This window comes from Streptomyces sp. NPDC051219 (assembly GCF_040682335.1).
GTDB lineage: Bacteria > Actinomycetota > Actinomycetes > Streptomycetales > Streptomycetaceae > Streptomyces.
Map to the genome: position 1 here is coordinate 42,252 of NZ_JBFBAS010000022.1, position 55,744 is coordinate 97,995.

Consider the following 55,744-nt stretch of genomic DNA (forward strand, 5'->3'; position numbering starts at 1 on the left):
GGGCGGCGGCAAGGTCAACCAGGCGAATGTGAACCAGGGTGGCGGCAAGACCAACCAGGCGAATGTGAACCAGGGCGGCGGCAAGACCAACCAGGCCAACGTCAACCAGGGTGACGGCGACGTCAACCAGGCCAACGTCAACCAGGGCGACGGCGACGCCAACCAGGCCAACGTCAACCAGGGCGACGGTGACGCCAACCAGGCCAACGTCAACCAGGGCGACGGTGACGCCAACCAGGCCAACGTCAACCAGGGCGACGGCGACGCCAACCAGGCCAACGTCAACCAGGAGTAGTAAGCAGTAGCGACACCGGTCGCGGGCTGAACACGCCAGACGTGCCGACCAGCCTCGACGACGCGAACCCGCCACGGTCCCGTGGCGGGTTCGCGTCGCTCAGGGCTCTCCTGGGCCGCGCGACTCGCTTTATAGCCGGATGGAGCCTCGGCTCACTGCCCGCCCGTCCACCGGGCCAGCGCCTTACGCAGCGCGTCGTCGTCCCGCTGGTCGCCCGCCCAGGCGATGTATCCGTCGGGGCGGATGAGCACAGGCGGGCACAACGAGGCGTCCCGCGGGGTGATCAGGACGAACAAACCGGCCCGCAGCAGTTCGTAGAGGCGGCCCTCGGAGAGCTGGAGGTCGGGGGCCCGCTTGCCGGCGAGGGGGTGCGCTCCCCGCCCCGCGGCGTACGCGATGCCGATCCCGGAGATCATGCCCATCGCCCTGTCGGCGGCGGGGCGCACGGTGTTCAGAATCTGGGCGGGCAGGGAGCGGGCGGCCCGTTGCACGCCGCCCGCGAACGCTTCGCGGCCGACGGATACGGGCGTGCCACCATCCGCGCCATCGCCCGTGACGCCGGAATCGACCCGTCGATGGTGATGCGCTACTACGGCAACAAGGAGGGGCTCTTCGCCGCCGCGTCCGAGATCGATCTGCGGCTTCCGGAGCTGGGCGGGCTCCCGGGCAAGCACATCGGAGCCGTGCTCGTCGGTCACTTCCTCGACCGCTGGGAGCAGGACGACGTCCTGACCGCGCTGCTGCGCGTCGGCGTCACCAATGCGGCGGGGGCGGAGCGCATGCAGGCCGTCTTCAAGCAACAGCTCGGCCCTCTCGCCGCCGGCGTCTGCCCCGACCCCGCCGAGGCCCCGGCCCGCGCCGCCCTCGCCGCCTCCCAGATCCTCGGCATGGCGATCGCCCGGTACGTCCTGCGCTTCCCGCCCGCCGTGGCGATGAGCCGGGATGAGGTGATCGCCTGGATCGCGCCTACCGTGCAGCGGTACCTGACGGCGGAAAATCCCTAGTCACGCCGCCGCGTCGCCGAATTCGCGCAGCGCGTCATCGACGATCGCCTCCAGCCGCGCGTGGTGGGCGCCCCGCCAGTACACCCGCTGGCAGTCCGCGCACTGCGCGAAGACGTCGTACGTGCGCTGGGTGCCGTGCTCCAGGCGCGCCCCGACCGACTGCTTGTCGGCGTCGCGGAGCGGGCCGTTGCAAGCGGTGCACCGGGTCCACGGGGCGAGCTCCGGTGCGAACCGGCCCAGCACGTCGCGGAGCTGCTCGTCCGGACGGTCGCTGTAGACGTACGCCCCGGCCCAGATCTCGCGCCGCCGCAGCAGCCCTCGGTCCCGGGACAGCAGCACCCGTCGTTCCGCCGCGGAGCGGGTGGCGAGCCCTGGATCGCCGATGTCCTCGCTCTCGTAGGCAGCGTCGACGCCGAGAAGCCGCAGCCGTCGCGCGAGTGTCCCGAGGTGTACGTCGAGCAGGAAGCGCAGCGGTGCGCCCGGTACTCGTTGCGGCCGCACCACCCCGCACACCTCCACCGTCTCGCCTGCCCGCGGCACGTGTGAGACCGGCATCTCGCGCCCGTCGACGAGCAGCCGGCCGACCTCGGTCAGCGGCACGCCCATCGACTCGACGACATGGCCGAGGCTGGACGACCCGTCGGTGACGGCCTTGGTCGGCCCCTGGCGGCGTTCGGGCGCGGCGAATAGCCGCAGCTCAGGGGCGAAGGTGAGATGGATCTCCGGACCGTTCACGCCGCCAGCATGCCACCGGCCGGAGCGCCGGGCCCACAGATTTCCGGCCGGAGCCGCGGCCCCAGCGGCCGGGGCCGCCCCGGGGTGCGGCCCCGACGACACAGTGCCGCCGCTCAGCGGGAAGTGAGGTCCGTACGCCAGTCGTTGGAATCCATGAAGTGCCCCTTGGGGTATTCGAACGTGCAGACTCCGACGAGCTCGAAGCCGGCCTTCCTGCAGACCGCGTTCGAGGCGGCATGGCCCACGGACGGGAAGGCATGGAGCTGCCAGTGCCGGCCCGCCGATCCGGCGTGCCCCACCACGGCCTTTGCCGCCGCGACGGCGATGCCCCGGCCCTGGAACTCGGGCAGCACACCCCACCCGGTCTCGTACACCGTCTCGCCCTGCCAGACCCGCTCCCAGTACCCGATGGCCCCGGCCGCTTCACCGGTGTCCGCCAGCACGATCCGGAACATCCGGCCCGTACCGGCCTCCTCGATGTTCAGATAGCGCTGATGCCGCGCCACGAGCTGTTCCTCGGACTCGGGTCCCCCCAGGTGGGCGGTCATCTCGGATGCGTTGTTCCGCCGGAGCAGGCCGAAATCGCCCTCCGACCACGACTCAAGCCGTACGTCCGTCTCCATGACCGCAATCTACGACGAGGCTCTGACGACGGGCTGCCCCTGCCCGTATGCCGTCGGCGGCACCCCCACCCGGGCGGTGAAGTCGCGGACCAGGTGTGCCTGGTCGCTGTACCCGAGTTCGGCTGCGAGTCCGGCCCAGTCCACCGAGCCATCGGTTCCGGCACGTTCCAGGGCTTCGTGGATGCGGTAGCGCAGGATGACCCACTTCGGGCTGACGCCCACGTACGCGGCGAACAGCCGCTGGAGTGAGCGCACCGATACGCCCGCCGCGTCGGCGACTTCGTCGACGCGGCGGATCGACCGGTCCCTGCGGATACGGTCCGCCAGGGCCATGGCCCGGTCAGCCTGCGGATCGGGTGCCGGGCCGAGTGCGAGGAGGAAGTCGTCGAGCGCGGCGACACGGGCGTCCTCCGCCTCCGGCCCGAGAACCACGGGAGCTGTGGCCGAGAAGCCGGCGAACACCTCGGGGAGCGGAACCCGCCGGCCGGTCAGCTCCGACACCGGACGGCCCGGCAGGAACGGCCGGAAGCCGCCCGGCCGGAACTGGATCCCGCACACCCGGCCGCGCCCTTCCAGCTTCTGGGCGAAGAGTTCCAGCCCGATACCGGCGACCTCACCGAAGTCGCCGGTCCGCCCGTACCGCTGAAAGACGATGTTCACGGACGGGTGCGGGACGACATGCGACGCGAACGGCTCCGGCAGATCCCAGTCGATCAGCCAGTAGTGCTCCAGATACGGCCGCAGCGGACCGGCCGGCTCCCGGCGGCGGAAGCGTACGCGCGCGAAGAGTTCCCCGGGGTCGACGATGCCCCGGGTGTCGCTCCGTGGACCTGCCATGGCGCTGATCCTATGTCGCGTTTTTTCAAGCCGCCCCGGGCTGGGCGCTCTTACCGTCGGACGCATGACCGACAGGATCAGTGACCTGCTCGAAGCGGCTGCCGCGCATGCGGAGCCCGTGGTGCGGGGCGTGGAGGACAAGCAGCTGGGGAAGCGCACACCCTGCGCCGACTACGACGTACGCGACCTGCTCAACCACCTGTTCCATGTGGTGGTCGGCTTCCAGGCGCTCGCGGCCAGGAAGGAGGCGGACTTCTCGCATACACCGGACTATCTGGAGGGTGACTGGCGCGGCCGGTTCGCCGCGGAGACCGGGCTGCTAGCAGAGGCGTGGGCGGTGCCCGGCGCCGAGGAGGGGACAACGGGAACCATGAACCTCCCGGCCCGCACGGTCGGCTCGATGGTGCTGCTCGACCTGACCGTGCACGTCTGGGATCTCGCCCGTGCGACCGGCCAGGACTTCACGCCGGACGAGGAGGGTGTCCGTGCGCTCGGCGCGTTGGTGGCGGAGATGGGTCCGACGGCCCGGCGGATGAAGGTGTTCGGGGAGCCGTGCCCGATGCCGGACGGGGCGACGCCGTTCGAGGAACTGCTGGCGTCGACCGGCCGGGATCCGCACTGGGCACCGAACCCGAACCCCTGACCGCAACCGCGTCAGGCCCGTCGGCCGCGTCCGCTCCCGGGGCCGTGCCCGGCATGAGGTACAGGCCCCCGATCGCCGCGTACGAGTCGGCGACGACGGCCTCCGCGGCGGCCAGCAGCTCGTGCTCGGCGGATCTCGCGGTGTGCTGGGTGTACGGGGCCGGGGGCGCTGGATGCCGCCGGCGCCACAGGCACTCACAGCCGGCGTAGATCCCGCTCGAGCACACCATGAGCGGGATGCACAGAGCCAGCAGAATGTCGCCCACGGCGGGTCTCCCTCGATGTCGGTGCCGACGCTCTGTGCATCGGCACGCGGGGAGTGGAGGCAAGAGGGCTTCCCCGGCCAAATATGGCCTGAATCACACCTTCGGCGTCCGCCGCCGGGCGTCCTGGCCGCCGTCCACGACCAGGGTCTGCCCGGTGACGTGCGTGAGGTCCAGGGCCAGCGCGGCGAAGGCACGGGCCACATCGTCCGGAGTGGCCGGTTTCCCGAGGGGGATGGAGCGCCGAAGCTCGGCGACGACGGCCGGGTCCTCCTCCCGTCCGAGCGTTCCGTCGGGAGCGACGACGCTGCCCGGGGCCACGGCGTTGACCCGGATGCCCTCGGGAGCGGTCGCGACGGCGAGCGTGCGGGCGAGGGCGATCAGCCCCGCCTTCGCGGCCGAGTAGGCGGGCCGCCCCCAGGCGCCGAGGGCGTTGACTGAGGAGCAGAAAGTCACCGAGCGGTCTCCGGGGACGTGCCGCATCACACCGTGGGCGGCATGGAAGACGTGATACGGCATCAGCAGGTTGGCGCCGACGCCGGCGTGGAAGACCGTCGGGTCCGGCAGTTCGAATCCGCTGCGTCCTCCGTCGTGCGGGTCGGCGCCGCCGGCGACGGCCATGACGTGCCGGACCTCGAAAAGGTCGGCGAGGTCTCTGAACAGCTCTTCGGTGGCCGCGACGTCCGTCAGGTCGACGGCACGGTGGTGTACGCGCATCCGCAGGCCGTCCGGGACGTGGGGGTGCGGCCTGCGGTCCACGGAGACGAGCCGCCATCGCTCCGGCAGTCGGTCCGCGAGGACCTCCAGGGTCGCTCCGCCGATCCGGCCGCCCGCGCCGGTCACCACGGCACAGGGGGGCAGGGCGCTGTCACCGCTGTCCGTGGCGGTCTGCTGCTGTTGCTGCCGCACGGTTGGTCACCTTAGACCGGCGGGCGCGAAGCGGCGAGATGCTCCAGGGCGGGGCGGGGCGGGAGAGCGGGGCTCAGGGCCAGACCAGGCAGTACGGCTGGTGCCCCGCCTCGTGCAGGCGGTGGGAGAAATCCTGCCATTCATGGAGCAGCTGGTACACGTTGAACGCGTCGCGCGGGCCGCCCCGGTCCGGGACCGTCGACCAGATGAAGGCCGCCGCGCCGACCGACTCCTCGCCGATGCCGCGCAGGGGGTCGACCACCGTCATCGGAAGCTTGACGACCGCGTAGTCGGGGTGGAGTACGACGAGCTCGAGCGGGGGCACCTTGTGCAGGGGTATTCCCTCGATGCCGGTGAGGACCATCGCGGCCATCGTCTCCGGCTTGATCTTGGTGAACATTCCGCCCATGCCGAGTTCGTCACCGCCGAGTTCCTCGGGGCGCATCGAAATGGGCACGCGGGCTGCCGTGGCCCCGTCGGGGGCACCGAAGTATTTGTACGTCACCCCCACCCGGCCACCACTCCTGCTTCCCGTTTCAGCGGCCTCCGCGTCGCGCCCGCGCCGGTGCCGTCCGCTCCGCCGGGCACGCTCGGGACCCAGGTCGTCGGTCCCCTCGCCCACTCCGCCACCGCGATGCATAACTTTCACCCGAATGCTTTGTAGATGGCACAGCACCCGCCGCGCAACCCGATCATCGTGTCAGTGACCTCCCCCACGGCCGGGCAGTGAAACACCTGTCCGCAAGACCGTCCGGGCCTCTGACACCATGGCTTGTGTGAGCTATCCGTACGAAGCCCCAGTTTCGCAGACGCTTTTCGACCGCGCGTCCCTCGTGACCCCCGGCGGCGTGAACTCTCCCGTGCGCGCGTTCCGTGCGGTGGGTGGTACGCCCCGGTTCATGGTGTCCGGTACCGGTCCGTACCTCACCGATGCCGATGGCCGAGAGTACGTCGACCTCGTCTGCTCGTGGGGGCCGATGATCCTCGGCCACTCCCACCCCACCGTCATCGAGGCCGTTCAGGCCGCCGTCGCCCGTGGCACCTCCTTCGGTACGCCCGGTGAGGGCGAGGTCGCCCTGGCCGAGGAGATCGTCGCCCGGATCGGTCCCGTGGAGCAGGTACGTCTGGTGTCGTCCGGCACCGAGGCGACCATGTCGGCGATCCGCCTGGCCCGCGGTTTCACCGGCCGCGCCAAGGTCGTCAAGTTCGCCGGCTGCTACCACGGCCATGTGGACGCCCTGCTGGCCGCGGCCGGTTCGGGCGTCGCGACCTTCGGGCTGCCGGACACCCCCGGTGTCACGGGTGCCCAGGCCGGCGACACGATCGTCCTGCCGTACAACGATCTCGAAGCGGTGCGCGCCGCGTTCGCCGCGCAGCCCGGTGAGATCGCCTGTGTGATCACAGAGGCCTCGCCCGGCAACATGGGCGTGGTACCGCCGCAGGACGGCTTCAACCGGGGCCTCAAGGACCTGTGCGCGCAGAACGGCGCGCTGTACATCTCCGACGAGGTCATGACCGGCTTCCGTACGTCCAAGGCCGGCTGGTACGGCATCGACGGCGTCGAGCCCGATCTGATGACCTTCGGCAAGGTCATGGGCGGCGGCTTCCCGGCCGCGGCCTTCGGTGGCCGTGCCGATGTGATGGCCCACCTCGCCCCGGCCGGCCCCGTCTACCAGGCGGGCACGCTCTCCGGGAACCCGGTCGCCACGGCCGCGGGTCTCGCGCAGCTGCGGCTGCTGGACGACGCGGCGTACGAGAAGGTCGACGCGGTGTCGCGCGAGATCCGGTCCCTGGTGACGGACGCGCTCAGCAAGGAGGGCGTGGCCCACCGGCTGCAGACGGCGAGCAACATGTTCTCGGTCTTCTTCACGGACGAGGAGGTGCGCGACTACGAGGACGCGAAGAAGCAGGAGGCCTTCCGCTTCACCGGTTTCTTCCACTCGATGCTCGCGCAGGGCGTCTATCTGCCGCCGTCCGCCTTCGAGTCCTGGTTCGTCTCGACGGCCCACGACGAGCGGGCGGTCGAACGCATCGCTGCCGCCCTCCCCGCAGCGGCCCGCGCGGCCGCAGAGGCCACGGAGGCGGCGGCATGAGCGCGAGCGACGAGATCACCGTCGTCCACCTCGTGCGGCACGGCGAGGTCGAGAACCCGGACGGAGTGCTCTACGGGCGCCGCTCCGGCTACCACCTTTCCGAACTCGGCCGGCAGATGGCCGACAGGGTCGCCGAGCATCTGGAGAGCCGCGACATCGCACATGTCGTGTCCTCGCCGCTGGAGCGCGCGCAGGAGACCGCCGCCCCGATCGCCAAGATCCACGGCCTCGACCTGGTCACCGACGAGCGGCTGATCGAGGCGGGGAACGTCTTCGAGGGCAAAACCTTCGGAGTCGGCGACGGCGCGCTGCGCAAGCCCGGAAACTGGCGGCACCTGACCAATCCGTTCCGGCCGTCCTGGGGTGAGCCGTACGTCGATCAGGTCGTACGGATGATGGGCGCCCTGGACGCGGCGCGCGCGGGGGCCCGCGGCCACGAGGCGGTGTGTGTCAGCCATCAGCTGCCGATCTGGATCGTGCGGAGCTTCGCCGAACGGCGCCGGCTGTGGCACGACCCGCGCAGGCGGCAGTGCACGCTGGCCTCGCTGACCTCCTTCACGTACCGGGGAGACGCGATCGTGTCCGTCGGGTACAGCGAGCCCGCCCGGGACCTTGTTCCGGCGCATCTGCTGGCGGGTGCCAAGCCGGTGAAGGGGAAGTCGAAGGCGTTCGGCGCCTAGGCGCTGTCCGGGCCCAGGGAGTGTCTTCCGGATCATGCCTGCCCGGCATGATCCGGAAAACACCGTCTGGATCATCTGCGGTTTTACCAAAAGATGTGGGAGTGGCGCGGAACCCGATTGCCCGTCACCGGCCTCTCATTGATTGTCCGTTTATATGGACGTGACTTGAGTGGGCGAGTTGAGGGCGGGGGACGGTCACATGCGCGACTTCAGTCGGAGGGGCCTGCTCGGACTGGGACTCGGGGCGGCAGCGGCGGTCGGAATGGCCGGCTGTGGCTCCGGCGGGACGTCCGGTCTGGGCTCATCCGGATCCGGAAAGGGCGGCGGCAAAGGGACGGGCGGCCCCACGGAGGAGGACGTCAAGCTGATCGGTGACGGCTCCACCGCCGACACCGGACCGCAGCCGAACCAGCCCGAGAAGCCGGTCCCGCTCGAACCGGGCCAGACCCCGCCCCAGTTCGTCATCTTCTCCTGGGACGGGGCGGGCGAGGTGGGGAACGGCCTCTTCCCGCGCTTCCTCAAACTCGCGAAGGACCACGGCGCGGCGTACACCTTCTTCCTCTCTGGGCTGTACCTCCTGCCCGAGTCGAAGAAAAGCCTGTACAAGCCGCCGAACAATCCGGTGGGCGCTTCCGACATCGGCTATCTGACCGATGACCACGTCAAGGAGACGATCAAGAACCTCCGGCAGGCATGGCTCGACGGGCACGAGATCGGGACCCACTTCAACGGCCACTTCTGCGGCGGTTCCGGTTCGGTGGGCAATTGGTCGTCCGCGGACTGGCAGAACGAAATCGACCAGGCTGTGTCCTTCGTCACCAACTGGCGCACGAACACCGGATTCACCGACCTCGAACCGCTTCCCTTCGACTACACGAAGGAACTCGCCGGCGCCCGGACTCCTTGTCTGCTCGGCCAGGACAAACTGCTCCCGACCGCCAAGAAGCTGGGCTGGCGCTACGACGCCAGTTCGTCCGGCGGCCTGCAGATGTGGCCGGACAAGAAGCAGGGCATCTGGGACCTCCCGTTGCAGGCCGTGCCGTTCCCCGGGCATTCCTTCGAGGTGCTCTCGATGGACTACAACATGCTCGCCAACCAGTCGAAGAATTCGACGAACGGCGTGCCCTCGAACTATCCGTTCTGGAAGAAGCAGGCGACCGGGGCCTACCTCAGCGGCTTCCGGCGGGCCTACGACTCCAACCGCGCGCCCTTCTTCATAGGCAACCACTTCGAGCAGTGGAACGGCGGTATCTATATGGATGCTGTAGAAGAGGCATTGAAGGGCATGGCGGACAAAAAGGACGTACGGCTCGTCTCCTTCCGGCAGTTCACCGACTGGATCGACGTACAGGACCCGCAGATCCTCGCCAGACTCCGCACGCTGGCGCCCGGCCAGCAGCCCGCAGGCGGCTGGAAGTCGTTCCTCACCGCAACCGCCTGAACGTTTCGCCGGGGGGTGCGCAAGATCCCCGAAAGGCACATGCGAAACTTTTCACATGAGCCGTAACCGCGCCCCCCGCCGTCGCTCGTACCGCCGTCGTGCCGCTCTGCTGACCGCCGTGGCCGCGGCCGGTGCGCTGACGACCACGGCGTGCAGCGGGTCCGGCAGCAGTAGCAGCGGATCCGGCAACACCAACTATGTGACGGGCAGCACAGGCATCTCCGCGGTCGCCAAGGCGGACCGGCAGCCCGCCCCGAAGCTCGACGGGGAGACCCTCGAAGGCAAGCCGCTGAACGTCGACGACTTCAAGGGCAAGGTCGTCGTCCTCAACGTCTGGGGCTCGTGGTGCACCCCCTGCCGGGCCGAGGCGAAGCACCTGGCGAAGGCCGCCCGGGACACCAAACCCAAGGGCGTCGAGTTCGTCGGGATCAACACCCGCGACAACAGCAAGCAGTCGGCGATCGAGTTCGAGAAGAAATTCGGTGTCACGTACCCGAGCCTGTACGACCCGATCGGCAAGCTCATGCTGCGCTTCCCCAAAGGCACCCTGAACCCCCAGGCAATTCCGTCCACGATCGTCCTCGACAAGGATGGAAAGATCGCGGCGCGCACCCTGGCGGCGGTCAGCGAGGAACAGCTGCGCAAGATGATCGATCCGCTGATCGCGGAGAAGTGATCACGTGATTGCGGTTGCCGCGTCCGCCGGCATGAACGAGACGGTTCTCGGCGGAGCTCTTCTCCTCGCCCTGCCCATCGCGGTGCTCGGAGGCCTGGTCTCCTTCTTCTCGCCCTGCGTTCTCCCGCTGGTCCCCGGCTACCTGTCGTACGTCACCGGCGTCAGCGGCGCCGATCTGGCCGAGGCCAGACGCGGCAGGATGGTCGCCGGCGCGAGTCTCTTCGTCCTCGGCTTCACCGCCGTCTTCGTCTCCGGCGGGGCGCTCTTCGGCTACTTCGGCTCCACCCTCCAGGAGAACCGCGGAGTCATCTCCAAGGTGCTCGGGGCGCTGGTCATCCTGCTGGGTCTCTTCTTCATGGGCATGATGCCCTGGCTGACCCAGCGCGAATTCCGCTTCCATCAGCGGCCGGTGGCCGGCCTGGTGGGGGCGCCCATGCTGGGCGTGCTGTTCGGCATCGGCTGGACGCCGTGCATCGGCCCGACTCTCGCCGCCGTGCAGACCCTGGCCATCGACCAGGCCAGTGCGGGCCGCGGGGCCATACTGACGGTCGCGTACTGCCTCGGTCTCGGGCTCCCGTTCGTCGCCGCCGCGGTGGCGTTCCGCAAGGCGCTCGGCGCCTTCGGCTGGGTCAAGAAGCACTACGTGTGGGTGATGCGCATCGGCGGCGCCATGATGATCGCGACCGGTCTGCTGCTCGTCACCGGCGTGTGGGACAGCATGGTGAGCGAGATGCAGGCGTGGTCCAACGGCTTCACGGTGGGGATCTGAGTCCATGAGCAAGGCAGAAACGACGGACGAGCGGGACCTCGGCGCGGCCGGCTCCCAGCTGTCCACCGCCCCCGTGGAAGAGCTCGGGAACCTCCCCGCCCTCGGTGTCGTCGGCTGGGCGCGCTGGTTCTGGCGGCAACTGACCTCGATGCGGGTCGCCCTGATCCTGCTCTTCCTGCTCTCGCTCGGAGCGATCCCCGGCTCGCTGATTCCGCAGACCAGCGTGGACGAGCTCAAGGTGGCCGACTGGAAGGCCGGGCACGAGACCCTCGGCCCGCTCTACGAGAAGCTCGGCCTGTTCGACGTCTACAGCTCGGTGTGGTTCTCGGCGATCTACATCCTGCTGTTCGTCTCGCTCATCGGCTGCATCGTGCCCCGCACCTGGCAGTTCGCCGGCCAGCTCCGCGGCCGCCCGCCGGGCGCGCCGAAGCGGCTGACCCGGCTGCCCGCGTATACGACCTGGCGCACCGCCGGCGAGCCCGAGCAGGTGCTCTCGGCCGCTCAGAACCTGCTGAACAAGCGCCGTTTCCGGGCCCACACGGTCGGCGACGCGGTCGCCGCCGAGAAGGGCTATCTGCGCGAAGCGGGCAATCTGCTCTTCCATCTCGCGCTGATCGTGATGCTGGTGGCCTTCGCAGCCGGACAGCTCTTCAAGTCCGAGGGCGGCAAGCTCGTCCTCAAGGGCGGCGGCTTCTCCAACACGCTCACGCAGTACGACAACTTCAAGTCCGGCAGTCTCTTCAGCACGGACGACCTCCCCCCGTTCAGCTTCACGCTCGACTCCTTCGACGCGACGTTCGAACGAAGCGGCCCCCAGAAGGGCACGCCCCGCACCTTCACCGCGCACGTCACCTACGCCGAGGGCGCGGACGGCAAGCCGCGGAAGGCCGACATCGAGGTCAACAAGCCGCTGGAGATCGACGGCGCCAAGGTCTACCTCCTCGGGCACGGTTACGCGCCGATCGTCTCGGTCACCGATGCCCGCGGCAAGGTCGTCTACAAGGACGCCGTACCGCTGCTGCCCATCGATTCCAACATCACCTCCACCGGCGCGGTCAAGGTGAGCGACGGGTACCGCGACAAGAGCGGCAAGGAGGAAGGGCTGGGTTTCAACGCCTTCTTCGTGCCGACCTTCGCGGGCGAGGGCAAGGGGCAGATGTACTCGCAGTTCCCCGCGCTGGACTTCCCCGTACTCGCCCTGTCCGCCTACCACGGGGACCTGCGGATGGACTCGGGCCTGCCGCAGAACGTCTACCAGCTCAACACCAGCAAGATGAAGGAGTTCAAGGACTCCCGGGGCCAGCTGTTCAAGCAGCGGCTGCTGCCCGGCGAGACCATGACGCTGCCGAACGGCGCCGGCACGGTGAAGTTCGAGGGTGTGGAGCGCTGGGCCACCTTCCAGATCTCGCAGCAGCCCGGCAGCGGCCTCGCCCTCGCCGGAGCAGTGGCGGCCATCACCGGACTCGTCGGATCGCTGTTCATCCAGCGGCGCCGGGTATGGGTGCGGGCCGTACGGGGTGCGGACGGCGTCACCGTCGTCGAGATGGCCGGCCTCGGCCGCAGCGAGTCCGCCAAGCTCCCGGAGGAGCTGGCCGATCTGGCCGTAGCACTGCATGCGGAGGCGCCCACCGCGCCTGCCACAGATTCCGCAGATTCTGAGAATCCTGTCGAAGGAGCGCGCGCGTGACTCTCGCTGCCGCAGCCAACGAGAACCTGGCCAACATCAGCAACGTTCTGATCTATTCGTCGATGGCGGTCTACACGCTCGCCTTCCTCGCGCACATCGCCGAGTGGGCCCTCGGCAGCCGCAGCAAGGTCGGCCGTACGGCCGCCGCGCTGACCGGCGAGTCCGCCAAGGCTGCCACCGTCAAGGTCCAGGTCGCCACGCAGGGCGGAGGCACCGCCGTCCTGGACAAGCCCAAGGTCGTCACGCGGTCCGCCGCCGGAACGCGAGACGTCCCGGACGGACCCGGCGCGGCCGGCGGGGATGTACAAGGCGACCTGTACGGACGTATCGCCGTCTCGCTGACCGCCCTCGCGTTCCTCGTCGAGGCGGGCGGCGTGGTGGCGCGCGCCCTGTCGGTGCAGCGCGCGCCCTGGGGCAACATGTACGAGTTCTCCATCACCTTCTCCACGGTGGCGGTGGGCACGTACCTCGGTTTCCTGGCCGCCAGGAAGAACGTCCGCTGGCTCGGACTCGCCCTGGTCACCACCGTCCTGCTGGACCTGGGCATCGCCACCAAGTGGCTCTACACCGACAGCGACCAGCTGGTCCCGGCGCTCGACTCGTACTGGCTGTGGATCCACGTCTCCACCGCGATCTTCTGCGGCGCCGTCTTCTACCTGGGTGCCGTCGGCACACTGCTCTACCTCTTCCGGGACGGCTACGAGAGCAAGCTGGCCCGCGGCGGCAAGCCGGGCTCCTTCGCCACGTCCGTACTGGAGCGGATGCCGTCGGCCGCCTCGCTGGACAAGTTCGCGTACCGGGTCAACGCCGCGGTCTTCCCGCTGTGGACCTTCACGATCATCGCGGGCGCGATCTGGGCGGGCGACGCCTGGGGCCGCTACTGGGGCTGGGACCCCAAGGAGGTCTGGTCCTTCATCACCTGGGTCGCGTACGCCTGCTACCTGCACGCCCGTGCCACGGCCGGCTGGAAGGGCCGCAAGGCGGCCTACCTGGCGCTGGTGGCCTTCGGCTGCTGGCTGTTCAACTACTACGGCGTGAACATCTTCGTCACCGGCAAGCACTCGTACGCCGGCGTCTGACGCACCCGCACCCCACGCACGTCCACCGGCGCCGCAAGGCGCGGCACCTGCGTCGCGCGGGGTGCGGATCGCATCCCGTCGGGTCAGGCTGGTGGCATGGCCGAAACCGTCCCGTACGGTACCTCCGAGACACGGGAGGGGGATGTCCACGTCCTGCGGTTCGAGCTGCATCTGCCGCATTCCGCGGACCGGATCTGGGCCGCCGTGACCACGCCGGAAGGACTGCGGGAGTGGCTCGCCGCCGCCGACGAGCTGGAGCACCACATCGGCGGCGCGGTCGCCCTGCGATGGCTCAACACCGATGCGGAGGGCCGCTCAACGGTGGCCACCGGCACGGTCACCGCCTGGGACCCCGAGCGTGTCGCCGAGTACACCGTGAGCGTCCACGGGCGGATCCGGTTCCACCTGCAGGCGGTGGGAACGGACTCGACGGTGGTTCGTTTCACCAACGAGAGGCGGGGCACGGACGCCGAGCGGCTGGACTGCCTCGCCGGGTGGCACAGCCGTCTCGAGTACCTCACGGACGCGCTCGACGGGCGTCCGCACGACTCGTCGGCCTGGTCCGACTGGACGGCCGACCGGTGGTCGCGGCTGCGGGCGGAGTACGCGGACCGGGAGTGACAGCGGGGCGGTGACGTCGGACGGGCGTGACGGGGGCGAAGACTCAGCCTTCGCCGATGTCCTCGTTCCAGAGGGCCGGATGCTCCCTGATGAATTCACGCATCAGGGCCGTGCACTCCGCGTCGTCCAGCAGCACGATCTCCACCCCGTGCGACGCCAGCCAGTCGTGCCCGCCCCGGAACGTCTCGGCCTCGCCGACCACGACTCGCGAGAACCCGAACTGCCGCACCAGTCCGCTGCAGTACCAGCAGGGCGAGAGGGTGGTGACCATCGTCGTACCGCGGTACGAGCGCTGGCGCCCGGCCGCCCGGAACGCGGCCGTCTCCGCGTGAAGAGACGGGTCGCCGTCCTGGACGCGGCGGTTGTGGCCGCGGCCGAGCAGAGTCCCGTCGGCGCCGTACAGGGCCGCGCCGACCGGGATGCCACCCTCGGCGAGACCGGCCCGCGCCTCGGCGACGGCGGTCGCGAGCCAGTCCAGGGCCAGTGACCGTGTCAGCGTCCCTGCCGGTGGCTCTGCCGGTGTCCGTGCCGGCGTCCCGTCCATGTCCCTCATGGTGCGGGCGGAGGTGTGTCCTCACCATTCGCGCGGCCGTTCTCGTCGCGCTTCTTGAGCTCCTCCTCGCGGCGGCGCAGGTCCGCCTCCCAGTCCTTCAGCAGCGACTCGTCCTTCTTGTTCTCGTCCTTGAGATGCTTCAGGAAGTCGGGATTGTCGTCCGGGGCGACCCACTCACTGCGGTGATTGCGGTGCCATTCCGAAGGCGTACGGCCCCCGGCAGGGGCGTGGCGCAGCTTCCCGGCCGCGAACCAGACGATCGGCCCGACGATGGAGAAGAGGAGGATGATGATGACCCAGACGACCTTGGGAAGGTGCCTGACCTCGTCCTCGGGGGTGTTCAGGCAGTCGATGAAGGCGTAGATCGTCAGCGCCAGGATCAGGATGAACGGCAGATATCTGATCATGGTGGTGCAGGTCCCCCCAGGGAGCGGTGACGGGCCTTTCCGGCCCCGGTGACGGGGCCAGGGTAGCGGGTGGCCGATACTGGACGGCATGGCTTACGACGATCTTCGCTCGCTGCTCCGGGCGCTGGAGCGCGAGGGTGACCTCAAGCGCATCAAGGCCGAAGTCGACCCTTACCTGGAGGTTGGGGAGATCGTCGACCGGGTGAACAAGGCCGGCGGCCCTGCGCTTCTCTTCGAGAACGTCAAGGGCTCCGCGATGCCCCTGGCGATGAATGTCTTCGGGACCGACCGGCGACTGCTCAAGGCGCTCGGCCTCAAGTCCTACGGGGAGATCAGCGACAAGATCGGCGGGCTCCTCAAGCCGGAGCTGCCGCAGGGCTTCATCGGGGTACGCGAGGCCTTCGGGAAGCTCGGCGCGATGACGCACGTACCGCCGAAGAAGGTGAAGTCCGATAACGCTCCGGTGCAGGAGGTCGTCCTCACCGGCGACGACGTGGACCTGAACCTGCTGCCGGCGCTCTTCACCTGGCCGCAGGACGGCGGCTCCTTCTTCAACCTCGGCCTGACGCACACCAAGCACCCGGAGACGGGGGTCCGCAATCTCGGGCTGTACCGGCTCCAGCGCCACGACCGGCGCACCATCGGCATGCACTGGCAGATCCACAAGGACAGCCGTAACCACTACCAGGTGGCCGCCAAGCGCGGGGAGCGGCTGCCGGTCGCGATCGCCTTCGGCTGCCCGCCCGCCGTGACGTACGCGTCCACCGCGCCGCTGCCGGGGGACATCGACGAGTACCTGTTCGCCGGTTTCGTGCAGGGCAAGCGGATCGAGATGGTCGACTGCAAGACCGTGCCGCTCCAGGTGCCCGCGCAGGCCGAGGTGGTCATCGAGGGGTGGCTGGAGCCCGGCAAGATGTTGCCGGAGGGGCCGTTCGGGGACCACACCGGCTTCTACACGCCGCAGGAGCCGTTCCCCGCGTTGACGATCGACTGCATCACGATGCGCAAGCGTCCGCTGCTGCAGTCGATCGTCGTGGGCCGGCCGCCGACGGAGGACGGGCCGCTGGGCCGCGCCACCGAGCGCTTCTTCCTCCCGCTGCTCAAGATCATCGTGCCCGACATCGTGGACTACCACCTGCCGGAGTCGGGTGGCTTCCACAACTGCGCGATCGTCTCGATCGACAAGAAGTACCCCAAGCACGCCCAGAAGGTCATGCACGCGATCTGGGGCGCGCACATGATGTCCCTGACCAAGCTGATCGTGGTCGTGGACTCCGACTGCGACGTCCACGACCTGCACGAGGTGTCGTGGCGGGCGCTCGGCAACACCGACTACGCCCGCGACCTCACGGTGGTCGAGGGCCCGGTCGACCACCTCGACCACGCCTCCTACCAGCAGTTCTGGGGTGGCAAGGCAGGCATCGACGCGACGAAGAAGCTGCCCGAGGAGGGCTACACCCGGGACGGCGGCTGGCCCGACATGGTCGAGTCCGACCCGGAGACGTCGGCGAAGGTCGACCGCCGGTGGAACGAGTACGGGTTCTGACGATGAGTGCTGATTCCGCGACCTCGGACCTCTTCGGACCCCAACCCGCGCCGCCCGGCAGGGTGAGGGCGTTCCTGCGGCTGGTGATGATCGAGCACTCGGTCTTCGCGCTGCCCTTCGCCTACATCGCGTCGCTCACCGCGATGTTCCAGCTGGACCGGAACATCCACTGGGTCACCCTCCTGCTGGTCACGGTCGCGATGGTGGGCCTGCGGACCTTCGCCATGGCCTGCAACCGGATCATCGACCGCGAGATCGACGCCCGTAATCCGCGCACCGCCGGACGTGAGCTGGTGACCGGAGCGGTTTCGGTGCGGTCCGCCTGGACCGGCGCGGGTGTCGCCGTCGTCGTCTTCCTCGGGGCCGCCGCGCTGCTGAACCCGCTCTGTCTGGCGCTCGCTCCCGTCGCCGTGATCCCGATGGTCGTCTACCCGTACGGGAAACGATTCACCAATTACCCGCACGCGATCCTGGGCCTGGCCCAGGCCATCGGCCCAGTCGGCGCCTGGATTGCCGTCACGGGGGAGTGGTCCTGGGACGCGGTGATCCTCGGGCTGGCCGTGGGTGTCTGGATCGGTGGCTTCGACCTGATCTTCGCCTGCCAGGACGTCCAGGCGGACCGCGCCGAGGGAGTCATGTCGGTACCGGCCCGCTTCGGTGTGCCCGGTGCGCTGTACGGGGCGCGGGCATGCCACCTCCTGACCACGGTGCTGCTCGTCTGGTACGCCCTGGCGACCGGGGCCGGCGCGTTCTTCTGGTTCGGCCTGACCGTCGTCGCGGCGGCTTTCGTGTACGAGCACACGATCGTCAAGCCGCACGACCTGTCCCGTCTGAACCGGGCGTTCTTCACGGTGAACGGCTTCATCGGGATAGCGCTGTTCGTCTGCGCCCTGCTCGACCTGGTGGTACGGGGACTGAGTCTGTAGGTGGCTCGACGGGGTCGAGCCACTCAGGGGTCCGGCCCCTCCGCCACCGGCGATTGATCAAAGGACCGGTCGGGGGGAACGGCCCAGCCGGATCAGCCCCCGGCCGCGGTGCCCACTGCCGCCCGGCGGCGGAACAGGAACGCCGCCGCCACGCCGCCGATCAGCCCGAACAGGTGCCCCTGCCAGCTCACCGCGGCGTTGCCCGGCAGCACACCCCACAGCATCGACGAGCCGTACACGGCGGCGACCAGCACGCCGATGACGATGTCCACCGCCCGGCGATCCACGAAACCGCGCACGAGCAGATAACCGAAGAGGCCGAAGACCACGCCCGATGCGCCCGCGGAGATGCTGTTGACCGGCGCCGTCAGCCACTCTCCCAGACCGCTGGCCAGGATGATCACGGCCACCACGGCCGCGAAACGGCGTATGCCCGAGAGTGCGGCGAGGAAGCCGAGGATCAGCAGCGGGACGGTGTTCGACGCCACGTGGTCATAGCCGAAGTGCAGGAAGGCCGAGGGCACGACGTCCCGCAGCTCCCCGATGTCACGGGGTGATACGCCGTACTGGTCGAGAGCGTGGCCGCTCGCGGTGTCGACCGCTTCCAGCACCCAGAGCAGCGCCACCCAGCCGGCCATCAGTACGGCCGCTGTCCTGATCCTGGCGGTCCGTGCCGCCGCTACGGTCGGTCGCCCCGCAGGCCGCGCCGCCACCGGTTCGTATGGTCCGTACGCCATCCCGTGCCCCTTCCCCTCGCCGTGCTCAACGCACGGGACGGGCGGCCGGGTTCCGGTCCTGCGCGGCCGGATAGGCTCGGACGCGTGAAGCCCGGAACGTACGGAGATGAACACACCCAGCAGCGACGTCCGTGGGTCGTCGGTGTCTCCGGCGCGTCCGGGACTCCTTACGCCGCCGCCGTACTGCGCGGGCTGCTCGCCGCGGGCGAGAGCGTGGATCTGGTGGTCAGCCGGGCCTCGCGGCTGACGCTGCTCGACGAGACGGGCATCGCGTTCCGGGACGCGCACTGGCGTGAGGACCTGGCGGCGTGGCTGGCGCGGGGCGCGGACGGCAAGCCTGGGACCTTCGTGGCCGATGTGGACGACGTACGGTACTGGGCCGCCGGGGACCTGGCGGCAGGGCCGTCCTCGGGTTCGTACCCGGTCAAGGGCATGCTGATCGTCCCGGCCAGCACGGCGTGCGTGGCCGGAGTGGCGCTGGGACTGTCGAAGGACCTGCTGCAGCGGGCGGCGAGCGTGACGCTCAAGGAGCGGCGCCGGCTGGTGGTCGCCGTACGGGAGACTCCGCTGAACGGACAGACGCTGAAGCAGCTGGTGGCGCTGGACGAGGCGGGCGCCGTGGTGCTGCCAGCGTCCCCGGCGTTCTACGCGGGTGCGACGCACATCCAGGACCTGGTGGACTTCGTGGCGGGCCGGGTGCTCGACGCGGCCGGTGTACCGCATGAGCTGTACCGCCGCTGGGAGGGTGAGCTCGGTGGCTCTCGAGCCGACTAGCAGCGGACCAGCAGTTTCGATCATTCGGTAAGATTCGCAGGGTTTTCGCCCTGCACGCCTTAGATTCTCCTTATAGACTTGCTGGATCGCTGAACAATGGAAGGCTCCAGGTATATGGACGCGGTGGACAGGCAGCTCATCCAGGCCCTCCGGGAAAACGGCAGGGCCTCGTACGCCGAGCTCGGACGGCTCGTGGGGCTCTCCGGGCCCAGCGTGACCGACCGGATCAACCGTCTCGAGACGGCGGGAGTCATCACCGGCTACCGGGCGACCGTCAACGCGGCCTCGCTGGGCCTCGGCGTCACCGCGCTGATCGGCATCTCGCTCTCCGACGCCGCCGACCACGAGGACGTGGCGCGCCGGATGAAGGACCTCGCGGAGATCGAGGACTGCTGGTTCATCGCGGGCGACGACTCGTTCATGCTCAAGGTGCGGGCGAACGACGTGGACGGCCTGGAGAAGACGATCCGCCGGCTGTCCGGCACCAAGGGCGTCTCCCGGACCCGTACCACCATCGTGCTCTCGACCAAGTGGGAGAACCGGGTCGGCGAGCTGCCCGAGGAGGGCTGACGCGAAGTGCCATGGGGGTTCCCCGGCCGCGGAGGGCGGGGGAGTACGGTGGTGGAGCTCGATCGACAGACGTAATGGGAGGCGCCGGATGGACGCTGGGCTCAAGCGCGAGCTGGAGGAGAAGGTCCGTTCCGGTGAGCGGCTGACCCGGGAGGACGGGATCGCCCTCTACGAGTCGGACGACCTGGCCTGGCTGGGCGGCCTCGCCCACGAGGTCCGTACGCGCAAGAACGGCGACGTCGTCCACTTCAACGTCAACCGGCACCTCAACATGACGAACGTGTGCACCGCGTCGTGCGCGTACTGCTCGTTCCAGCGCAAGCCGGGCGAGAAGGACGCGTACACCATGCGCATCGAGGAGGCCGTCCGCCTCGCCAAGGCGATGGAGAACGACAAGCTCACCGAGCTGCACATCGTCAACGGACTCCACCCCAACCTGCCCTGGCGGTACTACCCGCGGTCGCTGAGCGAGCTGAAGAAGGCGCTGCCCAACGTCTCCCTCAAGGCGTTCACGGCAACCGAGATCCACCACTTCGAGACGATCTCCGGGCTGTCCGCGTCGGAGATCCTCGACGAGCTGATCGAGGCCGGGCTCGAATCCCTCACCGGCGGCGGCGCGGAGATCTTCGACTGGGAGGTCCGACAGCACATCGTCGACCACCGCACCCACTGGGAAGACTGGTCGCGCATTCACCGCCTCGCGCACGAGAAGGGTCTGAAGACCCCGTGCACGATGCTGTACGGGCACATCGAGGAGCCGCGGCACCGGGTGGACCACGTACTGCGGCTGCGTGAGCTGCAGGACGAGACCGGCGGCTTCCAGGTCTTCATCCCGCTGCGCTATCAGCACGACTTCGTGGACATGCAGGACGGCAAGGTCCGCAACCGCCTCCAGGCGCGTACGACCATGGCGACCGGCGCCGAAGCGCTCAAGACCTTCGCGGTCTCGCGCCTGCTCTTCGACAACGTCCAGCACGTCAAGGTGTTCTGGGTCATGCACGGTGTGCAGACGGCTCAGCTGGCGCTGCAGCACGGGGCGGACGACATGGACGGCTCGGTGGTCGAGTACAAGATCACGCATGACGCCGACAACTACGGCACGCCGAACAAGCTGGGCCGCGAGGACCTGCTCGAGCTGATCCGGGACGCGGGCTTCCGCCCGGTCGAGCGGAACACCCGCTACGAGATCATCCGCGAGTACCCGGGCCCGGACGAGTCGCGCCGGGAGTCCCCGCAGCCGATGAGGGTCTGAGCCGGCAGTCCGGCACACCCGTCCGATACGGAAAGCCTGACGCGGCGGTGTGACGCAGCCGTCCCGATCACGTGCGAAGCCCCGGCCCCGTGCTGGGGCTTCTCGCGTGGTGGACGCCGCTTGAGCCCGATTGTGCGTAATGGCTAACATCCCCGCATGAGCCTTACCTTCCGGCTGGATCCGAAGATCGAACCCGCCCTGCGGGACGGCGTCCTCACCCTCTGGGCCGATGTCTCGAACGCGGGCGGCGCCGTCGGCTTCGTGCCGCCCGTCACCCCCGACATCGTCCGGCCGGAACTGGTCAAGCACCTCGCCGCCATGGCCGAGCGCCGCACCCGGCTGCTCGTCGGGTACGACCAGGACGGCGCGGTCGCCGCGACCGCCTTCCTCACCCTCAACACCCACCAGCTCATGAAGCACTGGCTCTGGCTCTACACGGTCATGGTCCACCCCCGCCACCAGGGCAAGGGGTACGGCCGCGACCTGATGGCCGCCGCCGCGGACTCCGCCCGCACTCTCGCAGGCATCGAGGCGATCCGCCTCACCTGCCGCGGAGGCACCGGCGCCGACCGTTTCTACGCCGCGTGCGGCTACAAGGAGGTCGGCCGGGTTCCCGGTGCGATCCGTGTCGCGGAGGGCGACGACCGCGACGACATCGTGATGCTGCTCCCGCTGAATTGATCACAAAAGGCACGTGCTTCACTGGTCGGGCAGAAATCGTCGAACGCGAATGACAGAGAGAAGGCTCGCCGTGCCCCCCAAGCCGAGCGCCACGTTCCGCTACACCGCGATGCGTCTTGCCGTCTTCGTGGGCTGCTTCTTCGCCGTCTGGGGCCTCGTCCGACTCGGCGTCGTGCCGGCCGGGCTGGGCGACTCGAACCTCATGTGGGTCCTGCTGCTCTCGCTCGTCGTCTCCGCGCCGCTCAGCTTCGTGCTGCTGCGCAAGCAGCGCGACGCGATGTCCGAGCAGATCGTCGACCGCGTCGGCAATGTGAAGGCCCGGCTGAACGAGAACCGCAGCCAGGAGGACGCCGCCGACGACGCGGCGCGGACCGCGTAAGCGCTCTGTCAGGTCGCCCGTAAGGTTCGTCACACATGCGCCGAGTGCGCGACGCCCCAGGCCCTTGAGCCCTGGGGCGTCGGCCTTTTCCGGGCCGGAGGGCCGGCCGGAGCCCCAAAGCAGGGCTTTGAGGTTCTCAAAGTTCAGGTGTTAACCTGTTCGGCATGAAGACTGCAGCTCTGTACCGCGCTCACCCGGGCACTCCGCTCGTGGCGCGTCTGCATGTCGATCTCTGCCGCTGCACGTCCGCGGCCTGTTGCCGCTGAGCGACGAAACAGCAGCGGCGCCGCACATCCACGGTCAGCCGCACCCCTTCCCCCGCGCTTCCCGAACGGCAGCGTGTGCGTCAACCCCGGAGTGTGTCCGTGTCCCGGATAACCAAGGTCCCCTTCTGGGCCCAGATCGTCGCCGGCCTGGTGCTCGGCGTCCTGCTCGGCTGGCTCGCCCGCAGCCAGGACGTCAGCTGGCTCAAGACCACCCTGGACCAGATCGGCGGAATCTTCGTCCAGCTGCTGAAGCTGGCCGTGGCCCCTCTGGTCTTCTTCGCCATCGTCGTGTCGATCACCAACCTGCGCAAGGTCAACAACGCTGCCAGACTGGCCTCCCGTACGCTCCTCTGGTTCATGATCACGTCGCTGATCGCGGTGGGCATCGGCCTCGCGATCGGCCTGCTCACGGACCCGGGCGCGGGCACCGGCCTCACCCCCAAGGACGGCCAGAAGCCCGAGAACTCCGGCTCCTGGATCGATTTCCTGACCGGCATCGTGCCGACAGACGTCATCACGCCCTTCACCGAGCTGAACGTCTTGCAGATCGTCTTCATGGCCGCCGTCGCCGGCATTGCCGCGCTGAAGCTCGGCGACCGCGCCAAGCCGATCCTCACCCTCAGCGAAGCCGTACTGGAGCTGCTGCAGAAGGCCCTGTGGTGGGTCATCCGCCTCGCCCCGCTCGGCACCGTCGGCCTCATCGGCTACGCCATCGCCGACTACGGCTGGGACCTCATCGGCAAGTACGCGACCTTCACCGCCGACGTCTACATCGGCTGCGCCCTGGTGATGTTCGGCGTCTACCCGCTGCTCCTCGCCACGGTGGCCAAGGTCAACCCGCTCCAGTTCTTCAAGGGAGCCTGGCCCGCGATCCAGCTCGCCTTCGTATCCCGCTCCTCGGTCGGCACCATGCCGGTCACCCAGAAGGTCACCGAGCGGCTCGGCGTGCCGAAGGAGTACACGTCCTTCGCCGTCCCGTTCGGCGCGACGACCAAGATGGACGGCTGCGCCGCGATCTACCCGGCACTTGCCGCGATCTTCATCGCGCAGATCTTCGACGTCCAGCTCGGCATCGGCGACTACCTGCTGATCGCCTTCGTCTCGGTGATCGGCTCGGCCGCCACGGCCGGCCTGACCGGCGCTACGGTCATGCTGACGCTGACCCTCTCCACGCTGGGCCTCCCGCTGGAGGGCGTGGGCCTGCTGATGGCCATCGACCCGATCCTGGACATGATTCGCACGGCGACGAACGTCGCAGGTCAGGCGCTTGTCCCGGTCATCGTCGCCGCCAGGGAGAAGATCCTGGACCACGACGCCTACAACTCGGCCACGTCCTCGCCTATCCACGGCCACGAGGCGGGCGGCGCCGAGAAGAAGGTTCCGGTGCCGGTCGCCGCCTGACCCTTGTCGCTCTGATCAGTTCGTATCGGTTCGGCTCCGCCCGGCCGACCTGATCACCGAACGTCCTGATCGGATCGGTCGCAACCCTCCGCCCCGTACGCTTACTTACGAGTAGGCGTGCGGGGCGGAGGGATTTCTGTGGCAGGTGCGGTGAAGGGCAAACGGATGCCGCGCGCGGTGAGGGAGCAGCAGATGCTCGACGCCGCGGTGGCGACGTTCGGGCAGCGGGGGTACCGGGCCGCGTCGATGGATGAGATCGCGGAGCTCGCCGGAGTCTCGAAGCCGCTCGTCTATCTGTACCTGAACTCCAAGGAGGAGCTTTTCACCGCGTGCATCCGCCGGGAGGCTGCGGCGTTGGTATCGGCGGTACAGGGCGGAGTCACCCCCGGTGTACCGGCCGACCGGCAGTTGTGGAACGGGCTGCTCGCGTTCTTCGCGCACGCGGCGGAGAACCCCGACGGGTGGGCGGTGCTGAGTAATCAGGCCCGTACGCACGGGGAGCCCTTCGCGGCGGAGGTCGCCGCGATGCGCGAGGAGATCGTCACGCTGGTGACGCTGCTGATCGCGGCGGCCGCGGCGGAGGCGGGCTGCACCGTGTCCCCCGGGGGAAGTTCGTCCGGAACGTCCGAGGAACTGGCCGACCGCGAGGTGGCCGGCCTCGCCCATGCGCTGGTGGGGGCCGCGGAGTCGCTGGCCGGGTGGGCCAACGTGACGCCGGGTGCCTCGGCCAAGGACACCGCGGCGACCCTGATGAACTTCGCGTGGGCGGGCCTGGAGAACCTCATGAGCGGGAAGCGGTGGACTCCGTCCTCGTCGTCCCCGTAGCCGTACGGCAGGTGAGGTGGACGCGGCCGCCGCTGTGGAGCTGGAGGTCCCCGCCCCGGCCGCGTAGGTGACGGTGGCGGGGAGCAGGACCGGTGCCTTGAACTCGGCGTGTGCGTGGGTGATGCGGCCGTCGGGGTCCGCCTCCGCGAGGCACCGGGCGACGGTCCACATGCCGTGTGCGATGGCCCGGGGGAAGCCGAAGACCTTCGCGGTGAGCGGGTGCAGATGGATGTGGTTGCGGTCGCCGGAGACCGCGCCGTAGCGGCGCCCGAGGCTGCTCGGAAGAAACGATTCGGCACGGGCGGGCGCGGCAAGAACGTGGCGCCCGCACCGCTGGAGGACTGGCTGCGCGCACATCCGTTGGTGGGCCAGTGCATGGTGATCGGCGACAACCGCTCGTACATCACGGCGCTGCTCACGCTGGAGCCGGACGGGCTGCTGCACTGGCGGCAGATGAAGAAGAAGCAGGACGTGCCGCTGAGTGTGCTGGTACAGGACGAGGAACTGAGGGCCGCGCTGCAACGGGCGGTGGACGACGCGAACCGCCTGGTGTCGAGGGCGGAGTCGATCCGCCGGTTCGCGGTGCTGCCGGTGGACTTCACGGAGGAGAGCGGCCACCTGACGCCCTCCCTCAAGCTCAAGCGGGAGGCGATTGCACGGGACTTCGCGAAGGAGATCGAGGAGCTGTACGGAAGGGGGTGACGGCGGTCGAGGGTCGGTCGTTCCGGGAGGCCGGGGTTGGCCGGCCGTCGTATTCCGCTGCTCCGGCCAGCCGCCCACCCCGCCCCGCCGCCTCCACCCCTACACTCCCGCGCATGCCCCTCGATCGGGAGTGCGACCGTTGCGGAGCCGAACGGCAGACGCTCGTCAGTGTTCATGGGCGTGGTGTTCCGCACGAAGAGGCCGGCCACCAGGTCGTGTACGACCACGTGAAGGTCCTGGGCTGCCCCGGGTGCGGGCACGGCGCCTACTGGACGTTCTCGCACGACTGCTGGAACGACCCGTGGGAGGAGCCCTGGGACATGGACTGGACCCGGGGGCTGACTCCCGACGACCTGGCCCGCCTCCGGCAAGGGCTGGCTGACTGCCCCGCCCCGCAGGCCGGCCGCTGCGGCTGCGCGGCCCATGTCGCCCTGCGCGGCAGCACGGACGCCGTCGCGGGCCGCACGCCCGGCGTGGATCTGACCGACGCCGGACTGCCGTACTTCCGGCCCGCGCCGCAAGTGGGCTGACCGGGTGTCGGACGGGGGAGACGCTGAAGCACCTTTCGTGAACAGGAGGTAGACAAAAGGGATTCAGTCCGGGCTTTCGGTAAAGGATGTGGGGGCTGGTGCAGACGGGGGCGGCGCGACCTGATAGACACAGAGGTCGTTCACGGCCCGATCGGCCAGCGCACGCCCAGGGGGACCACCGCACTGTGAAGCCTCTTCGCCGTCATCTCATCAACGTAACCCGTCAAGTGCTGTGCGCCGCCGCGCTCGCGGCCACCCTGACCACTGCCGCCGTCGTCAGCTCGCCGACGACCGCCGGAGCGGGGGAGTCGGAGCCCACGCCCGACAGCCCGCAGGCGCAGGACCGTGGCAACGCGCGACTGGAGTTGCCCGACCTGGTGGTCAACCCACCTGCTCCGCCGGGCAGCCCGGAGGGGGCCGCCGGCATACCCGGAACCGCCCTCGACGCGTACAAGCGGGCGGCGACCTCGGTGGCTGCCGCCCTGCCCGGTTGCCACCTGCCCTGGGAGCTGATCGCTGGCATCGGCCGGGTGGAGTCCGTACACGCCTCCGGCTACGGCCTGAAGGCGGACGGGTCCACCGAGAAGCCGATCCGCGGACCGCGTCTGGACGGCAAGCAGTTCGCGCTGATCAAGGACACGGACGACGGGCGCTGGGACGGCGACACCGAGTTCGACCGGGCGATCGGCCCGACCCAGTTCATCCCGTCGACGTGGGCGGACTGGGAGATGGACGGCAACGGCGACGGCAAGCGCGATCCGAACAACATCTACGACGCCGCGCTCGGCACGGGCATGTACCTGTGCGCCGGTGACCGTGACCTGGCCAAGGCCGAGGACCTGGACAAGGCGGTACTCAGCTACAACCGCTCCCGGGAGTACGTGAACACGGTTCTCTCCTGGATGCGTACGTACCAGCAGGACGGCGCCGCCGAGGTACCCAACCCGCCGGCCGTGGTCAATCCGGTACCGGAGACGCCGGTCACTCCGGTCGTCCCGACTCCGCCGAAGACGCCCTCCACCCCGCCGACGACGCCGCCCACGAAGCCCACTCCGCCGGGCAAGCCGGCGAACCCGGGCAAGCCCACGCCTCCGGCCCCCACGGTGAACAAGCTGGAGCGGGTCGGCAGTTCCTCTCTGACCGCAGTAGCGGGTGCCGACTTCGCGACCCGCCCTCAGGTCAGGGCAGGCAAGAGCGACGGCAAGCCGGCCGCCGGGGAAGGCGTGCTGTTCGAGATCGTCGGCGACACCGATGCCCGCTTCCCCTCGGGCCGGAAGACCGCCGTGGTCAACACCGCCGCCGACGGGCGTGCCACCGCCCCCGTGATCTCGGCCGGCGAGCGGCCGGGCACCTTCGCCGTACGGGCCACGGTCCCGGCCCGCGGTCTGCCCGCCATCGGCTTCAGCGCCACCGTCAGGCCCGCGCCCGCCCCTGTGGCAGACGCGCTGGCCCGGACGAGTGATCAGCCGCTGGAGACCGTCGCGGGTGACAGCTTCGCCGAACCGGTCGGCATCCTGGCGACCGCCAAGGGCAAGGCGGTCGCGGGCACGGTGCTCACCGCGAGCATGGTCACCAAGGACGAGAAGGGCGAGTGGGTCCCGGCCGAGGCGGGCCCGTTCTTCAAGGACAAGGACGGCAAGCCGGTCCGCACGCTCACGCTCCCGGCGACCGGCGCGGACGGCAGGGCCGTGCTTCCGGAGATCTTCACGGACGAGAAGCCGGGCACCTACACGCTCCGCCTGACCACGCCCGAGGGCGTCACCCTGGACGTCACCCTGACGGTCAAGGAAAAGCCGGCGGACCCCGCCCCGTCGCCCCAGCCGTAGCGGCGAGGCGGGCCGGCCGAGACGGGCAAAGGCAGGAGCCCTGCTCCCCACCGAGGTGGGGAGCAGGGCTCCTTGGGTACTGCTAACTCCGACCGCGATCCGGTCGGCCCGGGCAACTAGGCCGGGGTGACGTTCTCAGCCTGCGGGCCCTTCGGACCCTGCGTGACGTCGAAGTTCACGGTCTGGTTCTCCTCGAGGGAGCGGAAGCCAGACGCGTTGATCGCGGAGTAGTGGACGAAGACATCCGGGCCGCCGCCGTCCTGGGCGATGAAGCCGAAGCCCTTTTCAGCGTTGAACCACTTCACGGTTCCGGTAGCCATAAGCCCTCCTTGGGCCAAAGGGTTGCCCTGCTCCAGAACCTGCTAAGAAGTCTGAAAACTACAAAAGCCTGCGGGTCACATGCTCCGCAGGCTCTGTACTGCAAGGGAAACCAAACTGCAACTTGCGATGAGCCTAGCACGCAGAGTCGGCTGAGGGGTAGAGGGAAAGGATCACTTCACCCGGACGTTTGGCACCCCTCTGACGTGCTGACGGAGATGCCGGGGCTAGCCTCGCGATGTGGACACCGAAGCAGACACAGCAACCGACGGCCACCGTCGCGGCCGGCCGCGTGTCGGTCACATCCAGTTCCTGAATTGCCTGCCCCTCTACTGGGGGCTCGCCAGGACCGGGACACTCCTCGATCTCGAGCTGACGAAGGACACCCCCGAGAAGCTCAGCGAGCGCCTGGTGGCGGGCGACCTGGACATCTCGCCCATCACCCTGGTCGAGTTCCTGCGGCACGCCGACCAGCTCGTCGCCTTCCCCGACCTCGCGGTCGGCTGCGACGGACCCGTCATGTCCTGCGTGATCGTCTCCCAGGTGCCGCTGAGCCGGCTCGACGGGGCGCGGGTCGCGCTCGGTTCGACGTCACGTACGTCGGTACGGCTCGCGCAGCTGCTCCTCGCCGAGCAGTACGGGGTCGAGCCCGACTACTACACCTGCCCCCCCGACCTCGGGGTGATGATGCAGGAGGCCGAAGCGGCCGTGCTGATCGGGGACGCGGCACTGCGCGCCTCCCTGCACGACGCGCCCCGGCTGGGCCTGGAGGTGCACGATCTGGGGCTGATGTGGAAGGAGTGGACCGGGCTGCCCTTCGTGTTCGCCGTCTGGGCGGCGCGCAAGGACTACCTGGCCCGCGAGCCCCTCGTCGTGGAGAAGGTGCACGAGGCGTTCCTGGCCTCCCGCGACCTGTCCCTCGAGGAGGTCGCCAAGGTCGCCGAACAGGCGGCACGCTGGGAGGCCTTCGACGCGGATCTGCTGAAGCGCTACTTCACGACGCTGGACTTCCGGTTCGGGCCGGACCAGTTGGCGGGCGTACGCGAATTCGCCCGCCGGACCGGGCCCACGACCGGCTTCCCGGCCAATGTGAACGTCGAGCTGCTCGGCGGCTGAGGCCAGGGACCGGCCCCTTCCCGGACCGGATCATCCGGACCGGACGGTCACTCGGAGCGGATCGGCGCCTGCATGTGGTCGCTGATCCACCTGATCGATCCGTCCCCCATGCCCGTCACGTACGTCTTGGCATTGTGCGAGCCGTTCTGGATGAGCTGGAGGCGGGTCTTCACCGGGCCCTTGCCGTAGTTCCTGATGAAATTCTTCAGTCCGGCCACGCCGGACTCCCTGGTGCCGGCCTGGAACGCCAGATACACGTCCGGGGCTCCAGGCTTCGCCGCCAGCGCCTGAGCGAGCTTCTCCGGGTTGTTGGCCTGCCGCTCCTCCTCGTGGCCGCTCCACAGCGGTGAGTCCGGCACGATGTCCGGGCCCGAGGCGATCACGGCCTTGAACTGCTCAGGCTTCTTCAACACGGACTTCAGGCCGACGAAGCCACCGGACGAGGAGCCCATGAACGCCCAGCCGTCCCGGGACTTGAAGGTGCGGAAGTTCGCCTTGACGAAGTCGGGCACGTCCTCCGTCATCCAGGTGCCCATCTTCGGCTGCCCGGGTATGTCGCTGCCGTCGTAGTAGTGGTCGGCGTCCGGGTTGAGCACGGGCATCACCACGATGAAGGGGAGGCTCCCGCCCTCCCGCGACCACTTGCTGATGCTGCTCTGCAGCTTGAGGTCGGTCCCCATCCAGTAGTTGTTCGGGTAGCCGTTGCCGCCGGGCAGGGCGATCAGTACCGGGAAGCCGCTCTGCGCGTACTTCGGGTCGAAGTACTGCTTGGGGGCCCACACCCACACCTTGCCCGTGAAGCCCGACTTCCTGCCGTGCAGAGTGGTCACACCGATCTCTGTGCCGTCGTCGACGGAGTTCTGCCTGGTGAAGTCCGCCTTGGGGCCGGTGGGCATCAGCGTCTTCCGTTCGGCCTCCGAGAGCTGGTTCTTCCCGTTCTCCCCGGAGGGCGTGGCGGCAGGGGGCGGCGCGCTCGGGCCGTCGAAGCTGACCGGTGCGCCCTCGTCGGAGCAGCCCGTGATCAGGGCGACCGGGGCGAGGGCGGCGACGGCTGTGAAGGCGGCGGGCAGGCGTTTCATGGCATGGCTCCGGAGGCGCTGGGTCGCGGACGAGCGGGGTGAATTTCGACCGGAGAGAGGGGCGATGGGGCGTTTTGGTTCGCTCGGAGCCGCCCCCGATCCGGGTGATCCCCGACACCCGGGGGCATAGGCTGATCGGAAATCTCAGGGGGCCGCGGGGACCGCGGGGCACCTCGGGGTCCGAGGGGGAGGTCGACGCCATGCAGCCGCTCGAAGCCGGCGAACCGCAGACCATCGGCGCCTACCGGCTGCTCGGCCGGCTCGGCGCGGGTGGCATGGGCCGGGTCTATCTGGGGCGCAGCGCCGGCGGCCGAACCGTCGCCGTCAAGGTCGTGCACCCGCACTTCGCCTCGGACGAAGAGTTCCGGGCCCGCTTCCGCCGCGAGGTCGAGGCCGCCCGGCAGGTCGGCGGGGACTGGACAGCTCCCGTCCTCGACGCAGACCCGGACGCGTCCGTGCCGTGGGTGGCCACCGGCTATGTGGCGGGCCCGGCGCTGGGGCAGGCGATCGGGGAGTACGGTCCGCTGCCCGAGCATTCGGTACGGACGCTGGGCGCCGGGCTCGCGGAGGCGCTGGCAGCCGTGCACGAGCTGGGACTCGTACACCGCGACGTGAAGCCGTCGAATGTGCTGCTCACCCTCGACGGGCCCCGGCTCATCGACTTCGGCATCGCGCGGGCCACGGACGGCACCGCATCGCTGACCTCCACCGGCGTCTCGATCGGCTCGCCCGGCTACATGTCTCCCGAGCAGATCCTCGGCAAGGGGGTCACCGGCGCAGCCGACGTCTTCTCACTCGGGGCCGTGCTCGCGTACGCGGCGTCCGGCACTCCGCCCTTCCCCGGCGACAACTCCGCGACCCTCCTCTACAAGGTCGTCCACGAAAATCCGGAGCTCGGCGACGGCCTGCGCGGCGAGCTGCGCGGGCTGGTCGCCGACTGCCTGGCCAAGGCGCCGGGCACCCGGCCCGGCCCGCGCGAGATCGCCGAGCGCCTCGCGCCGGGTGGCGGCGCGGCCGCGCTGGTCGCGGGGGGCTGGCTGCCGGGCCCGATGGTCGAGCAGGTGAGCCGGGCCGCGGTGCGGCTGCTCGACCTGGAGCCGCAGACCTCGGCGCCGGGCGCGTCCGGACCGGTGCCGTTCAGCAGCCCGTCCTTCAACACCCCGTCCTCCAGCAGCCCGTCGGTCGGCGGCCCCCCGGTCGTCCCGCCGTCGGTCGGTGCCTTCGGGCCGCCCGACCCGTCGTACGGCGCGGGCCTGCCTCGGCCGCGCGACCCGCAGGACGCCTCGCCCGGCCGGCTCGCCGTCTCGGTCACCGCGAACTCGGTGCCGGTCGGCGACGGGGAGCGGCGCGGCCGGAAGGTGAGCTGCACGGTGGCCCTGGCGGTGGCGGCGGCGCTGGCGGCTGTGACGGTGGGCGGGGTGTTCGTGCTGGACCTGCTTCCTGGGCGCGGCGAGGACGGCAAGGACACGGCGGGGAAGCAGCCACCCGCGGCCTCGTCCCCGCCGCCCGCGGACGCGGAGAGTCCGCCGGCGGGGTCCCGGAGCACGGTCCCGGGCGCGCTGGTCGGTACCTGGAAGGGCTCCGTCACCCTGAACGCCGGGGTGGGCACGCCGTTCGAGATCACCATCAGGAAGGGCAAGGTCGGCGAAGTGGTCGGCCGGGACAGGTCGGTCATCGACCTGCTGGGTACGAAGACCGACTGCAGCGGCGATTGGAAGCTGGTGTCGGCCACCGACCGGTCCCTCGTCCTCGACACCAGCGGTGGCACCAATCCGGCGCCCGGCATCTGCTCCAACGGCTCGGCGAACGAGCGGTTCACGCTCAACGCGGGCGGCAGCCTGCACTACAAGTCGGGGGACAAGCTGGCGGGCAATCCGGAGGGAGACCTTAACCGGGTGCCGTGAGAGCGACCGGCCCGCAGGCAGACCGGCCCGCAGAGCCTGCGATGTGCTGGCGTACGCTGGATCGGTCCGCAGAAACACTGATCCACCGCCGAAAGGTGACGCCCCGGTGACCGAGAAGGCCGACCTGCAGTCTGTCCTCGACCGTGCTGCCGAGGGTGGCCGGATCACCCCGGAAGAGGCGCTCGACCTCTACCGCTCGGCCCCGCTGCACGCGCTCGGCGCCGCCGCCGACGCGGTGCGCCGTCGTCGGTACGCGGGCACCGAGCACATCGCGACGTACATCATCGAGCGGAACATCAACTACACCAACGTGTGTGTGACCGCCTGCAAGTTCTGCGCGTTCTACGCCCCGCCGAAGGACACGGAGAAGGGCTGGACCCGCGACCTCGACGACATCCTGCGCCGCTGCGCGGAGACCGTCGAGCTGGGCGGAACCCAGATCATGTTCCAGGGCGGCCACCACCCGGACTACGGCGTCGAGTACTACGAGAAGCACTTCTCGGCCATCAAGAAGGCCTACCCCCAGCTGGTCATCCACTCCCTCGGCGCGTCCGAGGTCGAGCACATGGCCCGGATCTCGTCGGTGTCGGTGGAGGAAGCCATCTCCCGCATCCACGCGGCCGGCCTCGACTCCTTCGCGGGCGCCGGCGCCGAGCTGCTGCCGGCCCGGCCGCGCAAGGCGATCGCCCCGCTCAAGGAGTCCGGTGAGCGCTGGCTGGAGATCATGGAGATCGCGCACCGGATGGGGGTCGAGTCCACCTCGACCATGCTCATGGGTACGGGTGAGACGAACGCCGAGCGCATCGAGCACCTGCGCATGATCCGCGACGTACAGGACCGGACGGGCGGCTTCCGGGCCTTCATCCCGTACACCTACCAGCCGGAGAACAACCACTTGAAGGGCCGCACGCAGGCCACGCTCTTCGAGTACCTGCGCATCATCGCGGTCGCGCGCCTCTTCCTCGACAACGTCGCCCACATCCAGGGTTCCTGGCTGACCACGGGCAAGGAGGTCGGCCAGCTGTCGCTGCACTACGGCGCGGACGACCTCGGCTCGATCATGCTCGAGGAGAACGTGGTGTCGTCGGCGGGCGCGAAGCACCGGTCGAACCGGCTGGAAATCATCGACCTGATCCGCAAGGCGGGCAGGGTCCCGGCCCAGCGCGCGACGACGTACGAGCACCTGCTCGTGCACGACGACCCGGCGAACGACCCGGTCGACGAGCGCGTCGCCTCGCACATCTCGTCCACGGCGATCGACGGCGGCACGGCCCATCCCGAGCTGAAGCTCATCGCCTCGAACTGAGGCCACCTTGCTGACGATGCATGCCGCGCCGCTGGTACTGCCGGTCGGCGCGGCGCCGGTGCCGGTCGGCGCGGTCGTCGTCGACGGCGACCGGATCGCGGCCATCGGCCCGTACGAGGAGCTGGCGGCGGCGTATCCGCAGGCCCGTGTCCGGCGCTGGCCCGGCGTGCTCACGCCCGGACTCCGCCAGTGGCACGGCACCTGGCTGCTGAAGCGCTGCTACCACCCCGACCCGCGGGAGGCCGACGAGCTCGGCGAACTGCCGCTGTCCGGGGAGGCGTTGGAGCGGCTGGAGCTGGACGACGCCCGCTGGGCCGGCAGTGTGCGGCGCGGACTGCAGCGGATGCTGCGGCACGGCACCACGGCGCTGGCCGTCAAGCGGGACGACCCCCTCCTGCGGACCGCGGTAGCCCGCTCCGGGCTGACCGTCGTCCCGCAGCTCGGTGGGCCCGGCATCCTCCTCGACGGCCCGAACCTCGACCCTTTCGTCGAGGGGTATGACCTGGCGGGCTCCGTACACACCCCGCTCGCCGTGGGCGGTCGCGCCGACCTCGCCGCGTTCGACGTGCCGGACGAGGCCGCGCTGCAGGCCGCCGGTGCCACGAGTTGCGTCGCCACCGTCCTCGGCGGCCGGCTCGTCCACCGTTCACGCTGATGTCGCCGCCCCGGTGCCACCCCGGCGGCCGGCCGTGGCGCCGACACGACCCTGAGAACCGTGTCCGGCGGTCCGCAGGACACAATGGCGGCGTGACCCGCGCATCCCTGAACAAGCAGCCGCACGAAGTCGCCTCGATGTTCGACGACGTGGCGGCGAACTACGACCTCACCAACGACGTGCTCTCGCTCGGCCAGGACCGGCTGTGGCGCAGGGAGGTCGCCAAGGCGGTGGACGCCCGGCCGGGGCAGAACGTCCTCGACCTCGCGGCCGGCACGGCAACCTCCTCGCTGCCGTTCGCCGCCACCGGTGCGTACGTCGTTCCGTGCGACTTCTCGCTCGGCATGTTGCGGGAGGGCAAGAAGCGCCATCCGCATCTGCCGCTCACCGCCGGCGACGCGACGAGACTCCCCTTCCGCGACGGCGTGTTCGACAAGGTGACGATCTCGTTCGGCCTGCGCAACGTGCAGGACACCGGCGCGGGGCTGCGCGAGCTGTACCGGGTCACCAAGCCCGGCGGCCAGGTGGTGATCTGCGAGTTTTCGCACCCGACGTGGGCGCCGTTCCGCACGGTCTACACGGAATACCTGATGCGGGCCCTGCCGCCGGTCGCGAGGGCCGTCTCCAGCAACCCCGACGCATACGTCTACCTCGCCGAGTCCATCCGCGCCTGGCCCGACCAGCCCGCGCTGGGGGCCCTGCTCAGGCAGGCCGGCTGGACCAAGGTGGCGTGGCGCAACCTGAGCGGCGGAATCGTCGCTCTGCACCGCGGCACCAAGCCCGTGGACTGAGTCCTGACGTGGACTACCAGGCCGTCCTGGAGCGGGTCGCCGAGGATGTCGCGCCGCGGATCGGCGGCGGCCGCCCCGCTGAGTACATTCCGGCTCTCGCCTCCGTGGATCCGCACCGCTTCGGCATGGCTCTCGCCGATGTGGACGGCACGGTGTACGGAGTGGGGGACTGGCAGCGCCCCTTCTCCGCCCAGTCCATCACCAAGGTCTTCACACTGGCGCTCGCACTGGCGCAGGGCGGCGACAGCCTCTGGCGGCAGGTCGGCCGGGAGCCGTCCGGCAACCCCTTCAACTCCCTGGTGCAACTGGAGTACGAGAACGGGATCCCCCGCAACCCGTTCATCAACGCGGGCGCGCTCGTCGTCACGGACCGCCTGCAGACGCTGACCGGCGACGCGAGCAGCGAACTCCTGGAGTTCCTGCGCGAGGAGAGCGGGAACCCGGAACTCGCCTTCGATCCGGAGGTCGCCGAGTCGGAGGCCGCGCACGGCGACCGCAATGCCGCCCTGGCCCACTTCATGGCCTCGTACGGCAACATCACCAACCCGGTCCCCACCCTTCTCGACCACTACTTCTGGCAGTGCTCGATCGAGATGAGCTGCGCCGATCTCGCGCTTGCGGCCCGCTTCCTGGCCCGCCACGGACTCCGCGCCGACGGCAGCCGGCTGCTGACCCGCAGCGAGGCCAAGCAGATCAACGCGGTGATGCTCACCTGCGGTACGTATGACGCGGCCGGGGAGTTCGCCCACCGCGTCGGGCTGCCGGGCAAGAGCGGGGTCGGCGGCGGGATCGTGGCGGTCGTGCCGGGGCGCTGCACGCTGTGCGTGTGGAGCCCCGGCCTGGACGCGAGGGGGAACTCGGTGGCCGGTGTGGCGGCCCTGGACAGTTTCACCACGCTCACCGGGCTTTCGGTGTTCTGACGGGCGCCTGCGGTTCCGTACGGGCGCCTGCGGTTCCGTACGGACGCTGAAGCCCCGCCCGGAAGCTAAAGCTCCGCCCGGAAGCGGTAGCACTTCTTCTTGGACACCGGCGTGTACAGCGTCTCGGCCAACTCCATACCGAGCCGCCGGGTGACCGCGATGGAGCGCTCGTTGGCGGCATCGACCATCGCCACCACCTCCTTCAGCCCGGCCGCCCGTACCCGCTCCAGCGTGGCTTCCGCGGCGGCGGTCGCGTACCCCTGCCCCCAGTAGGCGCGGCCCAGCCGCCAGCCGATCTCGATCTCGCCCGCCGGGCCCCACGCGTGCGGCCAGGGCTGGGCGCCGGTGAAGCCCATGACCGAGCCGCCCTCGTCGAGCATGGTCCACAGGCAGAAGCCGTGTGCGGCGTCGTGCATCCGCTGGCGGGCGGTCAGCTCCTCGTACACCGAGAGTTCGGCGGATTTGCCGCCGTGGAACTCCATCACCTCCGGGTCGTCGAAGACCCGGTGCCACGCGAACGCGTCTTCCTCGGTGGGCACGCGGAGCTGGACGACGGGGAGCGGCTTGGTCATGGAGGCAGCCCTTCAGGAGACCGGTGAGTGCTGCTGCATAGACTGCACATGTCCTGTGCCGTTCGGCACGCAATATCGAGTCTTCGGGAGATCCCGCCGTGACCGAGCCCCTCTCCGAACACACCGCAGATGTGATCGTCGTCGGGGCTGGGCCCGCCGGCTCCACGACCGCGTACTACCTGGCCAAGGCCGGGCTCGACGTCCTCCTGCTGGAGAAGACCGCCTTCCCGCGCGAGAAGGTGTGCGGTGACGGCCTCACGCCGCGCGCCACCAAGCAGCTCGTCGCCATGGGCATCGACATCTCGGAAGAGGCCGGCTGGCTGCGCAACAAGGGCCTGCGGATCATCGGCGGCGGTGTCCGGCTGCAACTGGACTGGCCGGACCTCGCCAGCTACCCGGACTACGGACTGGTGCGCAAGCGCGACGACTTCGACGAGCAGCTGGCCCGCCAGGCGCAGAAGGCGGGCGCACGGCTGTACGAGCGCTGCAACGTGGGCGCGCCGGTCGTCGACGACCGGACGGGCCGGATCACGGGCGTCCACGCCAAGATGGGCGAGGAGAAGATCCCGGTCACCTTCCACGCACCGCTGGTGGTCGCCGCCGACGGCAACTCCACCCGGCTGTCGCTTGCCATGGGCCTGCACCGCCGTGAGGACCGCCCGATGGGCGTGGCCGTACGGACGTACTTCACCAGCCCCCGCCACGACGACGACTACCTGGAGTCGTGGCTCGAGCTGTGGGACCGGCGCGGACCGGGCGAGGACCGGCTGCTGCCGGGCTACGGCTGGATCTTCGGCATGGGCGACGGCACGTCCAACGTCGGCCTGGGTGTCCTGAACACCTCCGGCTCCTTCAAGGAGCTGGACTGGCGCGAGGTGCTCAAGGCGTGGTGCGCCTCGATGCCGGAGGACTGGGGCTACACCCCGGACAACATGACGATGCCGATCCGCGGCGCCGCGCTCCCGATGGCCTTCAACCGCCAGCCGCACTACACCAAGGGGCTGCTGCTGGTCGGGGACGCGGGCGGCCTGGTCAACCCGTTCAACGGCGAGGGCATCGCGTACGCCATGGAGTCCGGTCAGATCGCGGCGGACGTCATCGTGCAGGCGCACGCCCGGCAGACCCCGGCACAGCGCGAACTGGCGCTGCACGCCTACCCGAAGATCCTCAAGGACACCTACGGCGGCTACTACACGCTGGGCCGTGCCTTCGTGAAGCTCATCGGCAACCCGAAGGTCATGAAGATCGCGACCCAGCGCGGCCTGACCCACCCCCTGCTGATGAAGTTCACGCTGAAGATGCTGGCGAACCTCACCGACCCGACGGGCGGCGACGCGATGGACCGCATCATCAACGGGCTGAGCAAGGTGGCCCCGAAAGCCTGAGGCCGCTTGGCGGCCTCAGGGGCCCCCGACGGCCGGGCACGACGAAAGGGCCGCAGCTCCACCCCCGAGCGGGGGAGCTGCGGCCCTTTCGTCGTCGCGTGGCCTGCGTGGGCGGTCTGACGTGTCAGAGAACGCGGACCGCGCCGGTCGCCGGGTAGCCCGACAGGTCCTGGATCACTACGCCCTTGCCTGGGTTAGCGGCGTCGAGGTACTTGCCGTCGCCGATGTAGACACCGGTGTGGTAGGCGGAACCGGCGCTGCCCCAGTAGAGGATGTCGCCGACCTGGAGGTTGGAGGTGCCCACCTGGGTGCCGGCCAGCGACTGGTCCTGCGAGACGCGGGGGAGGTCCACGCCGACCTGCCGGAAGGCGGCCTGGACGAGGCTGGAGCAGTCCCACGAGTTCGGGCCGGTGGCGCCCATGACGTACGCGTCGCCGAGCTGCGCCTTGAGGAAGGCGACGACGGTCGCGGCCGAGCCGCTCCCGTTCGAGGAGCTGGAGAGCGTGCTGAGCGTCGTACGGCCGGAGGAACGCGAGGCGCGCTCCTCGGCCTTGGCCTTCGCGGCCTCCTCAGCCTTGGCCTTGGCCTCGGCCTTGCGCTCCGCCTCGTCCTTGGACTTCTTGGCGGCCGCCTCGGCGGTGGTGCGGGCGCTGTCCTCCTGGGCCTGCAGCTCGTAGCCGAGCGCGGCCTGCTGGGTGGCGTCCGCGGACTTGGCGACGGCGGAGGACAGCCCGGAGGTCAGGGTGGGCATCTCGATGGTCTCGGTCACCGGCTCGGCATTCGCCGGCCCGGCCGCACCGGCCACCGCGATGGTGCTGAGGACGCCACCGGCAACTCCGGCTCGGAGCGCGAGTTTCGACGCGCTGCGGCGGGGCTTCCGGTGGCTGGGTATGTGAGCGGTGTGGGACATGAGGACAACCGCTATCAGGGGTTCGCGGTTCCCTTCAAGAAACGTGGGTTGCGCCACAGTTGCTCTCCGAAGCCGCGAATCGGGCGCTCTGCGGGCCTTATTGACGCCGTAACGGACGAATCGGACTGGCCGCGGCAGGGCTGTGATCACGGGTTATCGGCAGTACGCCCGAATTGCCTGGCGCTTACCATCCGTTCACACCGTTGGCCAAGCCCGCTTTTATCGGAGCGAAACAGGTGTGGTGGAGGTCACAGAATAATCACGGCGGGGCCGGCCTCTCGGCTTCGTGGAGAGGTGTGCGCGTCCACTTCCGTCCCGGCGGCTCCCTCTACCGTGCGACCCGCTCCTTTATCACCCGATTCTGTCCATTGCCAATTTGCTCGGGCGGGTCGGCGCTTGGTAGGCCGCACGCCTGCGACCAGGGGTAACGCGCACGGATGTCACAACTGGTAATCAGATGAGTGCTTCACGTATGAAGATCACCGCTCATCCAGCTTCATGATCGTTCGAGTGGTGGTGGAGATCACAAAGTCGTTGTGGGACCCCGTGTCGCAGATCACAGACCGACGGGCATAGGATGCGCAGCAGTCCGGCTTGTGAACTGCCTCACATGAGCACGATCTTCCTGAGGCGGGGCGCGCGTCCGGCAGCGGTCCAACGGTCAAGGACGACTGGAAGGAGCGAGGAGCGTGAATGCTTACGCACCCATCCTCGTGCTCGGCGCCCTCGGGGCAGGGTTTGCGATCTTTTCCGTGGTCATGGCCACGCTTATCGGCCCAAAGAGGTACAACCGGGCGAAGCTTGAGGCATACGAGTGCGGTATCGAACCCACTCCCACGCCGGCCGGAGGCGGTCGCTTCCCGATCAAGTACTACCTGACGGCGATGCTCTTCATCATTTTCGACATCGAGATCGTCTTCCTCTATCCCTGGGCCGTCACCTTCGACGCCCTGGGGCTTTTCGGGCTCGTGGAGATGTTGCTCTTCGTGCTCACCGTCTTCGTTGCCTACGCGTACGTATGGCGGCGCGGCGGCCTGGAATGGGACTGAGGGGCCTTACCAATGGGACTCGAAGAGAAGCTGCCGAGCGGCTTTCTGCTGACCACCGTCGAGCAGGCCGCGGGCTGGGTGCGTAAATCCTCCGTCTTCCCCGCGACCTTCGGCCTCGCCTGTTGTGCCATCGAGATGATGACCACCGGCGCCGGCCGCTATGACCTGGCCCGCTTCGGCATGGAGGTCTTCCGGGGCTCTCCGCGCCAGGCGGACCTGATGATCGTGGCCGGGCGGGTCAGCCAGAAGATGGCGCCGGTCCTGCGGCAGGTCTACGACCAGATGCCCGCCCCCAAGTGGGTTATCTCCATGGGGGTTTGTGCGTCATCGGGTGGGATGTTCAACAATTACGCCATTGTGCAGGGTGTTGATCACATTGTTCCTGTCGATATCTATTTGCCCGGATGCCCGCCCCGCCCCGAGATGCTGATGGACGCCATCCTCAAGCTCCATCACAAGATCCAGAACACCAAGCTCGGGGTGAACCAGGAAGAAGCCGCTCGCGAGGCGGAAGAAGCGGCCCTGAAGGCGCTCCCCACCATTGAGATGAAGGGGCTGCTGCGGTGAGTGACGAGCAGCGGAACGGAAACAACGTTCCTGCCCAGCGGGACGACACCGGTGAGGTCATCGGCGTACGCAGGGGCATGTTCGGTGCCGCGGGCGGCGGCGACACCTCCGGCTACGGCGGACTCGTCCGGACCGTGACCCTGCCCGGGGCCTCGCCGAGGCCCTACGGCGGGTGGTTCGACGAGGTCGCCGACGAGCTCGAGGGCGCCCTCGAAGAGCAGGGACTCGTCCCGGGGAACACCATCGAGAAGACCGTGGTCGACCGCGGCGAGCTGACCTTCCACATCGCGCGCGAGCACCTGCTCCAGGTGGCGCGGACCCTGCGCGACGACCCGGCCCTGCGCTTCGAGCTCTGTACGGGCGTCTCCGGGGTCCACTACCTGGAGGACAAGGGACGCGAACTGCACGCGGTCTACCACCTGCGCTCGGTCACCCACGGGCGGCTGATCCGGCTGGAGGCCACCGCGCCCGACGCGGACCCGCACATCCCGTCCCTGGTCGAGGTCTACCCGACCAACGACTGGCACGAGCGCGAGGCGTACGACTTCTTCGGCATCGTCTTCGACGGGCACCCGGCCCTCACCCGGATCATGATGCCGGACGACTGGCAGGGCTTCCCGCAGCGCAAGGACTATCCGCTCGGCGGCATCCCCGTCGAGTACAAGGGCGCCCAGATCCCGGCTCCGGACCAGCGGAGGTCGTACTCGTGACCACTCCCCACGCAACGCCAAGGGCCACCACCGAAGGCACCGTCTACACCGTCACCGGCGGCGACTGGGACGAGATCGTCCAGTCCGCGGCCAAGGCCGACGACGAGCGCATCGTCGTCAACATGGGACCGCAGCACCCGTCCACGCACGGCGTTCTCCGGCTCATCCTGGAGATCGACGGCGAGACGGTCACCGAAGCCCGCTGCGGCATCGGCTACCTGCACACCGGCATCGAGAAGAACCTCGAGTACCGGAACTGGGTGCAGGGCACGACGTTCGTTACGCGCATGGACTACCTGACGCCGTTCTTCAACGAGACGGCGTACTGCCTCGGCGTCGAGAAGCTGCTCGGTATCGAGGACCAGATCCCCGACCGGGCGACGATCATCCGGGTCCTGCTGATGGAGCTCAACCGGCTCTCGTCGCACCTGGTGTGCATCGCGACCGGCGGTATGGAACTGGGCGCCACGACGATCATGATCTACGGCTTCCGGGATCGAGAACTCATTCTCGACATCTACGAACTCATCACCGGCCTCCGGATGAACCACGCTTTCATCCGGCCCGGCGGACTCGCCCAGGACCTGCCGCCGGGCGCGGTCGACCAGATGCGCGAGTTCGTCAAGACCATGAAGAAGAACCTGCCGGAGTACGACAAGCTCGCCACCGGCAACCCGATCTTCAAGGCGCGTATGCAGGACGTCGGCTATCTCGACCTGGCCGGCTGCATGGCGCTCGGCGCCACCGGACCGATCCTGCGCTCGGCGGGCCTGCCGCACGACCTGCGCAAGACCGACCCCTACTGCGGATACGAGACGTACGACTTCGACGTCCCGACCGCCGAAACCTGCGACTCCTACGGCCGCTTCCTGATCCGTCTCGAGGAGATGCGGCAGTCGCTGCGGATCGTCGAGCAGTGCCTGGACCGGCTGGAGCCCGGACCGGTGATGGTCGCCGACAAGAAGATCGCCTGGCCGGCGCAGCTCGCGCTCGGCCCGGACGGGCTCGGCAACTCGCTCGACCACATCAAGAAGATCATGGGCACCTCCATGGAGGCTCTGATCCACCACTTCAAGCTGGTGACCGAGGGCTTCCGGGTGCCGGCCGGGCAGGCGTACACCGCCGTCGAGTCGCCCAAGGGCGAACTGGGCGTCCATGTCGTCTCCGACGGCGGCACGCGCCCCTACCGGGTCCACTTCCGGGACCCGTCCTTCACCAATCTGCAGGCCATGGCGGCGATGTGCGAGGGCGGCCAGGTCGCCGACGTCATCGTCGCCGTCGCGTCCATCGACCCCGTGATGGGAGGCGTCGACCGGTGACAGCCACACCAGCAAATCAAGAGGTGAGTCTGGGGATGCCGCAGCTCCCCGCTCCCGACTACCCGGCCGACGTACGCGGCAGGCTCGAAGCGGACGCGAAGGAGGTGATCGCCCGCTACCCCGACAGCCGGTCCGCCCTGCTGCCGCTCCTGCATCTCGTGCAGGCGGAGGAGGGGTACGTCACCCGCACCGGCGTCCGTTTCTGCGCCGAGGTACTGGGCCTGACCACCGCCGAGGTCACCGCCGTCTCCACCTTCTACTCGATGTACCGCCGCAAGCCGTCGGGCGACTACCAGGTGGGGGTCTGCACCAACACCCTGTGCGCGGTGATGGGCGGCGACGCCATCTTCGACGAGCTGAAGGACCACTTGGGCGTCGGCAACAGCGAGACCACCGACGACGGCAAGGTCACGCTGGAGCACATCGAGTGCAACGCGGCCTGCGACTTCGCCCCCGTGGTGATGGTCAACTGGGAGTTCTTCGACAACCAGACCGTCGAGTCCGCGAAGCAGCTCGTCGACGACCTGCGGGCAGGACGGCAGGTCTCCCCCACTCGCGGGGCGCCCCTGTGCACATACAAGGAGACCGCCCGCATCCTGGCCGGCTTCCCCGACGAGCGCCCCGGCGCCGTCGAGGCGTCCGGCGGCGCGGGCCCCGCCTCACTGGCGGGCCTGCGGCTCGCCAAGGGCGAGGCGCTGCCGCGTGTGGTGCACCCGCGCGACGCCGAGGAGGGGGAGTGATGACCATGTCCACCGAATACGGGGGCGCCTCCCAGCCGGAGGCCGGCGGGGAGACGAGCCCCGAGAAGCTGCTCGCACCCGTCCTGTCGGCGTTCTGGGACGTGGCGGACAGCTGGACGCTGGAGACGTACAAGCGTCACGACGGATACGAAGGCCTCAAGAAGGCCCTCGCGATGTCACCGGACGACCTGATCGCGTACGTCAAGGACTCCGGTCTGCGCGGACGCGGCGGCGCGGGCTTCCCCACCGGAATGAAGTGGCAGTTCATTCCGCAGGGCGACGGAAAGCCGCACTACCTCGTCGTCAACGCCGACGAGTCGGAACCGGGCACCTGCAAGGACATTCCGCTCCTCTTCGCCAATCCGCACTCCCTTATCGAGGGAATCGTGATCGCCTGCTACGCGATCCGCTCGCAGCACGCGTTCATCTATCTGCGCGGCGAGGTCGTGCCGGTGCTGCGCAGGCTGCACGAAGCGGTCCGCGAGGCGTACGCGGCCGGCTACCTCGGCACGGACATCCTGGGCAGCGGTCTCGACCTGGAACTCACCGTCCACGCGGGCGCCGGCGCGTACATCTGCGGTGAGGAGACCGCGCTGCTGGACTCGCTCGAAGGCCGCCGCGGCCAGCCCCGGCTGCGTCCCCCCTTCCCCGCGGTCGCGGGTCTGTACGCGTGCCCCACTGTGGTGAACAACGTGGAGTCCATCGCGTCCGTTCCCGCGATCATCAGCCGGGGCAAGGAGTGGTTCAAGTCGATGGGCAGCGAGAAGTCCCCGGGCTTCACGCTGTACTCGCTGAGCGGCCATGTCGCCAACCCCGGCCAGTACGAGGCCCCGCTCGGCATCACCCTGCGCCAGCTGCTCGACATGAGCGGCGGCATGCGCCCGGGCCACCGGCTGAAGTTCTGGACCCCGGGCGGCTCCTCGACTCCCATGTTCACCGACGAGCACCTCGACGTACCGCTGGACTACGAGGGCGTGGGCGCCGCCGGGTCGATGCTCGGCACCAAGGCGCTGCAGTGCTTCGACGAGACCACGTGCGTCGTACGGGCCGTGACCCGGTGGACCGAGTTCTACGCCCACGAGTCCTGCGGCAAGTGCACACCCTGCCGTGAGGGCACGTACTGGCTGGTCCAGTTGCTCCGCGAGATCGAGGCCGGCAACGGCCAAATGTCGGACCTCGACAAGCTGAACGACATCGCCGACAACATCAACGGCAAGTCCTTCTGCGCCCTGGGCGACGGCGCCGCCTCGCCGATCTTCTCCTCGCTGAAGTACTTCCGCGAGGAGTACGAGCAGCACATCACCGGCCGTGGCTGCCCCTTCGACCCCGCGAAATCGACCCTCTGGGCCGACGACAAGAACTCTCACCAGGGGGTGAACGCATGACCGTCACCACCAACGCCCCCTCCGGCGGTGGCGAGGCGGCAGTCCCGCCCGAGGACCTGGTCTCGCTGACGATCGACGGCATCGAGATCAGCGTCCCCAAGGGCACTCTGGTCATCCGCGCCGCCGAGCTGCTCGGCATCGAGATCCCGCGCTTCTGCGACCACCCGCTCCTCGACCCGGCCGGCGCCTGTCGGCAGTGCATCGTCGAGGTCGAGGGCCAGCGCAAGCCGATGGCCTCGTGCACCATCACCTGCACCGACGGCATGGTCGTGAAGTCCCAGCTCACCTCGCCGGTGGCCGAGAAGGCCCAGCGCGGTGTGATGGAGCTGCTGCTCATCAACCACCCGCTGGACTGCCCGGTCTGCGACAAGGGCGGCGAGTGCCCCCTGCAGAACCAGGCCATGTCGCACGGCGGCGCCGAGTCCCGCTTCGAGGGCAGGAAGCGGACGTTCGAGAAGCCCGTGCCCATCTCCACGCAGGTGCTGCTCGACCGCGAGCGGTGCGTCCTGTGCGCCCGCTGCACCCGGTTCTCCAACCAGGTCGCGGGTGACCCGATGATCGAGCTGCTCGAGCGCGGGGCGCTCCAGCAGGTCGGCACCGGCGAGGGCGACCCCTTCCAGTCGTACTTCTCCGGGAACACCATTCAGATCTGCCCGGTAGGAGCGCTGACGTCGGCGGCCTACCGGTTCCGCTCCCGGCCCTTCGACCTCGTGTCGTCGCCGAGCGTCTGCGAGCACTGCTCAGGCGGTTGCGCCACCCGCACCGACCACCGGCGCGGCAAGGTCATGCGGCGGCTCGCGGCCGACGATCCCGAGGTCAACGAGGAGTGGATCTGCGACAAGGGCCGCTTCGCGTTCCGTTACGCGCAGCGTCCCGACCGGCTCACCAGCCCGCTCGTACGCAACGCGGACGGTGTGCTGGAAGCGGCGAGCTGGCCCGAGGCGCTGGAGGCGGCCGCCCGCGGCCTCTCCGCCGCACGGGGCCGGGCCGGTGTGCTGGCCGGCGGCCGGCTCACCGTCGAGGACGCCTACGCGTACGCGAAGTTCGCGCGGGTGGCCCTGGACACCAACGACATCGACTTCCGGGCCCGCGTGCACAGCAGCGAGGAGGCCGACTTCCTGGCCTCCCGCGTCGCCGGACGCGGACGGGACCTCGACAGCACGGGTGTCACGTACACCTCCCTGGAGAAGGCCCCGGCCGTCCTGCTCGCCGGGTTCGAGTCGGAGGAGGAGGCGCCCGGCGTCTTCCTCAGGCTGCGCAAGGCTTACCGCAAGTACGGGCAGCGGACGTTCTCGCTGGCCACGCATGTCACGCGCGGTCTGCAGAAGGCGGGCGGGACGCTGCTCCCGGCGGCCCCCGGCACCGAGACCGAGTGGCTGGACGCACTCTCGGCCGGCACCGCGCAGGACGAGCGCGCACAGCAGGCCGCGGAGGCGCTGCGCGCCCCCGGGTCGGTCATCGTGGTCGGCGAGCGGCTGGCCGCCGTCCCGGGCGCGCTGACCGCCGCCGTACGGGCCGCCGGCGCGACCGGCGCCGCTCTGGTGTGGATCCCGCGCCGGGCGGGCGAGCGGGGGGCGGTGGAGGCGGGCGCGATCCCGTCACTGCTGCCCGGAGGCCGGCCGGCCACCGACCCGCGGGCCCGCGAGGAGGTCGCCGCCGTCTGGCGGGTGGCCGAACTCCCGCACCGCTACGGCCGCGACACCGGCCAGATCCTGGAGGCCGCGGCCACCGGCGAATTGGGCGCCCTGCTCGTCGCGGGCGTCGAGGTCGCGGACCTGCCGGACCCGGAGCGGGCGCGCGGGGCTCTTGACGCGGTCGGGTTCCTGGTGTCCCTGGAACTGCGGCCGAGCGAGGTCACCGAGCGGGCGGACGTGGTCCTCCCGGTCGCCGCGGTCGCCGAGAAGGCGGGCGCGTTCCTCAACTGGGAAGGCAGGCTGAGGCCGTTCGAGGCCGCGCTCAAGCCCGACCAGATGACGCGCCGGCTGGCCCCGTCGGACGCACGGGTGCTGCACATGCTCGCCGACGCGCTCGACGTGCCGTTCGCGCTGCCGGACGTGCGGGCCGTACACGCCGAACTGGACCGCCTCGGCGCCTGGACCGGCGAGCACGCGGGCGATCCGGCCGAGTCGGCGCGCCCGCTGCCCCGCCCGGCGAAGGGCGAGGCCCTCCTCGCGGGCCACCGGCTCCTCCTCGACCAGGGCCGTCTTCAGGACGGCGACGAGGCGCTGGCCGGCACCCGCCACGCGGCCGTGGCCCGGCTCTCCGCCGCCACCGCGGCCGGGACGGGCGTCAAGGACGGCGACCTGCTGGCGGTGACCGGCCCCTCGGGCACGGTTCAACTGCCCCTCCAGGTCACCCCCATGCCGGACGGCGTGGTGTGGCTGCCGCTCAACTCCGCCGGCCGCGGCGTCGCCACCGACACCGGCGCCCATCCGGGCGATCTGGTCCGCATCGGCGGCGCCGTGAACGCACCGGAGGTGTCGGCATGACGTACTTCGCCGCTGAAGACCTCAGCATGTTCGGCCGGGACCCCTGGTGGCTCGTCGCCGTCAAGGCCGTCTTCTGCTTCGCCTTCCTGATGATCACCGTGCTCTTCTCCATCGTCTGGGAACGCAAGGTGGTCGCCTGGATGCAGCTGCGCATCGGGCCGAACCGGCACGGTCCCTGGGGCATGCTCCAGTCGCTCGCCGACGGCATCAAGCTGATGCTCAAGGAAGACGTGATCGTCAAGCGGGCGGACAAGGTCGTCTACGTCCTCGCGCCGATCGTCGCCGCGATCCCGGCCTTCATGGCGATCGCCGTGATCCCGTTCGGTCCGGCGGGCAACGAGGTCTCGATCTTCGGCCAGCGGACGACGATGCAGCTCACCGACCTGCCGATCGCCATGCTCTACATCCTCGCGGTCGCCTCCGTCGGCATCTACGGCATCGTCCTCGCCGGCTGGTCGTCCGGATCGACGTACCCGCTGCTCGGCGGCCTGCGCTCGTGCGCCCAGATGATCTCGTACGAGATCGCGATGGGCGCGGCCTTCGCCTCCGTCTTCCTCTACTCCGGGTCGATGTCGACGTCGGCGATCGTCGAGGCGCAGGCGGACCGCTGGTTCATCATCCTGCTGCCGGTCTCCTTCATCATCTACGTCGTCACGATGGTGGGCGAGACCAACCGTGCCCCCTTCGACATGCCGGAGTCCGAAGGCGACCTGGTCGGCGGCTTCAACACCGAGTACTCGTCGATCAAGTTCGCGATGTTCATGCTGGCCGAGTACGTCAACATGGTCACCGTCTCGGCCGTCTCGGTCACCCTCTTCCTGGGCGGCTGGCGGGCCCCGTACCCGATCAGCACCTTCTGGGAGGGCGCGAACCACGGCTGGTGGCCGATGCTCTGGTTCGTCATCAAGGTCCAGCTGCTGCTGTTCTTCTTCATCTGGCTGCGCGGCACGCTGCCACGCGTCCGCTACGACCAGCTCATGAAGCTCGGCTGGAAGGTCCTGATCCCGGTCTCGGTGGTCTGGCTGATGCTGGTCGCGACCGTGCGGGCGCTGCGCAACGAGAACTACGACTTCCAGCAGATCGTGCTGTACGTCGGAGGCGCGGTCGTCGCGGTCCTGCTCCTCTCCTTCGTGGCGGACATCTTCCGCGACAAGAGGGAGAAGGAAGCGGCCCCCGTCGAGGACGAGGCGCCCTTCGACCCCATGGCGGGCGGCTACCCCGTACCGCCGAAGCCCGGCCAGACACTGCCGCCCGTACCCCGCCGCAAGTCCCGGCAGGAGCAACGGCCGGCGGCGGTGGGCGCGAGTACGGCCGAGACACCCAATGGCGAGGAGGCCGACGGTGCCTGACTTCCAGAATCCTGTCGCCGGTTTCGGCGTGACCTTCAAGGCCATGTTCAAGAAGCGGCTGACCGAGCAGTACCCGGAGCAGCAGAAGATCACGGCGCCGCGCTTCCACGGGCGGCACCAGCTCAACCGGCATCCGGACGGGCTGGAGAAGTGCATCGGATGCGAGCTGTGCGCCTGGGCCTGCCCCGCAGACGCGATCTACGTGGAGGGCGCGGACAACACCGAGGAGGAGCGCTACTCCCCGGGTGAGCGGTACGGCCGCGTCTACCAGATCAACTACGCCCGCTGCATCCTGTGCGGGCTGTGCATCGAGGCGTGCCCCACCCGGGCGCTGACGATGACCAACGAGTTCGAACTGGCCGACAGCAGCCGCGAAGCCCTCATCTACACCAAGGAGCAGCTGCTCTCGGGGCTCGACGAGGGCATGGTCGAGACACCGCACTCGATCTTCCCCGGCACTGACGAGCAGGACTATTACCGGGGCCTGGTGACGGAGGCCGCGCCCGGCACGGTCCGCCAGGTGGCCGCGTCGAAGGGCGAGACGCCGCAGGAGGGCGCTTCGGACTTCGGCGAGAACGAGCCGGCGTCGGAGAAGGTGATCGGACGATGAGCGCCTTCGCCGCCGCGGCATCCACCACCTCCACGGGTGAGGCCGTCCAGTTCTGGGTGCTGGGCACGATCGCCGTGATTGGCGCGCTGGGCACCATCCTGATGAAGAAGGCCGTGCACAGTGCGCTGAGTCTCGCCGGGACCATGATCATCCTGGCAGTCTTCTACCTCGCCAACGGCGCGTACTTCCTGGGCGTCGTCCAGATCATCGTCTACACCGGCGCGATCATGATGCTCTTCCTGTTCGTCGTGATGCTGGTCGGTGTGACGGCGGCGGACTCCCTGAAGGAGACGCTCAAGGGCCAGCGCTGGCTGGCCGCCGCCTGCGGACTCGGCTTCGGCATCCTGCTGATCGCCGGCCTCGGCAACGCGTCGCTGACGACCTTCAACGGGCTCGGCCGGGTCAACTCCGCAGGAAACGTCGAGGGCCTGGCCGCCCTCATCTTCACCAAGTACGTCTTCGCCTTCGAGATCACCGGCGCGCTGCTGATCACCGCGGCCGTCGGCGCGATGGTGCTGACCCACCGTGAGCGCACCGAGCGCGCCGCGACCCAGCGCGAGCTGTCGGAGCGGCGCGTACGGACCGGCAAGCAGCTCCCGCCGCTGCCCGCGCCCGGCGTTTACGCCCGGCACAACGCGGTGGACATCGCCGGTCTGCTCCCGGACGGCACCCCGTCCGAGCTCACCGTCAACAAGACGCTGCGCGCCCGGGGCCAGATCCGCGACGTGTCGATCGAGGCGATCGCCGATCTCAAGGCGCTGGAGCAGAAGTCGGCGGACCGGCTCGGCCGTGACCGTGACGGTGACCGCGAAGAGGAGGTCAGCAAGTGAACCCGGTCAACTACCTCTATCTCGCCGCGCTGCTGTTCACCATCGGCGCTGCCGGGGTGCTGATCAGGCGGAACGCGATCGTCGTCTTCATGTGCATCGAGTTGATGCTGAACGCCTGCAACCTCGCGCTCGTCGCCTTCTCCCGGATGCACGGCAACCTCGACGGCCAGATCATCGCGTTCTTCACGATGGTCGTCGCCGCCGCGGAGGTCGTGGTCGGTCTGGCGATCATCGTGTCGCTCTTCCGTACCCGCCACTCGGCCTCGGTCGACGACGCCAGCCTGATGAAGCTGTAAGGGGTCGCTGAAAAGTGGAGAACCTGATTGCGCTGCTTGTCGCAGCGCCACTGCTCGGAGCGGCGGTACTGCTGTGCGGCGGGCGACGTCTCGACCGTACGGGGCACTGGCTCGGCACCCTGCTCGCGGCCGCGTCCTTCGTGATCGGCGCGGTGCTCTTCAGCGCCATGCTGGGGTACGAAACCGAAGCCCGGACCATGCGCCAGCATCTGTTCAGCTGGATTCCGGTCGAGGGCTTCCAGGCGGACATCGCCTTCCAGCTCGACCAGCTGTCGATGACCTTCGTGCTGCTGATCACCGGTGTGGGCACGCTGATCCACATCTACTCGATCGGCTACATGGCGCACGATGAGCGCCGACGTCGCTTCTTCGGTTATCTGAACCTGTTCCTCGCGGCGATGCTGCTGCTCGTCGTCGCCGACAACTACCTGCTGCTGTACGTCGGGTGGGAGGGCGTCGGTCTGGCGTCGTACCTGCTCATCGGCTTCTGGCAGCACAAGCCCAGCGCGGCCACCGCGGCCAAGAAGGCCTTCCTGGTCAACCGGGTCGGCGACATGGGCCTGTCGATCGCGATCATGCTGATGTTCACCACCTTCGGGACCTTCGCCTTCGGGCCGGTGCTCGCGTCGACCGGTGAGACGTCCGAGGGCATGCTCACCGCGATCGGCCTCATGCTGCTGCTCGCCGCCTGCGGCAAGTCGGCTCAGGTACCGCTCCAGTCCTGGCTCGGGGACGCGATGGAGGGCCCGACTCCGGTCTCGGCCCTCATCCACGCCGCGACGATGGTGACCGCGGGCGTGTACCTGATCACCCGGTCCGGCGCGATCTTCAATGCCTCGCCCGATGCGCAGTTGGCGGTCGTGGTCGTCGGCGCGGTCACGCTCCTCTTCGGTGCGATCGTCGGTTGCGCGAAGGACGACATCAAGAAGGCCCTGGCCGGATCGACGATGTCGCAGATCGGCTACATGATCCTGGCCGCCGGTCTCGGTCCGATCGGCTATGTCTTCGCGATCATGCACCTGGTCACGCACGGCTTCTTCAAGGCCGGGCTCTTCCTCGGCGCCGGATCGGTCATGCACGGCATGAACGACGAGGTCGACATGCGGAAGTACGGCGGCCTGCGGAAGTACATGCCGGTCACGTTCGTGACGTTCGGCCTCGGCTATCTCGCGATCATCGGCTTCCCGGGCCTGTCCGGCTTCTGGTCCAAGGACAAGATCATCGAAGCTGCCTTCGCCAAGGGCGGCACCGAGGGCTGGATCCTCGGCGCCGTCACGTTGCTGGGCGCGGCCATCACCGCGTACTACATGACGCGCGTGATGATCCTGACGTTCTTCGGCGAGAAGCGCTGGCAGCCGGCCCCCGACCCGGACACGGCGCCCGGCGTCGAACCCGGCGTCGAGGTCCGCCCCGGCGAGATGCCGCACCCGCACGAGTCGCCGAAGTCGATGACCATTCCGATGATCGTGCTCGCCTTCGGTTCGGTGTTCGCCGGCGGGCTCTTCAGCCTGAACGACGCGTTCGTGAACTGGCTGAAGCCGGTCACGGACTTCGAGCACGGCCACCCGCCGATCGGCGCCGCCGCGATCACGAGCGCCACGGTCGCGGTGATGGTCATCGGTGTCGGGCTCGCCTACCTCCAGTACGGGCGCAGGCCCGTGCCGGTCACCGCCCCGCGCGGTTCGCTGCTCACCCGTGCCGCCCGGCGCGATCTGCTCCAGGACGACTTCAACCACATCGTCCTGGTCCGCGGCGGCGAGCACCTCACCCGCTCGCTGGTGTACGTCGACCACTCCCTGGTCGACGGAGTCGTCAACGGAACGGCCGCCTCGGTCGGCGGGCTCTCGGGCCGGCTGCGCAAGCTGCAGAACGGCTACGCCCGCAGTTACGCGGTCTCGATGTTCGGCGGTACGGCGATCGTCATCGCCGCGACCCTGCTGATGAGGGCGGTCTGATCGACATGTCTGTAGTAGCAAACGCAGGCTTTCCTCTGCTGACGGCGACAGCGGTGCTCCCGGCGGTCGGCGCCATCGCCACCGCCGCCGTCCCGGCCGCCAGGCGCACCACCGCCAAGTGGCTCGCGCTGCTCTTCTCCCTGGCGACACTCGTGCTGGCCGCGATCGTGCTCGTGCGGTTCGAGCCGGGCGGCGACCGCTACCAGCTCGTCGAATCGCACGCCTGGATCGCGGACTTCGGGGTGCGGTACGAGCTCGGGGTCGACGGCATCGCGGTCGCGCTGATCGCGCTGACCGCGCTGCTGATCCCCTTCGTCATCCTGGCGGGCTGGCACGACGCCGACCCGCTCGAGACCAAGTCGTCGCGGTGGCGGCCGACTCAGGGCTTCTTCGCCCTGATCCTGCTGGTCGAGGCGATGGTGATCATCTCCTTCGAGGCCACCGACGTCTTCCTCTTCTACATCTTCTTCGAAGCCATGCTCATCCCGATGTACTTCCTCATCGGCGGCTTCGGGGACCGGGCCCACGCGGGCGACGACGACGCGGCGGCGACCCAGCGTTCGTACGCCGCCGTCAAGTTCCTCCTGTACAACCTGGCCGGCGGACTCATCATGCTCGCCGCCGTCATCGGGCTGTACGTCGTCGCCGGGAACTTCTCCCTCCAGGAGATCGCCGCGGCGAGGGCGAGCGGTGAGCTCGACATGGCCACCAACACCGAGCGGCTGCTCTTCCTCGGCTTCTTCTTCGCCTTCGCGGTGAAGGCGCCGCTGTGGCCGCTGCATACCTGGCTGCCCAATGCCATGGGCGAGGCCACCGCCCCTGTCGCCGTACTGATCACCGCCGTGGTCGACAAGGTCGGCACCTTCGCGATGCTCCGCTTCTGTCTCCAGCTCTTCCCGGAGGCGAGCAAGTGGGCGACACCGGTGATCCTGGTCCTCGCGCTGATCAGCATCATCTACGGGGCCCTGCTCGCGGTCGGCCAGCGGGACATCAAGCGGCTGGTGGCCTACGCCTCGATCTCGCACTTCGGCTTCATCATCCTGGGCATCTTCGCGATGACGTCCCAGGGCCAGTCCGGCGCGACGCTCTACATGGTCAACCACGGGATCTCGACCGCCGCGCTGATGCTGGTGGCCGGCTTCCTGATCTCGCGCCGCGGCTCGCGGCTCATCGCCGACTACGGCGGCGTCCAGAAGGTGGCGCCGGTCCTCGCCGGCACCTTCCTGATCGGCGGACTCGCGACGCTGTCGCTGCCGGGTCTGGCGCCGTTCGTCAGTGAATTCCTGGTGCTGGTCGGCACGTTCGCCCGCTATCCGGTGATCGGGATCATTGCCACCCTCGGCATCGTCCTGGCGGCGCTCTATGTGCTCGTGCTGTACCAGCGGACGATGACCGGCCCGCTGAAGCCAGGGCTGGAGAAACTGCCCGACCTCCGGGTCCGTGAGCTGGTGGTGATCACTCCGCTGATCGCGCTGCTGATCTTCCTGGGCGTCTACCCGAAGCCGCTGACGGAGATCGTGAACCCAGCGGTGGAGCACACCATGTCCGATGTCCAGAAGAAGGACCCCCAGCCCGAGGTGGAGGCGGCCAAGTGAGCGCATCAGCTGTCCACAGCCTGTGGACGACGGCAACGGCCGCCGCCGTCGACCCGGCCGAGAAGATCCCGGCCCCGCACATCGAGTACGCGCAGCTGGCCCCGACGCTGATCGTCATCGGTGCCGCGGTCCTCGGTGTACTGGTCGAGGCCTTCGTACCGCGCAAAGCCCGGTACTACGTCCAGGTGTTCCTGTCGGTCGTCGCCCTCGCCGCCGCCTTCGCGGCGGTCGTCGGGCTCGCGGCCGGTGGATACGGCACGACGAAGGCGCACATCGCCGCGATGGGCGCGATCGCCGTCGACGGCCCCGCCCTCTTCCTCCAGGGCACCATCCTGCTGGCCTCGATTGTCGCGGTGTTCACCTTCGCGGAGCGCCGGCTCGACCCCGTCGCCCACGGCAACCGCGTCGACTCCTTCGCCGCGCAGGCCGCGTCCGTACCCGGCAGCGAGAGCGAAAAGGCCGCGGTCAAGGCCGGTTTCACCACCACCGAGGTGTTCCCGCTCGCCCTCTTCGCCATCGGCGGGATGCTGGTCTTCCCCGCGGCGAACGACCTGCTGACCCTGTTCATCGCGCTGGAGGTCTTCTCCCTCCCGCTCTACCTCCTGTGCGCCGTCGCCCGCCGCCAGCGGCTGATGTCGCAGGAGGCCGCGGTGAAGTACTTCCTCCTCGGCGCCTTCTCCTCCGCGTTCCTGCTCTTCGGGATCGCGCTGCTGTACGGCTATGCGGGCTCCGTCTCGTACGCCCGTGTCGCCGATGTGGTCGACGGCAACCTGACCCAGATCGACCCGGCGCTCGCCGGCACCATGGGCAACGACGCGCTGCTGCTCATCGGCGGCGCGATGATCCTGACCGGCCTGCTCTTCAAGGTCGGCGCAGTCCCGTTCCACATGTGGACGCCGGACGTCTACCAGGGCGCCCCGACGCCGGTCACCGGCTTCATGGCGGCCGCCACCAAGGTCGCGGCCTTCGGGGCGCTCCTCCGCCTGCTGTACGTGGTGCTGCCCGGCCTGCGCTGGGACTGGCGGCCCGTGATGTGGGGCGTCGCGATCGTCACGATGCTCGCGGGAGCGGTCATCGCGGTCACCCAGACCGATGTGAAGCGGCTGCTGGCGTACTCGTCCATCGCCCACGCCGGATTCATCCTGGCCGGTGTCATCGCCACGACGCCGGACGGCATTTCGTCGGTCCTCTTCTACCTGGCCGCGTACTCGTTCGTGACGATCGGCGCGTTCGCCGTGGTCACGCTGGTGCGGGACGCGGGAGGCGAAGCGACGCACCTGTCCAAGTGGGCGGGCCTCGGCCGCCGTTCGCCGCTCGTCGCGGCGGTCTTCGCGGTGTTCCTGCTGGCCTTCGCGGGTATCCCGCTCACGTCCGGTTTCTCCGGCAAGTTCGCCGTGTTCAAGGCCGCGGCGGAGGGCGGCGCGGGAGCCCTGGTCGTTGTCGGTGTGATCTCGTCCGCGATCGCCGCGTTCTTCTACATCCGGGTGATCGTGCTGATGTTCTTCAGCGAGCCGAAGGCGGACGGCCCGACGGTCGCCGTGCCGTCGCCGCTGACGATGTCGGCGATCGGGGTGGGCGTGGCGGTCACGGTGGTCCTGGGCGTTGCTCCGCAGTACTTCCTGGATCTGGCGAGCCAGGCGGGAGTGTTCGTGCGGTAGCCGTTCCCGCCGCCGGCGACTGGGCCCGGATCCCTGGACGGGGAGCCGGGCCCAGGCCGTTTCCCGCCGTCACCGGGAGGTCGGTTGGGGCGTCGGCCGGGACGCCTGGACGGGCAGGTTGAACACGTGGTCGGGGGTCACGATGCGGGTGATCGCCTGGCCGAAGAGGGTGCTGGGCTCCGCCTGGTCGTGCGTGATGTCCGTGTTGAGGAGTACGACCATCGTCGCCCGCGCTTCGGGGAGATAGACGGTCAGGGCCTCGTAGCCGGGCAGTGAGCCGTTGTGGCCGATCCAGCCCTGGACGTTGAAGATGCCCAGACCGTAGCCGGCGCCCGGAATCGTCGTCGGGCCGGTCTTGAGGCGCTGGGCCTGCGTCTCGGCGGTCAACAGGGTGCCGGTGGCGAGAGTACGGGCCCAACTGCGCAAGTCCGGCAGGTCGGAGATCACTGCCCCCGCTGCCCAGGCCCAGGAGGGGTTCCAGTCCGTGGTGTCCTCGACCTTGCCGGA

General features: G+C 69.3%; 57 protein-coding genes and 3 pseudogenes (1 of these 60 running past the window's edge). 45 read left to right on the forward strand and 15 right to left on the reverse strand.

Annotated elements, in window-relative coordinates; all coding sequences use genetic code 11:
- Positions 1–295 (forward strand): annotated as a pseudogene (locus AB0M62_RS23265) (hypothetical protein); the annotation flags it as partial.
- A 152-nt stretch (positions 296–447) separates the two neighbouring features.
- Here AB0M62_RS23265 and AB0M62_RS23270 read toward each other — a convergent pair.
- Entirely contained in the window at positions 448–741 is a 294-nt protein-coding gene (locus AB0M62_RS23270; protein WP_366076207.1) for a hypothetical protein, read from the reverse strand.
- Between the two features lie 39 nt (positions 742–780).
- On the opposite strand from AB0M62_RS23270, the gene AB0M62_RS23275 reads away from it, so the two are divergent.
- Complete coding sequence (locus AB0M62_RS23275; RefSeq protein ID WP_366076208.1) at positions 781–1,299, forward strand: TetR family transcriptional regulator; 519 nt, start codon at positions 781–783, stop codon at positions 1,297–1,299.
- Here the strand turns inward: AB0M62_RS23275 and AB0M62_RS23280 are convergent, their stop codons facing one another.
- The 3 genes from AB0M62_RS23280 to AB0M62_RS23290 form a co-directional block, all read right to left on the reverse strand.
- On the reverse strand, positions 1,300–2,034 hold the full coding sequence (locus AB0M62_RS23280; protein ID WP_366076209.1) for a Mut7-C RNAse domain-containing protein: 735 nt from the start codon (positions 2,032–2,034) through the stop codon (positions 1,300–1,302).
- 113 nt (positions 2,035–2,147) lie between these two features.
- Entirely contained in the window at positions 2,148–2,657 is a 510-nt protein-coding gene (locus tag AB0M62_RS23285; protein ID WP_366076210.1) for a GNAT family N-acetyltransferase, read from the reverse strand.
- A gap of 9 nt (positions 2,658–2,666) precedes the next feature.
- Entirely contained in the window at positions 2,667–3,494 is an 828-nt protein-coding gene (locus AB0M62_RS23290) for a helix-turn-helix domain-containing protein (protein ID WP_366076211.1), read from the reverse strand.
- A gap of 64 nt (positions 3,495–3,558) precedes the next feature.
- Between AB0M62_RS23290 and AB0M62_RS23295 the strand changes: the two genes are divergently transcribed.
- On the forward strand, positions 3,559–4,137 hold the full coding sequence (locus AB0M62_RS23295; RefSeq protein WP_366076212.1) for a TIGR03086 family metal-binding protein: 579 nt from the start codon (positions 3,559–3,561) through the stop codon (positions 4,135–4,137).
- 358 nt (positions 4,138–4,495) lie between these two features.
- Here AB0M62_RS23295 and AB0M62_RS23300 read toward each other — a convergent pair whose 3' ends face one another.
- Positions 4,496–5,308, reverse strand: coding sequence for an SDR family oxidoreductase (locus AB0M62_RS23300; RefSeq protein WP_366076213.1), 813 nt, complete (start codon positions 5,306–5,308; stop codon positions 4,496–4,498).
- A gap of 73 nt (positions 5,309–5,381) precedes the next feature.
- Complete coding sequence (locus AB0M62_RS23305) at positions 5,382–5,948, reverse strand: hypothetical protein (RefSeq protein ID WP_366076214.1); 567 nt, start codon at positions 5,946–5,948, stop codon at positions 5,382–5,384.
- A gap of 136 nt (positions 5,949–6,084) precedes the next feature.
- Here AB0M62_RS23305 and hemL point away from each other — a divergent pair, with 136 nt between their 5' ends.
- From hemL to AB0M62_RS23345, 8 genes are all read left to right on the forward strand, one after another.
- On the forward strand, positions 6,085–7,401 hold the full coding sequence (gene hemL / locus AB0M62_RS23310) for a glutamate-1-semialdehyde 2,1-aminomutase (protein WP_366076215.1): 1,317 nt from the start codon (positions 6,085–6,087) through the stop codon (positions 7,399–7,401).
- Positions 7,398–8,081, forward strand: a complete 684-nt coding sequence (locus tag AB0M62_RS23315; RefSeq protein WP_366076216.1) for a histidine phosphatase family protein — start codon at positions 7,398–7,400, stop codon at positions 8,079–8,081. The genes hemL and AB0M62_RS23315 overlap by 4 nt, the downstream gene beginning before the upstream one ends.
- A 199-nt stretch (positions 8,082–8,280) precedes the next feature.
- On the forward strand, positions 8,281–9,522 hold the full coding sequence (locus AB0M62_RS23320) for a hypothetical protein (RefSeq protein WP_366076217.1): 1,242 nt from the start codon (positions 8,281–8,283) through the stop codon (positions 9,520–9,522).
- Positions 9,523–9,577: 55 nt separating this feature from the next.
- Positions 9,578–10,198, forward strand: coding sequence for a TlpA disulfide reductase family protein (locus AB0M62_RS23325; RefSeq protein ID WP_366076218.1), 621 nt, complete (start codon positions 9,578–9,580; stop codon positions 10,196–10,198).
- Positions 10,199–10,229: 31 nt separating this feature from the next.
- Positions 10,230–10,967, forward strand: coding sequence for a cytochrome c biogenesis protein CcdA (locus AB0M62_RS23330; protein WP_366076276.1), 738 nt, complete (start codon positions 10,230–10,232; stop codon positions 10,965–10,967).
- A 4-nt stretch (positions 10,968–10,971) separates the two neighbouring features.
- Positions 10,972–12,654: a cytochrome c biogenesis protein ResB gene (locus tag AB0M62_RS23335; protein WP_366076219.1), complete on the forward strand. Its 1,683-nt coding sequence runs from the start codon at positions 10,972–10,974 to the stop codon at positions 12,652–12,654.
- Positions 12,651–13,733 (forward strand): c-type cytochrome biogenesis protein CcsB, encoded by a 1,083-nt coding sequence (gene ccsB, locus AB0M62_RS23340; protein WP_366076220.1) that lies wholly within the window; start codon positions 12,651–12,653, stop codon positions 13,731–13,733. Before AB0M62_RS23335 ends, ccsB begins: the two co-directional genes overlap by 4 nt.
- Before the next feature lie 96 nt (positions 13,734–13,829).
- The gene (locus AB0M62_RS23345) at positions 13,830–14,354 is read left to right on the forward strand and encodes an SRPBCC domain-containing protein (protein WP_366076221.1); all 525 of its coding nucleotides are present in this window, start codon (positions 13,830–13,832) and stop codon (positions 14,352–14,354) included.
- A gap of 43 nt (positions 14,355–14,397) precedes the next feature.
- On the opposite strand, the gene AB0M62_RS23350 is transcribed toward AB0M62_RS23345, so the two are convergent.
- Complete coding sequence (locus tag AB0M62_RS23350) at positions 14,398–14,850, reverse strand: nucleoside deaminase (protein ID WP_366076277.1); 453 nt, start codon at positions 14,848–14,850, stop codon at positions 14,398–14,400.
- A gap of 53 nt (positions 14,851–14,903) precedes the next feature.
- Entirely contained in the window at positions 14,904–15,314 is a 411-nt protein-coding gene (locus tag AB0M62_RS23355; protein ID WP_366076222.1) for a PLD nuclease N-terminal domain-containing protein, read from the reverse strand.
- Positions 15,315–15,402: 88 nt separating this feature from the next.
- On the opposite strand from AB0M62_RS23355, the gene AB0M62_RS23360 reads away from it, so the two are divergent.
- Together AB0M62_RS23360 and mqnP are read left to right on the forward strand one after the other, a co-directional pair.
- Complete coding sequence (locus tag AB0M62_RS23360; RefSeq protein WP_366076223.1) at positions 15,403–16,860, forward strand: menaquinone biosynthesis decarboxylase; 1,458 nt, start codon at positions 15,403–15,405, stop codon at positions 16,858–16,860.
- Between the two features lie 2 nt (positions 16,861–16,862).
- Positions 16,863–17,786: a menaquinone biosynthesis prenyltransferase MqnP gene (gene mqnP, locus AB0M62_RS23365; RefSeq protein ID WP_366076224.1), complete on the forward strand. Its 924-nt coding sequence runs from the start codon at positions 16,863–16,865 to the stop codon at positions 17,784–17,786.
- A gap of 92 nt (positions 17,787–17,878) precedes the next feature.
- Here the strand turns inward: mqnP and AB0M62_RS23370 are convergent, their stop codons facing one another.
- Positions 17,879–18,424 carry a rhomboid family intramembrane serine protease gene (locus AB0M62_RS23370; RefSeq protein ID WP_366076278.1) on the reverse strand — a complete coding sequence of 182 codons (546 nt, stop codon included), beginning with the start codon at positions 18,422–18,424 and terminating at the stop codon, positions 17,879–17,881.
- 183 nt (positions 18,425–18,607) lie between these two features.
- Between AB0M62_RS23370 and AB0M62_RS23375 the strand changes: the two genes are divergently transcribed.
- The 8 genes from AB0M62_RS23375 (at position 18,608) to AB0M62_RS23410 (ending at position 24,671) form a co-directional block, all read left to right on the forward strand.
- Positions 18,608–19,297 carry a UbiX family flavin prenyltransferase gene (locus AB0M62_RS23375; protein ID WP_366076225.1) on the forward strand — a complete coding sequence of 230 codons (690 nt, stop codon included), beginning with the start codon at positions 18,608–18,610 and terminating at the stop codon, positions 19,295–19,297.
- A 114-nt stretch (positions 19,298–19,411) separates the two neighbouring features.
- Positions 19,412–19,867: an Lrp/AsnC family transcriptional regulator gene (locus AB0M62_RS23380; protein ID WP_366076279.1), complete on the forward strand. Its 456-nt coding sequence runs from the start codon at positions 19,412–19,414 to the stop codon at positions 19,865–19,867.
- Positions 19,868–19,955: 88 nt separating this feature from the next.
- Positions 19,956–21,119, forward strand: coding sequence for an aminofutalosine synthase MqnE (mqnE, locus tag AB0M62_RS23385; protein WP_366076226.1), 1,164 nt, complete (start codon positions 19,956–19,958; stop codon positions 21,117–21,119).
- 156 nt (positions 21,120–21,275) lie between these two features.
- Positions 21,276–21,800 carry a GNAT family N-acetyltransferase gene (locus tag AB0M62_RS23390; protein WP_366076227.1) on the forward strand — a complete coding sequence of 175 codons (525 nt, stop codon included), beginning with the start codon at positions 21,276–21,278 and terminating at the stop codon, positions 21,798–21,800.
- A gap of 49 nt (positions 21,801–21,849) precedes the next feature.
- On the forward strand, positions 21,850–22,179 hold the full coding sequence (locus tag AB0M62_RS23395) for a DUF4229 domain-containing protein (RefSeq protein ID WP_366076228.1): 330 nt from the start codon (positions 21,850–21,852) through the stop codon (positions 22,177–22,179).
- A gap of 164 nt (positions 22,180–22,343) precedes the next feature.
- Positions 22,344–22,445 (forward strand): putative leader peptide, encoded by a 102-nt coding sequence (locus tag AB0M62_RS23400; protein ID WP_366076229.1) that lies wholly within the window; start codon positions 22,344–22,346, stop codon positions 22,443–22,445.
- 75 nt (positions 22,446–22,520) lie between these two features.
- Entirely contained in the window at positions 22,521–23,846 is a 1,326-nt protein-coding gene (locus tag AB0M62_RS23405) for a dicarboxylate/amino acid:cation symporter (RefSeq protein ID WP_366076230.1), read from the forward strand.
- Between the two features lie 165 nt (positions 23,847–24,011).
- Positions 24,012–24,671: a TetR/AcrR family transcriptional regulator gene (locus AB0M62_RS23410; RefSeq protein WP_366076280.1), complete on the forward strand. Its 660-nt coding sequence runs from the start codon at positions 24,012–24,014 to the stop codon at positions 24,669–24,671.
- A 51-nt stretch (positions 24,672–24,722) separates the two neighbouring features.
- Here the strand turns inward: AB0M62_RS23410 and AB0M62_RS23415 are convergent.
- Positions 24,723–24,977 (reverse strand): annotated as a pseudogene (locus AB0M62_RS23415) (MaoC/PaaZ C-terminal domain-containing protein); the annotation flags it as partial.
- 3 nt (positions 24,978–24,980) lie between these two features.
- On the opposite strand from AB0M62_RS23415, the pseudogene AB0M62_RS23420 reads away from it, so the two are divergent.
- The 3 genes and pseudogenes from AB0M62_RS23420 to AB0M62_RS23430 form a co-directional block, all read left to right on the forward strand.
- Positions 24,981–25,373: pseudogene (locus AB0M62_RS23420) on the forward strand (long-chain fatty acid--CoA ligase); the annotation flags it as partial.
- A 113-nt stretch (positions 25,374–25,486) separates the two neighbouring features.
- Positions 25,487–25,903, forward strand: coding sequence for a hypothetical protein (locus AB0M62_RS23425; protein ID WP_366076231.1), 417 nt, complete (start codon positions 25,487–25,489; stop codon positions 25,901–25,903).
- Between the two features lie 185 nt (positions 25,904–26,088).
- Positions 26,089–27,729 (forward strand): lytic transglycosylase domain-containing protein, encoded by a 1,641-nt coding sequence (locus tag AB0M62_RS23430; protein WP_366076232.1) that lies wholly within the window; start codon positions 26,089–26,091, stop codon positions 27,727–27,729.
- Positions 27,730–27,845: 116 nt separating this feature from the next.
- Here AB0M62_RS23430 and AB0M62_RS23435 read toward each other — a convergent pair whose 3' ends face one another.
- The gene (locus AB0M62_RS23435; protein WP_030012116.1) at positions 27,846–28,049 is read right to left on the reverse strand and encodes a cold-shock protein; all 204 of its coding nucleotides are present in this window, start codon (positions 28,047–28,049) and stop codon (positions 27,846–27,848) included.
- A 238-nt stretch (positions 28,050–28,287) separates the two neighbouring features.
- Here AB0M62_RS23435 and AB0M62_RS23440 point away from each other — a divergent pair, with 238 nt between their 5' ends.
- Positions 28,288–29,163, forward strand: coding sequence for a menaquinone biosynthesis protein (locus AB0M62_RS23440; RefSeq protein WP_366076233.1), 876 nt, complete (start codon positions 28,288–28,290; stop codon positions 29,161–29,163).
- 47 nt (positions 29,164–29,210) lie between these two features.
- On the opposite strand, the gene AB0M62_RS23445 is transcribed toward AB0M62_RS23440, so the two are convergent.
- Positions 29,211–30,242: an alpha/beta hydrolase-fold protein gene (locus AB0M62_RS23445; protein WP_366076234.1), complete on the reverse strand. Its 1,032-nt coding sequence runs from the start codon at positions 30,240–30,242 to the stop codon at positions 29,211–29,213.
- Between the two features lie 200 nt (positions 30,243–30,442).
- On the opposite strand from AB0M62_RS23445, the gene AB0M62_RS23450 reads away from it, so the two are divergent.
- From AB0M62_RS23450 to AB0M62_RS23470, 5 genes are all read left to right on the forward strand, one after another.
- Positions 30,443–32,146, forward strand: a complete 1,704-nt coding sequence (locus tag AB0M62_RS23450; RefSeq protein WP_366076235.1) for a serine/threonine-protein kinase — start codon at positions 30,443–30,445, stop codon at positions 32,144–32,146.
- A 106-nt stretch (positions 32,147–32,252) separates the two neighbouring features.
- A complete protein-coding gene (gene mqnC, locus AB0M62_RS23455; RefSeq protein ID WP_366076236.1) occupies positions 32,253–33,452 on the forward strand; it encodes a cyclic dehypoxanthinyl futalosine synthase in 1,200 nt (399 codons plus the stop codon).
- A gap of 7 nt (positions 33,453–33,459) precedes the next feature.
- The gene (locus tag AB0M62_RS23460; protein WP_366076237.1) at positions 33,460–34,107 is read left to right on the forward strand and encodes a hypothetical protein; all 648 of its coding nucleotides are present in this window, start codon (positions 33,460–33,462) and stop codon (positions 34,105–34,107) included.
- Positions 34,108–34,199: 92 nt separating this feature from the next.
- Positions 34,200–34,898 (forward strand): demethylmenaquinone methyltransferase, encoded by a 699-nt coding sequence (locus AB0M62_RS23465; protein ID WP_366076238.1) that lies wholly within the window; start codon positions 34,200–34,202, stop codon positions 34,896–34,898.
- An 8-nt stretch (positions 34,899–34,906) separates the two neighbouring features.
- Positions 34,907–35,818 carry a glutaminase gene (locus AB0M62_RS23470; protein ID WP_366076239.1) on the forward strand — a complete coding sequence of 304 codons (912 nt, stop codon included), beginning with the start codon at positions 34,907–34,909 and terminating at the stop codon, positions 35,816–35,818.
- A gap of 65 nt (positions 35,819–35,883) precedes the next feature.
- On the opposite strand, the gene AB0M62_RS23475 is transcribed toward AB0M62_RS23470, so the two are convergent.
- Positions 35,884–36,390, reverse strand: a complete 507-nt coding sequence (locus tag AB0M62_RS23475; protein ID WP_366076240.1) for a GNAT family N-acetyltransferase — start codon at positions 36,388–36,390, stop codon at positions 35,884–35,886.
- 98 nt (positions 36,391–36,488) lie between these two features.
- Here AB0M62_RS23475 and AB0M62_RS23480 point away from each other — a divergent pair, with 98 nt between their 5' ends.
- Positions 36,489–37,775 (forward strand): geranylgeranyl reductase family protein, encoded by a 1,287-nt coding sequence (locus AB0M62_RS23480; protein ID WP_366076241.1) that lies wholly within the window; start codon positions 36,489–36,491, stop codon positions 37,773–37,775.
- Positions 37,776–37,899: 124 nt separating this feature from the next.
- Here AB0M62_RS23480 and AB0M62_RS23485 read toward each other — a convergent pair whose 3' ends face one another.
- Entirely contained in the window at positions 37,900–38,685 is a 786-nt protein-coding gene (locus AB0M62_RS23485) for a C40 family peptidase (RefSeq protein ID WP_366076242.1), read from the reverse strand.
- Between the two features lie 689 nt (positions 38,686–39,374).
- On the opposite strand from AB0M62_RS23485, the gene AB0M62_RS23490 reads away from it, so the two are divergent.
- Genes AB0M62_RS23490 through nuoN form a run of 14 tightly spaced genes read left to right on the forward strand, consistent with a single transcriptional unit; the run spans position 39,375 to position 55,237 of the window.
- Positions 39,375–39,734 (forward strand): NADH-quinone oxidoreductase subunit A, encoded by a 360-nt coding sequence (locus AB0M62_RS23490; RefSeq protein ID WP_007490928.1) that lies wholly within the window; start codon positions 39,375–39,377, stop codon positions 39,732–39,734.
- Positions 39,735–39,746: 12 nt separating this feature from the next.
- Entirely contained in the window at positions 39,747–40,301 is a 555-nt protein-coding gene (locus AB0M62_RS23495) for an NADH-quinone oxidoreductase subunit B family protein (protein WP_366076243.1), read from the forward strand.
- A complete protein-coding gene (locus tag AB0M62_RS23500; RefSeq protein ID WP_366076244.1) occupies positions 40,298–41,011 on the forward strand; it encodes an NADH-quinone oxidoreductase subunit C in 714 nt (237 codons plus the stop codon). The genes AB0M62_RS23495 and AB0M62_RS23500 overlap by 4 nt, the downstream gene beginning before the upstream one ends.
- The gene (locus AB0M62_RS23505) at positions 41,008–42,330 is read left to right on the forward strand and encodes an NADH-quinone oxidoreductase subunit D (protein ID WP_366076245.1); all 1,323 of its coding nucleotides are present in this window, start codon (positions 41,008–41,010) and stop codon (positions 42,328–42,330) included. The genes AB0M62_RS23500 and AB0M62_RS23505 overlap by 4 nt, the downstream gene beginning before the upstream one ends.
- Positions 42,327–43,070, forward strand: a complete 744-nt coding sequence (gene nuoE, locus AB0M62_RS23510) for an NADH-quinone oxidoreductase subunit NuoE (protein ID WP_366076246.1) — start codon at positions 42,327–42,329, stop codon at positions 43,068–43,070. Before AB0M62_RS23505 ends, nuoE begins: the two co-directional genes overlap by 4 nt.
- Positions 43,070–44,455, forward strand: coding sequence for an NADH-quinone oxidoreductase subunit NuoF (gene nuoF, locus AB0M62_RS23515; RefSeq protein WP_366076247.1), 1,386 nt, complete (start codon positions 43,070–43,072; stop codon positions 44,453–44,455). The genes nuoE and nuoF overlap by 1 nt, the downstream gene beginning before the upstream one ends.
- Complete coding sequence (locus AB0M62_RS23520) at positions 44,452–46,944, forward strand: NADH-quinone oxidoreductase subunit G (RefSeq protein WP_366076248.1); 2,493 nt, start codon at positions 44,452–44,454, stop codon at positions 46,942–46,944. Before nuoF ends, AB0M62_RS23520 begins: the two co-directional genes overlap by 4 nt.
- Positions 46,941–48,293: an NADH-quinone oxidoreductase subunit NuoH gene (nuoH, locus tag AB0M62_RS23525; protein ID WP_366076249.1), complete on the forward strand. Its 1,353-nt coding sequence runs from the start codon at positions 46,941–46,943 to the stop codon at positions 48,291–48,293. Before AB0M62_RS23520 ends, nuoH begins: the two co-directional genes overlap by 4 nt.
- Positions 48,268–48,903, forward strand: a complete 636-nt coding sequence (gene nuoI / locus AB0M62_RS23530) for an NADH-quinone oxidoreductase subunit NuoI (RefSeq protein WP_366076250.1) — start codon at positions 48,268–48,270, stop codon at positions 48,901–48,903. Before nuoH ends, nuoI begins: the two co-directional genes overlap by 26 nt.
- Complete coding sequence (locus tag AB0M62_RS23535) at positions 48,900–49,733, forward strand: NADH-quinone oxidoreductase subunit J (protein WP_366076251.1); 834 nt, start codon at positions 48,900–48,902, stop codon at positions 49,731–49,733. The genes nuoI and AB0M62_RS23535 overlap by 4 nt, the downstream gene beginning before the upstream one ends.
- Positions 49,730–50,029 carry an NADH-quinone oxidoreductase subunit NuoK gene (nuoK, locus tag AB0M62_RS23540; RefSeq protein WP_366076252.1) on the forward strand — a complete coding sequence of 100 codons (300 nt, stop codon included), beginning with the start codon at positions 49,730–49,732 and terminating at the stop codon, positions 50,027–50,029. Before AB0M62_RS23535 ends, nuoK begins: the two co-directional genes overlap by 4 nt.
- Positions 50,030–50,043: 14 nt before the next feature.
- Positions 50,044–51,984 carry an NADH-quinone oxidoreductase subunit L gene (gene nuoL / locus AB0M62_RS23545; RefSeq protein ID WP_366076253.1) on the forward strand — a complete coding sequence of 647 codons (1,941 nt, stop codon included), beginning with the start codon at positions 50,044–50,046 and terminating at the stop codon, positions 51,982–51,984.
- Between the two features lie 5 nt (positions 51,985–51,989).
- Positions 51,990–53,579, forward strand: coding sequence for an NADH-quinone oxidoreductase subunit M (locus AB0M62_RS23550; protein WP_366076254.1), 1,590 nt, complete (start codon positions 51,990–51,992; stop codon positions 53,577–53,579).
- A complete protein-coding gene (gene nuoN, locus AB0M62_RS23555; RefSeq protein WP_366076255.1) occupies positions 53,576–55,237 on the forward strand; it encodes an NADH-quinone oxidoreductase subunit NuoN in 1,662 nt (553 codons plus the stop codon). The genes AB0M62_RS23550 and nuoN overlap by 4 nt, the downstream gene beginning before the upstream one ends.
- 69 nt (positions 55,238–55,306) lie before the next feature.
- On the opposite strand, the gene AB0M62_RS23560 is transcribed toward nuoN, so the two are convergent.
- Positions 55,307–55,744 carry the 3' end of a serine hydrolase domain-containing protein gene (locus tag AB0M62_RS23560; RefSeq protein ID WP_366076256.1) on the reverse strand. It continues 810 nt past the right edge of the window, so the window shows 438 of its 1,248 coding nt (coding positions 811–1,248); its start codon lies off the right edge, out of view; it ends in the stop codon at positions 55,307–55,309.

What these genes read in the sequence shown, in the direction of transcription:
- AB0M62_RS23290 (WP_366076211.1), bottom strand. Translation starts at nt 3,494, where the DNA reads ATGGCAGGTCCACGGAGCGACACCCGGGGCATCGTCGACCCCGGGGAA.
- AB0M62_RS23485 (WP_366076242.1), bottom strand. Translation starts at nt 38,685, where the DNA reads ATGTCCCACACCGCTCACATACCCAGCCACCGGAAGCCCCGCCGCAGC.
- AB0M62_RS23395 (WP_366076228.1), top strand. Translation starts at nt 21,850, where the DNA reads ATGACAGAGAGAAGGCTCGCCGTGCCCCCCAAGCCGAGCGCCACGTTC.
- AB0M62_RS23390 (WP_366076227.1), top strand. Translation starts at nt 21,276, where the DNA reads ATGAGCCTTACCTTCCGGCTGGATCCGAAGATCGAACCCGCCCTGCGG.
- AB0M62_RS23335 (WP_366076219.1), top strand. Translation starts at nt 10,972, where the DNA reads ATGAGCAAGGCAGAAACGACGGACGAGCGGGACCTCGGCGCGGCCGGC.
- AB0M62_RS23360 (WP_366076223.1), top strand. Translation starts at nt 15,403, where the DNA reads ATGGCTTACGACGATCTTCGCTCGCTGCTCCGGGCGCTGGAGCGCGAG.
- AB0M62_RS23450 (WP_366076235.1), top strand. Translation starts at nt 30,443, where the DNA reads ATGCAGCCGCTCGAAGCCGGCGAACCGCAGACCATCGGCGCCTACCGG.
- AB0M62_RS23400 (WP_366076229.1), top strand. Translation starts at nt 22,344, where the DNA reads ATGAAGACTGCAGCTCTGTACCGCGCTCACCCGGGCACTCCGCTCGTG.
- AB0M62_RS23380 (WP_366076279.1), top strand. Translation starts at nt 19,412, where the DNA reads ATGGACGCGGTGGACAGGCAGCTCATCCAGGCCCTCCGGGAAAACGGC.
- AB0M62_RS23325 (WP_366076218.1), top strand. Translation starts at nt 9,578, where the DNA reads ATGAGCCGTAACCGCGCCCCCCGCCGTCGCTCGTACCGCCGTCGTGCC.
- AB0M62_RS23535 (WP_366076251.1), top strand. Translation starts at nt 48,900, where the DNA reads ATGAGCGCCTTCGCCGCCGCGGCATCCACCACCTCCACGGGTGAGGCC.
- AB0M62_RS23495 (WP_366076243.1), top strand. Translation starts at nt 39,747, where the DNA reads ATGGGACTCGAAGAGAAGCTGCCGAGCGGCTTTCTGCTGACCACCGTC.
- mqnP (WP_366076224.1), top strand. Translation starts at nt 16,863, where the DNA reads ATGAGTGCTGATTCCGCGACCTCGGACCTCTTCGGACCCCAACCCGCG.
- AB0M62_RS23370 (WP_366076278.1), bottom strand. Translation starts at nt 18,424, where the DNA reads ATGGCCGGCTGGGTGGCGCTGCTCTGGGTGCTGGAAGCGGTCGACACC.
- AB0M62_RS23445 (WP_366076234.1), bottom strand. Translation starts at nt 30,242, where the DNA reads ATGAAACGCCTGCCCGCCGCCTTCACAGCCGTCGCCGCCCTCGCCCCG.
- AB0M62_RS23285 (WP_366076210.1), bottom strand. Translation starts at nt 2,657, where the DNA reads ATGGAGACGGACGTACGGCTTGAGTCGTGGTCGGAGGGCGATTTCGGC.
- AB0M62_RS23305 (WP_366076214.1), bottom strand. Translation starts at nt 5,948, where the DNA reads ATGCATCGCGGTGGCGGAGTGGGCGAGGGGACCGACGACCTGGGTCCC.
- AB0M62_RS23320 (WP_366076217.1), top strand. Translation starts at nt 8,281, where the DNA reads ATGCGCGACTTCAGTCGGAGGGGCCTGCTCGGACTGGGACTCGGGGCG.
- AB0M62_RS23410 (WP_366076280.1), top strand. Translation starts at nt 24,012, where the DNA reads ATGCCGCGCGCGGTGAGGGAGCAGCAGATGCTCGACGCCGCGGTGGCG.
- mqnE (WP_366076226.1), top strand. Translation starts at nt 19,956, where the DNA reads ATGGACGCTGGGCTCAAGCGCGAGCTGGAGGAGAAGGTCCGTTCCGGT.
- nuoI (WP_366076250.1), top strand. Translation starts at nt 48,268, where the DNA reads ATGGCGAGGAGGCCGACGGTGCCTGACTTCCAGAATCCTGTCGCCGGT.
- AB0M62_RS23315 (WP_366076216.1), top strand. Translation starts at nt 7,398, where the DNA reads ATGAGCGCGAGCGACGAGATCACCGTCGTCCACCTCGTGCGGCACGGC.
- AB0M62_RS23425 (WP_366076231.1), top strand. Translation starts at nt 25,487, where the DNA reads ATGCCCCTCGATCGGGAGTGCGACCGTTGCGGAGCCGAACGGCAGACG.
- AB0M62_RS23550 (WP_366076254.1), top strand. Translation starts at nt 51,990, where the DNA reads ATGTCTGTAGTAGCAAACGCAGGCTTTCCTCTGCTGACGGCGACAGCG.
- AB0M62_RS23355 (WP_366076222.1), bottom strand. Translation starts at nt 15,314, where the DNA reads ATGATCAGATATCTGCCGTTCATCCTGATCCTGGCGCTGACGATCTAC.
- AB0M62_RS23435 (WP_030012116.1), bottom strand. Translation starts at nt 28,049, where the DNA reads ATGGCTACCGGAACCGTGAAGTGGTTCAACGCTGAAAAGGGCTTCGGC.
- AB0M62_RS23330 (WP_366076276.1), top strand. Translation starts at nt 10,230, where the DNA reads ATGAACGAGACGGTTCTCGGCGGAGCTCTTCTCCTCGCCCTGCCCATC.
- nuoH (WP_366076249.1), top strand. Translation starts at nt 46,941, where the DNA reads ATGACGTACTTCGCCGCTGAAGACCTCAGCATGTTCGGCCGGGACCCC.
- AB0M62_RS23345 (WP_366076221.1), top strand. Translation starts at nt 13,830, where the DNA reads ATGGCCGAAACCGTCCCGTACGGTACCTCCGAGACACGGGAGGGGGAT.
- AB0M62_RS23295 (WP_366076212.1), top strand. Translation starts at nt 3,559, where the DNA reads ATGACCGACAGGATCAGTGACCTGCTCGAAGCGGCTGCCGCGCATGCG.
- AB0M62_RS23520 (WP_366076248.1), top strand. Translation starts at nt 44,452, where the DNA reads ATGACCGTCACCACCAACGCCCCCTCCGGCGGTGGCGAGGCGGCAGTC.
- AB0M62_RS23475 (WP_366076240.1), bottom strand. Translation starts at nt 36,390, where the DNA reads ATGACCAAGCCGCTCCCCGTCGTCCAGCTCCGCGTGCCCACCGAGGAA.
- nuoF (WP_366076247.1), top strand. Translation starts at nt 43,070, where the DNA reads ATGACCATGTCCACCGAATACGGGGGCGCCTCCCAGCCGGAGGCCGGC.